Annotated in this window: 58 protein-coding genes and 2 riboswitches (1 of these 60 cut by a window edge); of the genes, 29 read left to right on the top strand and 29 right to left on the bottom strand. The window is 74.7% G+C overall.

The features are described 5' to 3' along the window. Both ACI799_RS18890 and ACI799_RS18885 read right to left on the bottom strand, forming a co-directional pair. On the bottom strand, positions 1–558 hold the 5' portion of the coding sequence (locus tag ACI799_RS18890) for an alkene reductase (RefSeq protein ID WP_456613682.1). Its footprint begins 525 nt before the window's first position; only the first 558 of its 1,083 coding nucleotides appear in the window; the start codon lies at positions 556–558; the stop codon falls past the left edge of the window. 162 nt (positions 559–720) lie between these two features. After that, complete coding sequence (locus ACI799_RS18885) at positions 721–2,571, bottom strand: ABC transporter ATP-binding protein (RefSeq protein WP_456600653.1); 1,851 nt, start codon at positions 2,569–2,571, stop codon at positions 721–723. An 87-nt stretch (positions 2,572–2,658) separates the two neighbouring features. On the opposite strand from ACI799_RS18885, the gene ACI799_RS18880 reads away from it, so the two are divergent. After that, positions 2,659–3,075, top strand: coding sequence for a MarR family winged helix-turn-helix transcriptional regulator (locus ACI799_RS18880; RefSeq protein ID WP_456589776.1), 417 nt, complete (start codon positions 2,659–2,661; stop codon positions 3,073–3,075). 64 nt (positions 3,076–3,139) lie between these two features. Continuing rightward, a complete protein-coding gene (locus ACI799_RS18875; RefSeq protein WP_456589777.1) occupies positions 3,140–3,691 on the top strand; it encodes a DUF421 domain-containing protein in 552 nt (183 codons plus the stop codon). Positions 3,692–4,041: 350 nt separating this feature from the next. Here ACI799_RS18875 and ACI799_RS18870 read toward each other — a convergent pair whose 3' ends face one another. The 13 genes from ACI799_RS18870 to ACI799_RS18810 all read right to left on the bottom strand — a co-directional run bounded on the left by ACI799_RS18870 (position 4,042) and on the right by ACI799_RS18810 (position 18,237). After that, a complete protein-coding gene (locus tag ACI799_RS18870; protein WP_456613681.1) occupies positions 4,042–4,851 on the bottom strand; it encodes a cupin domain-containing protein in 810 nt (269 codons plus the stop codon). Further along, the gene (locus tag ACI799_RS18865) at positions 4,848–5,789 is read right to left on the bottom strand and encodes a DUF6807 domain-containing protein (protein ID WP_456589779.1); all 942 of its coding nucleotides are present in this window, start codon (positions 5,787–5,789) and stop codon (positions 4,848–4,850) included. The genes ACI799_RS18870 and ACI799_RS18865 overlap by 4 nt, the downstream gene beginning before the upstream one ends. Next, positions 5,786–6,892, bottom strand: a complete 1,107-nt coding sequence (locus ACI799_RS18860) for a Gfo/Idh/MocA family protein (protein WP_456589780.1) — start codon at positions 6,890–6,892, stop codon at positions 5,786–5,788. Before ACI799_RS18860 ends, ACI799_RS18865 begins: the two co-directional genes overlap by 4 nt. A gap of 105 nt (positions 6,893–6,997) precedes the next feature. After that, positions 6,998–8,110, bottom strand: a complete 1,113-nt coding sequence (locus ACI799_RS18855) for an ABC transporter ATP-binding protein (protein WP_456589781.1) — start codon at positions 8,108–8,110, stop codon at positions 6,998–7,000. Between the two features lie 134 nt (positions 8,111–8,244). Then, positions 8,245–9,336: a mandelate racemase/muconate lactonizing enzyme family protein gene (locus ACI799_RS18850; protein WP_456613680.1), complete on the bottom strand. Its 1,092-nt coding sequence runs from the start codon at positions 9,334–9,336 to the stop codon at positions 8,245–8,247. After that, complete coding sequence (locus tag ACI799_RS18845) at positions 9,333–10,217, bottom strand: NAD-dependent epimerase/dehydratase family protein (RefSeq protein WP_456613679.1); 885 nt, start codon at positions 10,215–10,217, stop codon at positions 9,333–9,335. The genes ACI799_RS18850 and ACI799_RS18845 overlap by 4 nt, the downstream gene beginning before the upstream one ends. Then, complete coding sequence (locus ACI799_RS18840) at positions 10,214–11,068, bottom strand: sugar phosphate isomerase/epimerase family protein (RefSeq protein WP_456613678.1); 855 nt, start codon at positions 11,066–11,068, stop codon at positions 10,214–10,216. Before ACI799_RS18840 ends, ACI799_RS18845 begins: the two co-directional genes overlap by 4 nt. Further along, a complete protein-coding gene (locus ACI799_RS18835; RefSeq protein ID WP_456589785.1) occupies positions 11,065–12,231 on the bottom strand; it encodes a dihydrodipicolinate synthase family protein in 1,167 nt (388 codons plus the stop codon). Before ACI799_RS18835 ends, ACI799_RS18840 begins: the two co-directional genes overlap by 4 nt. Continuing rightward, positions 12,228–13,376 (bottom strand): Gfo/Idh/MocA family protein, encoded by a 1,149-nt coding sequence (locus ACI799_RS18830; RefSeq protein WP_456589786.1) that lies wholly within the window; start codon positions 13,374–13,376, stop codon positions 12,228–12,230. The genes ACI799_RS18835 and ACI799_RS18830 overlap by 4 nt, the downstream gene beginning before the upstream one ends. Positions 13,377–13,405: 29 nt before the next feature. Beyond that, positions 13,406–14,824 carry a Gfo/Idh/MocA family protein gene (locus tag ACI799_RS18825; RefSeq protein WP_456613677.1) on the bottom strand — a complete coding sequence of 473 codons (1,419 nt, stop codon included), beginning with the start codon at positions 14,822–14,824 and terminating at the stop codon, positions 13,406–13,408. A 158-nt stretch (positions 14,825–14,982) separates the two neighbouring features. After that, positions 14,983–16,338, bottom strand: a complete 1,356-nt coding sequence (locus ACI799_RS18820; protein WP_456589788.1) for an ABC transporter substrate-binding protein — start codon at positions 16,336–16,338, stop codon at positions 14,983–14,985. A 44-nt stretch (positions 16,339–16,382) separates the two neighbouring features. Next, positions 16,383–17,243 carry a carbohydrate ABC transporter permease gene (locus ACI799_RS18815; protein WP_456589789.1) on the bottom strand — a complete coding sequence of 287 codons (861 nt, stop codon included), beginning with the start codon at positions 17,241–17,243 and terminating at the stop codon, positions 16,383–16,385. A gap of 19 nt (positions 17,244–17,262) precedes the next feature. Continuing rightward, the gene (locus ACI799_RS18810) at positions 17,263–18,237 is read right to left on the bottom strand and encodes a carbohydrate ABC transporter permease (RefSeq protein ID WP_456589790.1); all 975 of its coding nucleotides are present in this window, start codon (positions 18,235–18,237) and stop codon (positions 17,263–17,265) included. 398 nt (positions 18,238–18,635) lie between these two features. Between ACI799_RS18810 and ACI799_RS18805 the strand changes: the two genes are divergently transcribed. Genes ACI799_RS18805 through ACI799_RS18790 form a run of 4 tightly spaced genes read left to right on the top strand, consistent with a single transcriptional unit; the run spans position 18,636 to position 22,923 of the window. After that, positions 18,636–19,823 (top strand): Gfo/Idh/MocA family protein, encoded by a 1,188-nt coding sequence (locus ACI799_RS18805; RefSeq protein ID WP_456613676.1) that lies wholly within the window; start codon positions 18,636–18,638, stop codon positions 19,821–19,823. 2 nt (positions 19,824–19,825) lie between these two features. Continuing rightward, a complete protein-coding gene (locus tag ACI799_RS18800; RefSeq protein ID WP_456613675.1) occupies positions 19,826–20,737 on the top strand; it encodes a DUF6807 domain-containing protein in 912 nt (303 codons plus the stop codon). Continuing rightward, positions 20,734–21,828, top strand: coding sequence for a LacI family DNA-binding transcriptional regulator (locus ACI799_RS18795; protein WP_456589793.1), 1,095 nt, complete (start codon positions 20,734–20,736; stop codon positions 21,826–21,828). Before ACI799_RS18800 ends, ACI799_RS18795 begins: the two co-directional genes overlap by 4 nt. Before the next feature lie 6 nt (positions 21,829–21,834). Next, the gene (locus ACI799_RS18790) at positions 21,835–22,923 is read left to right on the top strand and encodes a M24 family metallopeptidase (protein ID WP_456589794.1); all 1,089 of its coding nucleotides are present in this window, start codon (positions 21,835–21,837) and stop codon (positions 22,921–22,923) included. A 74-nt stretch (positions 22,924–22,997) separates the two neighbouring features. On the opposite strand, the gene ACI799_RS18785 is transcribed toward ACI799_RS18790, so the two are convergent. Together ACI799_RS18785 and ACI799_RS18780 are read right to left on the bottom strand one after the other, a co-directional pair. Then, positions 22,998–24,335: a pectate lyase family protein gene (locus ACI799_RS18785; RefSeq protein WP_456589795.1), complete on the bottom strand. Its 1,338-nt coding sequence runs from the start codon at positions 24,333–24,335 to the stop codon at positions 22,998–23,000. Positions 24,336–24,426: 91 nt separating this feature from the next. Beyond that, positions 24,427–25,581, bottom strand: a complete 1,155-nt coding sequence (locus tag ACI799_RS18780) for a glycerate kinase (protein WP_456613674.1) — start codon at positions 25,579–25,581, stop codon at positions 24,427–24,429. An 88-nt stretch (positions 25,582–25,669) separates the two neighbouring features. Here ACI799_RS18780 and ACI799_RS18775 point away from each other — a divergent pair, with 88 nt between their 5' ends. The 3 genes from ACI799_RS18775 to ACI799_RS18765 all read left to right on the top strand — a co-directional run bounded on the left by ACI799_RS18775 (position 25,670) and on the right by ACI799_RS18765 (position 29,861). Next, positions 25,670–27,742: a hydantoinase/oxoprolinase family protein gene (locus ACI799_RS18775; protein ID WP_456613673.1), complete on the top strand. Its 2,073-nt coding sequence runs from the start codon at positions 25,670–25,672 to the stop codon at positions 27,740–27,742. Then, positions 27,739–29,628, top strand: a complete 1,890-nt coding sequence (locus tag ACI799_RS18770; protein ID WP_456589798.1) for a hydantoinase B/oxoprolinase family protein — start codon at positions 27,739–27,741, stop codon at positions 29,626–29,628. The genes ACI799_RS18775 and ACI799_RS18770 overlap by 4 nt, the downstream gene beginning before the upstream one ends. Positions 29,629–29,729: 101 nt before the next feature. Continuing rightward, positions 29,730–29,861, top strand: coding sequence for a hypothetical protein (locus ACI799_RS18765; RefSeq protein ID WP_456613672.1), 132 nt, complete (start codon positions 29,730–29,732; stop codon positions 29,859–29,861). 3 nt (positions 29,862–29,864) lie between these two features. Here ACI799_RS18765 and ACI799_RS18760 read toward each other — a convergent pair whose 3' ends face one another. Beyond that, the gene (locus tag ACI799_RS18760; RefSeq protein WP_456589800.1) at positions 29,865–30,644 is read right to left on the bottom strand and encodes a helix-turn-helix domain-containing protein; all 780 of its coding nucleotides are present in this window, start codon (positions 30,642–30,644) and stop codon (positions 29,865–29,867) included. Between the two features lie 87 nt (positions 30,645–30,731). On the opposite strand from ACI799_RS18760, the gene ACI799_RS18755 reads away from it, so the two are divergent. Further along, positions 30,732–31,139: a hypothetical protein gene (locus tag ACI799_RS18755; protein WP_456589801.1), complete on the top strand. Its 408-nt coding sequence runs from the start codon at positions 30,732–30,734 to the stop codon at positions 31,137–31,139. Between the two features lie 114 nt (positions 31,140–31,253). On the opposite strand, the gene ACI799_RS18750 is transcribed toward ACI799_RS18755, so the two are convergent. Next, positions 31,254–31,421 carry a hypothetical protein gene (locus ACI799_RS18750; RefSeq protein ID WP_456589802.1) on the bottom strand — a complete coding sequence of 56 codons (168 nt, stop codon included), beginning with the start codon at positions 31,419–31,421 and terminating at the stop codon, positions 31,254–31,256. A gap of 103 nt (positions 31,422–31,524) precedes the next feature. Next, positions 31,525–31,998: a DnaJ family domain-containing protein gene (locus tag ACI799_RS18745; RefSeq protein WP_456600439.1), complete on the bottom strand. Its 474-nt coding sequence runs from the start codon at positions 31,996–31,998 to the stop codon at positions 31,525–31,527. A gap of 38 nt (positions 31,999–32,036) precedes the next feature. Here ACI799_RS18745 and ACI799_RS18740 point away from each other — a divergent pair, with 38 nt between their 5' ends. The 3 genes from ACI799_RS18740 (at position 32,037) to ACI799_RS18730 (ending at position 35,620) form a co-directional block, all read left to right on the top strand. Continuing rightward, the gene (locus ACI799_RS18740) at positions 32,037–32,576 is read left to right on the top strand and encodes an NUDIX domain-containing protein (protein WP_456589804.1); all 540 of its coding nucleotides are present in this window, start codon (positions 32,037–32,039) and stop codon (positions 32,574–32,576) included. A 122-nt stretch (positions 32,577–32,698) separates the two neighbouring features. Then, complete coding sequence (locus ACI799_RS18735) at positions 32,699–33,712, top strand: ATP-dependent DNA ligase (RefSeq protein ID WP_456613671.1); 1,014 nt, start codon at positions 32,699–32,701, stop codon at positions 33,710–33,712. A gap of 66 nt (positions 33,713–33,778) precedes the next feature. Then, positions 33,779–35,620 (top strand): diguanylate cyclase domain-containing protein, encoded by a 1,842-nt coding sequence (locus tag ACI799_RS18730; RefSeq protein ID WP_456613670.1) that lies wholly within the window; start codon positions 33,779–33,781, stop codon positions 35,618–35,620. 14 nt (positions 35,621–35,634) lie between these two features. Here ACI799_RS18730 and ACI799_RS18725 read toward each other — a convergent pair whose 3' ends face one another. The 6 genes from ACI799_RS18725 to msrA form a co-directional block, all read right to left on the bottom strand. Further along, positions 35,635–36,138: a MarR family winged helix-turn-helix transcriptional regulator gene (locus ACI799_RS18725; RefSeq protein WP_456589807.1), complete on the bottom strand. Its 504-nt coding sequence runs from the start codon at positions 36,136–36,138 to the stop codon at positions 35,635–35,637. A 46-nt stretch (positions 36,139–36,184) separates the two neighbouring features. After that, positions 36,185–37,189, bottom strand: coding sequence for an anti-sigma factor RsbA family regulatory protein (locus tag ACI799_RS18720; RefSeq protein ID WP_456600442.1), 1,005 nt, complete (start codon positions 37,187–37,189; stop codon positions 36,185–36,187). A 185-nt stretch (positions 37,190–37,374) separates the two neighbouring features. Next, the gene (locus ACI799_RS18715; protein ID WP_456589809.1) at positions 37,375–38,958 is read right to left on the bottom strand and encodes a methyl-accepting chemotaxis protein; all 1,584 of its coding nucleotides are present in this window, start codon (positions 38,956–38,958) and stop codon (positions 37,375–37,377) included. A gap of 117 nt (positions 38,959–39,075) precedes the next feature. Beyond that, positions 39,076–40,206 (bottom strand): methyltransferase, encoded by a 1,131-nt coding sequence (locus ACI799_RS18710; RefSeq protein WP_456589810.1) that lies wholly within the window; start codon positions 40,204–40,206, stop codon positions 39,076–39,078. Between the two features lie 7 nt (positions 40,207–40,213). Next, positions 40,214–41,131, bottom strand: coding sequence for a haloalkane dehalogenase (locus ACI799_RS18705; protein ID WP_456613669.1), 918 nt, complete (start codon positions 41,129–41,131; stop codon positions 40,214–40,216). A 44-nt stretch (positions 41,132–41,175) separates the two neighbouring features. Continuing rightward, entirely contained in the window at positions 41,176–41,841 is a 666-nt protein-coding gene (gene msrA / locus ACI799_RS18700) for a peptide-methionine (S)-S-oxide reductase MsrA (protein ID WP_456589812.1), read from the bottom strand. A 138-nt stretch (positions 41,842–41,979) separates the two neighbouring features. On the opposite strand from msrA, the gene ACI799_RS18695 reads away from it, so the two are divergent. From ACI799_RS18695 to ACI799_RS18670, 6 genes are all read left to right on the top strand, one after another. After that, the gene (locus ACI799_RS18695) at positions 41,980–42,636 is read left to right on the top strand and encodes an SRPBCC family protein (RefSeq protein ID WP_456589813.1); all 657 of its coding nucleotides are present in this window, start codon (positions 41,980–41,982) and stop codon (positions 42,634–42,636) included. Further along, positions 42,637–43,032: an ArsR/SmtB family transcription factor gene (locus ACI799_RS18690; RefSeq protein WP_456613668.1), complete on the top strand. Its 396-nt coding sequence runs from the start codon at positions 42,637–42,639 to the stop codon at positions 43,030–43,032. A gap of 105 nt (positions 43,033–43,137) precedes the next feature. Beyond that, complete coding sequence (locus tag ACI799_RS18685; RefSeq protein WP_456613667.1) at positions 43,138–44,151, top strand: NADP-dependent oxidoreductase; 1,014 nt, start codon at positions 43,138–43,140, stop codon at positions 44,149–44,151. A gap of 42 nt (positions 44,152–44,193) precedes the next feature. Further along, entirely contained in the window at positions 44,194–44,403 is a 210-nt protein-coding gene (locus ACI799_RS18680; RefSeq protein WP_456589816.1) for a hypothetical protein, read from the top strand. Next, a complete protein-coding gene (locus tag ACI799_RS18675; RefSeq protein ID WP_456589817.1) occupies positions 44,400–45,086 on the top strand; it encodes an alpha/beta hydrolase in 687 nt (228 codons plus the stop codon). Before ACI799_RS18680 ends, ACI799_RS18675 begins: the two co-directional genes overlap by 4 nt. A gap of 78 nt (positions 45,087–45,164) precedes the next feature. Further along, positions 45,165–45,608, top strand: a complete 444-nt coding sequence (locus ACI799_RS18670; RefSeq protein ID WP_456589818.1) for a rhodanese-like domain-containing protein — start codon at positions 45,165–45,167, stop codon at positions 45,606–45,608. 36 nt (positions 45,609–45,644) lie between these two features. Here ACI799_RS18670 and ACI799_RS18665 read toward each other — a convergent pair whose 3' ends face one another. Next, on the bottom strand, positions 45,645–46,445 hold the full coding sequence (locus ACI799_RS18665) for an SDR family NAD(P)-dependent oxidoreductase (RefSeq protein ID WP_456600444.1): 801 nt from the start codon (positions 46,443–46,445) through the stop codon (positions 45,645–45,647). 106 nt (positions 46,446–46,551) lie between these two features. Here ACI799_RS18665 and ACI799_RS18660 point away from each other — a divergent pair, with 106 nt between their 5' ends. Both ACI799_RS18660 and ACI799_RS18655 read left to right on the top strand, forming a co-directional pair. Further along, positions 46,552–47,271 (top strand): Mut7-C RNAse domain-containing protein, encoded by a 720-nt coding sequence (locus tag ACI799_RS18660; protein WP_456613666.1) that lies wholly within the window; start codon positions 46,552–46,554, stop codon positions 47,269–47,271. A gap of 98 nt (positions 47,272–47,369) precedes the next feature. After that, positions 47,370–48,662, top strand: a complete 1,293-nt coding sequence (locus tag ACI799_RS18655; RefSeq protein WP_456613665.1) for an Nramp family divalent metal transporter — start codon at positions 47,370–47,372, stop codon at positions 48,660–48,662. Positions 48,663–48,707: 45 nt separating this feature from the next. On the opposite strand, the gene ACI799_RS18650 is transcribed toward ACI799_RS18655, so the two are convergent. Both ACI799_RS18650 and ACI799_RS18645 read right to left on the bottom strand, forming a co-directional pair. Next, entirely contained in the window at positions 48,708–49,325 is a 618-nt protein-coding gene (locus ACI799_RS18650; protein ID WP_456589822.1) for a TenA family protein, read from the bottom strand. Continuing rightward, a complete protein-coding gene (locus tag ACI799_RS18645) occupies positions 49,322–49,915 on the bottom strand; it encodes a thiaminase II/PqqC family protein (RefSeq protein WP_456589823.1) in 594 nt (197 codons plus the stop codon). Before ACI799_RS18645 ends, ACI799_RS18650 begins: the two co-directional genes overlap by 4 nt. 46 nt (positions 49,916–49,961) lie before the next feature. Continuing rightward, a riboswitch (TPP riboswitch) is annotated at positions 49,962–50,073 on the top strand. Between ACI799_RS18645 and ACI799_RS18640 the strand changes: the two genes are divergently transcribed. The 8 genes from ACI799_RS18640 to ACI799_RS18605 form a co-directional block, all read left to right on the top strand. Then, on the top strand, positions 50,063–51,409 hold the full coding sequence (locus tag ACI799_RS18640; RefSeq protein WP_456589824.1) for a purine-cytosine permease family protein: 1,347 nt from the start codon (positions 50,063–50,065) through the stop codon (positions 51,407–51,409). Its footprint overlaps the riboswitch before it by 11 nt. Continuing rightward, positions 51,406–52,032 (top strand): thiamine phosphate synthase, encoded by a 627-nt coding sequence (gene thiE / locus ACI799_RS18635; RefSeq protein ID WP_456613664.1) that lies wholly within the window; start codon positions 51,406–51,408, stop codon positions 52,030–52,032. Before ACI799_RS18640 ends, thiE begins: the two co-directional genes overlap by 4 nt. Next, positions 52,029–53,147, top strand: a complete 1,119-nt coding sequence (gene thiO, locus ACI799_RS18630; RefSeq protein WP_456589826.1) for a glycine oxidase ThiO — start codon at positions 52,029–52,031, stop codon at positions 53,145–53,147. The genes thiE and thiO overlap by 4 nt, the downstream gene beginning before the upstream one ends. Positions 53,148–53,152: 5 nt before the next feature. Next, on the top strand, positions 53,153–53,353 hold the full coding sequence (gene thiS / locus ACI799_RS18625) for a sulfur carrier protein ThiS (protein ID WP_456589827.1): 201 nt from the start codon (positions 53,153–53,155) through the stop codon (positions 53,351–53,353). 4 nt (positions 53,354–53,357) lie between these two features. Beyond that, positions 53,358–54,170, top strand: a complete 813-nt coding sequence (locus tag ACI799_RS18620) for a thiazole synthase (protein WP_456613663.1) — start codon at positions 53,358–53,360, stop codon at positions 54,168–54,170. After that, positions 54,167–54,799 (top strand): thiamine phosphate synthase, encoded by a 633-nt coding sequence (locus tag ACI799_RS18615; protein WP_456589829.1) that lies wholly within the window; start codon positions 54,167–54,169, stop codon positions 54,797–54,799. The genes ACI799_RS18620 and ACI799_RS18615 overlap by 4 nt, the downstream gene beginning before the upstream one ends. Positions 54,800–54,823: 24 nt before the next feature. Next, positions 54,824–54,927: riboswitch (TPP riboswitch) on the top strand. Beyond that, on the top strand, positions 54,926–55,543 hold the full coding sequence (locus ACI799_RS18610; protein ID WP_456589830.1) for an ECF transporter S component: 618 nt from the start codon (positions 54,926–54,928) through the stop codon (positions 55,541–55,543). Its footprint overlaps the riboswitch before it by 2 nt. Positions 55,544–55,623: 80 nt before the next feature. Beyond that, a partial coding sequence (locus ACI799_RS18605) for an ABC transporter ATP-binding protein (protein ID WP_456613662.1) occupies positions 55,624–56,236 on the top strand: 613 nt, incomplete at its 3' end.

Here is a 56,236-nt window from a genome sequence, read left to right as displayed (position 1 = left end):
CGCCGGCGACAGGAACTCGTGCAGCAGGTAGCCGTTGGCCGCGTGCAGCTCCACGCCGTCCAGGCCGGCGTCGACGGCGCGGCGCGAGGCGGCGACGAAGTCGGCGATCGTGGCGCGCACCTCCTCGGTGGTGAGCGCGTGCGGCACCGGGAAGGGCTTCTTGACCCCGCCACCGACGTGCACCTCGCCCTCGATGGCGATCGCGCTGGGGGCGACGACGCGGGTGCCGGTCAGCTCCGGGTGGGAGACCCGGCCGCCGTGCATGACCTGCAGGACGATGCGGCCGCCGCGGGCGTGGACGGCGTCGGCGACGCGCCGCCAGCCCTCGGCCTGCTCGTCGGTGACGATGCCCGGCTGCCCGGCGAACGCGCGCGACTCGTCGTTGGGGAAGGTCCCCTCGGTGATGATCAGGCCCACGCCGGCGCGCTGCTCGTAGTGCTCGACGACGACGTCGCGGGGAATCGCGGCGCGGCCGGAGCGCATCCGGGTGAGCGGTGCCATGACGACGCGGTTGGCCAGCTCGAGGTCGCCGAGCCGCACGGGGGAGAACAGGTCCATGACCGGCGCAACCGCCGGCGGTGACCAACCGATTCCGGGGCGTGCGTCACTTCGCCGCCGCGGTGCTGGGGCTTCGCCGCCCTCGCTGTGTGGCCGCCGTCCTCGTGGTGCACCGCGAGGACGGCGGCCGCACGGCGAGGACGAGTGGGGGAGCTGCGCCCGTCACCCGGCGAGGACGGCGTCCCGCTGCGCGATCCCGGCCAGCCGGGCGTACCGGCCGCCGAGGGCGAGGAGCTCCTCGTGGGTACCCTGCTCGGCGACCCGGCCGGCGTCCAGGACGACGATCCGGTCGGCGTCGCGCACGGTGGAGAGCCGGTGCGCGATGGTGATCGTCGTCCGCCCGCGGCTGGCCTCGTCGAGCGCCGCCTGCACCGCCCGCTCCGTCTCGTTGTCCAGGGCGCTGGTCGCCTCGTCGAGCACCAGCACCCGCGGGTCGCGCAGCAGCGTGCGGGCGATCGCCAGCCGCTGCTTCTCCCCGCCGGAGAACCGGTGCCCCCGCGCGCCGACCACCGTGTCGTAGCCGTCGGGCAGCGCGGCGATGACCTCGTGCACCTGCGCGCGGCGGGCGGCGTCGACGAGCTCGGCGTCGGTGGCCTCGGGCCGGGCGTGCAGCAGGTTCTCCCGCACGGTGCCGTGCAGCAGGTAGGTCTCCTGGCTGACGACGCCGACGATCCGCGCGAGATCGGCCAGCCGCAGGTCGCGGACGTCGACGCCGTCGATCAGCACCCGCCCGGTCGTGGGGTCGTTCAGCCGGGCCACCAGCGAGGCCAGCGTGCTCTTGCCGGAGCCGGTCTCCCCCACCAGCGCCAGGGTCGAGCCGGCGGGCACGGTCACGTCGACGTCGGCCAGCGCGGGGCGAACGCCGTCCGGGTAGCGGAAGCCGACGTGCTCGAACCGCACCTCGCCGCGGACGGAGGCGGCGTCGACGGCGACCGGGTCGGCGGGGTCGTCGATGTCGACGGGCAGGTCGAGGTACTCGAACACCCGGCTGAAGAGCGCCATGGAGGCGGTCAGCGAGACACCGATGTCCAGCAGCTGCATCAGCGGCCGGAACAGCGCACCCTGCAGCGTGGTGAAGGCGACGAGGGTGCCGATGGTCATCCCGCCCGACGTCGCCGGCAGCCCGGCGGCCAGGTAGATCAGCGCAGGGATGCCGGCGAAGACGATGCTCATGGTGGCCATCCGCCAGCGGCCGGCCAGCTGCGAGCGCACCTCGAGGTCGACCAGGAACTCCGACGTGCCGGCGAACCGCCGCGACTGCGCCGGGCCCGCGCCCAGCGTCTTGCCCAGCAGGACGCCGCTGACGCTCAGCCCCTCCTCGACCTGGGAGTGCAGGTCGGCCAGGTGCCGTTGCCGCTGGGCGGTGATGGTCCGGCGCATGCGGGCGACGCGGCGGGTCAGCCAGACGGCCGGCGGGAGCACGACCAGCGACAGCAGCGACAACCGCCAGCTGAGCACCACCATGGCCGCGACCGTGCCGATGACCGTGGTGGCGTTCGCGGCGAACGAGGTGGCGGTCGAGGTGACCACCGACTGCATGCTGCCGACGTCGTTCATCAGCCGCGACTGGACCTCGCCACCCTTGGTGCGCGTGAAGAAGCCCAGCGACTGGCGCTGCAGGTGGGTGAAGACGGCCGTCCGGAGGCCGTGCATGACCCGCTGGCCGACGGTCGTGGACAGCCAGGTCTGCACCACGCCGAAGATCGCCGTGACCACGGTGACGGCGATCATCCCGGCGACGGCCCACAGCAGCAGGGGGACGTCCTGCCCGGGGATCGCCTCGTCGATGACCAGGCGGATGAGGAACGGGGTGGCCAGCGCGACGGCGGACGACGCCACGATCAGCGCCACCACGACCCCCAGCTGCCAGCGGTAGGGCCGGAACAGCCCGGCGACCCGGCTCCAGCGGACCGGGGACCGCTCGAGCTGGGCGAGGTCGGCCGGATCTGGCTTGCGGCCGACGTTCTCGCCGCCGCCACCACCCCGGCCACCGCCGCGGCCGCCACCCGTCATCGTCTCGCTGATGTCGCCACCCCCGTTCTCGGTTGCTGAGGTTACCTCACTGTCTGGGAACCTCCGGATCATCGCTACCATTCCCCCGTGACGGAGGACGGGACCGGCGAGCTGGGCGACCTGCTGATGCGGGTGGCGCGCACGCAGCGCCGTCGCTGGCGCGAGGCCCTCGCGCCCTGGGACCTCTCCCCGCACCAGGCCCGGGCCCTGCGGGTGGTCTGCGAGCGGGACGGCGTCCGGCTCTCCGACCTGGCCGAGGCGCTGCACATCGCACCCCGATCGGCGACCGAGGTGGCCGACGGCCTGCAGGAACGCGGCCTCGTCGAGCGCAGCCCCGACCCGGGCGACCGGCGGGCGGTGATCGTCCGCCCCACCGACGAGGGTCGGCGGGTCCGGCGGGAGGTGGGGCGCGCTCGGGCCGCCGACTCCGCCGAGCTGTTCGCCCGCCTCGGCCCCGAGGACCGCGCCACCCTCGCCCGGATCCTGCACGACCTCACCGACTGACGCCCCGGGCCGGCAGCCCCCGAGAATGGGCGGCACGACCGTCGCCGTCCGGGGAGGCCCGAAGATGGATCAGCTGGGGATCGACTGGGAGCGGGCGGGGCTCGTCGTGCTCTCCACCGTGGCCATGTACCTGTTGCTGATCCTCTGCGTCCGGCTCGTCGGACAGCGCAGCCTCGCCACCATGTCCAGCTTCGACCTCGGCTGCGCGATCGCACTCGGCGCCGTCATCGGCCGCACGGTGCTGCTGCTCGACCCCACCCTGGCCACAGGTGCCCTCGCCATGGTCACCCTCTTCGGAACCCAGACGGCGCTGGCCCGGCTGCGGCGCAGCCGGTGGGCCGACCGGCTGATGAACCGCCCCCCGGTGCTGCTCATGGCCGGCGCGACTCCGCTGCACGAGAACCTGCGCGCCGCGCACGTCGCCGAGGACGAACTGCGGCAGAAGCTGCGGCTGGCCGGCATCCGGAACCTCGCGGAGGTGCGATGCGTCGTCCTCGAGCGCACCGGGGCGGTGAGCGTCATCCGGCAGTCCGAGCCGCTGGACCCGTGGCTCTTCTCCGACGTGCCGGACGCCGCCCGGCTGGTCCCCGCCGCCGGCCCCGGCCGTCCCGCCTGAGCCACCGGGCGCCCCCATCCGCGGAGGACGCGCCGCCCGGGTCAGCGGGAGCGCCGCTGACCGGTGCTGCTGGAGGTCACGGCCTCCCCGCCGGTGCGGATGGCCGACCGGGCCTCCTCGCCGGCATGAGCGGTGCTGCCACCGGACGCCCACTGCACGCCGAGCGGGTTCCCGACGACGACGTCCGCGCCTGCGCCCCGGAGAGTGCGCCGGCCCCGGTGGCCGGGTGCGACGCCGTCACGGCCGATGGCGACGGATGGCTACGGTCCGTCGTCGGGTTCCTCGACCGGGGACCCGGTCGGCGCGGGCAGCGCCGCGATGCGGGCGGCCGGCGGTGGCGCCCCCCGGCCTCACGCGCCGGGGCGGCGCCGCTCGTCGCCGGGTGCTTCCGGGAACGGGGGGGCCGACGCCTCGCGCTCGGGCAGGTAGGGCGAGAGGAAACCGCACATGCCGAGCACCGGGTCGGACCGCCGGGACAGGTGGTGCACACCAGCGGCGCGCAGGTGGTCGGCCTTGCCCAGCTGGAGGGCGTCCAGCCGGTCGCCGGTGCGCTGCGCCGCCGCCAGTGCACCCGCCCGCCAGCGCTCCCGCCAGTCCGGTACGCGAGACCGGACGAGGGCGGCAGCGGCCGCGTGGAAGGCGGCCAGCGCCCCCCGGTCCCCGGCCTCGGTGCGTCGTCGCAGGTGGAGGAACCCCTCGACGGCCAGATCGCGACGGGCACGGGCCCGCTCGGGGGTGGGGCGCCCGTCAGGACCCGTCAGGGACGTCGCGGCCGCGTACGCGTCCGGGTCGCGCAGGTACTCCCCCGGCACGGTCAGCACGGCGTCGCCGGCCTCCGGCAGGCCGCTGTTCTCCATGACGACGACGACCCGCAGCTCCTCGTCGTTCACGGCCCGATGGATGGTCCCGGGCGTGAACCACACGACGTCGCCGGCGACGAGGGGCACCTCCCCGGCGCCGCCCTCCATCGTGAGCGTCTGCAGCCGCCCCCGGCCGCCGACGACCACGTAGGCCTCCGAGCAGCACAGGTGCAGGTGCGGGGAACCCCCGTGCAGGCCGTCGTGGGTACCCCACGGGTAGACGTCCAGGCCGCTGAGGCCGACCGCCCCCGGCAACGGCGCCGGCGGGGCGCCCGCCGCGGGGTGCCGGGCGGCCGTCACAGCGGGTGCTCGGCCACGTGGGCCGCCACGTCGCTGCGGGTCCAGGGCCGGTCGACGACCACCACCCGGTGCCGCAGGGTGAGGGCGTCCCCCGGCGCGAGCGTCACCTCCTCGGAGAAAGCCGGTGAGGGGTTCACCGCGGGGAACGGCTCACGGCGGACGAACCAGCGCAACGGCACCGCCGCGGAACTGGTCCCGGCCATGAAGAGGAGGGTCGCGCCGCCGTCGACCTCGTCGTGCAGACCCGTGTAGGCCAGCCACGGCGAGGTGGCGCCCATCGGCTCCGGTGCGGCGTCCTCGTCGGCGACGAGCACCTCTCCCCCGGTGAAGCCGCGCGGTCCCCGCCAGAAGAACCCGGTGTAGCCGGCGTCGGGGCGTCCGTGCGTGGTCGGGCTGCCGACGTGCAGGTCCCGGCCGCGGACGTTGCAGAGCTCGGTGCCGAAGTCCAGCGCCCAGGTGCCCCGCTCGACGTCGACCCCGTGCCAGCGCAACTCGCGCCGCTCGGTGACCCAGTCCTCACCGGCGGCGGTCACCCAGGTGAGCTCCTCGACCAGGCGGACCTCGTGGTCGGCCACGACGAACTCGGCGAAGCGGTCGTGCCGCATGCGGCCGATGTTGTCGACGGGGACGTAGCCCTGCCCGTGGCGGTAGCTGTAGCCGCCCCAGAAGTTCTGGTCCGACAGGTGGGACACGGTCATCTGCAGGCCCTTGTGCCAGCGGTGGTCGTGCGGTCGATAGGCCGACACCAGCCCGCCGGAGAGAGTCCGCAGGGGGTGCAGGTAGGGCTTCCGGGACTCGAAGTCCGGCACCTGGGGGTCGTAGTCGTACGACGCGATCTCGACCCGCCCGGCACCCTCGCCGACGCCGACGCCGTCGCCCTCGACGGCGACGACCACGCGGCGGCCGTGCTCGTGGACGACCCGGAGCGCGGCGCTCACCGCTGACCCCCGGTGGTCGCCAGGTCGCCACCGAGCCGGTCGTAGTGCGGGCTGCCGGGTACGAGATCGGCCCGGGCGACGCTGCCCCCGGACGCCGAGGAGCGGTAGAGACCGGTGACCAGTTCCATCGTCTCGCGGCCCTGCCGGCCGCTGACCAGCGGGCGCTCCCGCCGGTCGAAGGAGTCGAGCAGGCTCCGCAGCTGCGCCACGTGCCCGCTCGCCACCCCGCCCGTGGGGGCCCAGCCGGCGATCCGCTCCCGGTCGGTGACGTGCGGAGCCGGCGTCCACGTCCAGTCGTCGTCCCCGTAGCCGTACAGGTGCTCCAGCTCGACGGTCGCGTCGGTGAAGTCGAACCGCAGGTAGCTGGTCTCCCGCGGGGAGAGCACGCTGTTGACGATCGAGGCCATGGCGCCGGACTCGAAGGTCACCACCGCCATCGCGACGTCCTCGGTCTCGACCCGCCGGTCGAGCGTTCCGGTGACCGCGCTGACCTCGCGCCAGTTCCCGAGCACGGACAGCAGCAGGTCCATCTGATGGATGCCGTGGCTCATCGTCGGTCCGCCGCCCTCGGTCTCCCAGCGGCCCCGCCACGGCACCTCGTAGTAGTCGTGGCCGCGATACCAGAGGGTGTGGCAGACGGCGACGAGCGGGCGCCCGAGCGCACCGGTGCGCACCTGCTCGCGCAGCCGCTGGGCGCCCGAACCGAAGCGGTGCTGGAAGACGTAGGCGACGTACGGCCCACCCTCCTGCTCGCGCTCGGCGACGGCGTCCAGGTCGAGGAGGGAGAGCATCGGCGGCTTCTCGCACCACACCCAGGCCCCGGCGTCGAGGCACGCCGTGACGCCCTCGAGGTGGGCCGACGGCGGGGTGCACAGCGTGACCAGGTCCGGTGACTCGGCGGCGAGCATCGCCCGGATGTCGCCGTAGACGCCGGGCACGCCCCAGCGCCCGGCGAGCTCGCGGGCACGGGTGAGGTCGACGTCGGCGATCGCGACGACCTGGACCCGCTCCCCCACGTCTGCCAGCGCGGGAAGATGGCGGTCATCGGCGATCGCGCCGGCTCCGACGACGGCGACCCGGACCGGCGTGGTTGCGTGGTCCACAGGACTCCTCACTGCGCGGTCGGCCGCCGGGGGCAGCCGCGGACGACGGTCTGGTCGCACCGTCCGGCGAGGCGTCCGCCCGACGGTGGGACCGGGGGATGCCGATCAGCGGGACAGCCGCGCCCCGGTGCTGGTGGAGAACACGTGCTCCTCACCACCGCGGATGACGAACCGGACCTCGTCACCGGCCCGCGGCGGCCGCCGGGCGTCGACCCGCGCGACGATCTGCGCGGTGTCCCCGCCGTGCAGGTGCTCGGCGAGTTCCTGATCCAGCAGCGAGGCGTAGACGTAGGCGTCCGAGCCGAGTTCCTCGACCAGGTCGACGCAGGCCCGGAACCCCGCCTCGCCGGGCGGGGCCACCTCGATCGCCTCGGGACGGAAGCCCAGGGTGACCGACCGGTCGGAGCCGGCCGCCGCGACGGTCTCGCGGGACAGCGGAACGATCAGCTCGCCGAGCCGGGCACCGCCCTCGACCAGCGGCACCTCCGCGAGGTTCATCGCCGGGGAGCCGATGAAGCCGGCCACGAAGACGTTGGCCGGCCGGTCGTACATCTCCCGCGGGCTGTCGACCTGCTGGAGGATCCCGTCCTTGAGCACCGCCACCCGGTCGCCCATCGTCATGGCCTCGACCTGGTCGTGGGTGACGTAGACGGTGGTGATGCCCAGGCGGCGCTGCAGCGAGGCGATCTGGGTGCGGGTCTGCACCCGCAGCTTGGCGTCCAGGTTGCTCAGCGGCTCGTCCATCAGGAACACCTGGGGCTGGCGCACGATCGCCCGCCCCATCGCCACCCGCTGCCGCTGCCCGCCCGACAGCGCCTTGGGCTTGCGGTCCAGGTAGTCCTCGAGGTCCAGCAGCTTGGCCGCCTCCCGCACCCGGGTGGCCCGCTCGTCCTTGCCCATCCCGGCGATCTTCAGGGCGAAGCCCATGTTGTCGGCCACGCTCATGTGCGGGTACAGCGCGTAGTTCTGGAACACCATCGCGATGTCACGGTCCTTGGGCGGCACGTCGGTGACGTCGCGGTCGCCGATCCGGATCGCGCCGCCGTCGACCTCCTCCAGCCCGGCCAGCATCCGCAGCGACGTCGACTTCCCGCAGCCCGACGGGCCGACCAGCACGAGGAACTCGCCGTCCTCGACCGCCAGGTCCAGCTGGTCGACCGCCGGCGTCGAACCGCCGGGGTAGAGCCGGGTCGCCTTGTCGTAGGTGACCGATGCCATCGGGGAGCTCCCTCGCTCTGACGGGGTGGGACGGGCGGCGCGGAACGGTCCCGACGCGAACGCGTGGGGCCGCGCTCCCGCACGGTGTGACTCCGCTCACCCTATGGGCAAGCGCTTTCCGGCGTCAAGAATCCTCATCCGGTCAGCTCCGCCATCCGGTCGGTGGCGAAGACCAGGCCGTGCCCGGGGGCGGTGTCGGCACGCAGGACGCCGTCGGCGATGGCCACCCCGCTGGGCCGGGCGAGCGCCCCCAGCGCCGCGAACGAGGCGTCCTCGACGTCCTCGACCATGGTGGTCAGCGGCAGGCACATCGCCAACTGGCCGGAGAGGTCCGGCAGCAGATGGGGCGCCACCGGCACGCTCGCCGCAGCCGCCAGCTGGGCGATCCGCAGGAACGGCGTGATGCCCCCCACCCGCACGACGTTGGGCTGGACGACGTCGGCCGCACCGGACGCCAGCAGCGCGCGGTACTGGAACGCGGTGTAGACGTTCTCCCCCACCGCGATCGGCACGCCCAGCCCGGCGTCGTGCAGCCGGCCCAGCGCGGGCAGGTCGTCGGCGACCAGCGGCTCCTCGACCCAGTGCAGGTCGAAGGCCGACATGGCCCGGACCGCACGCATCGCCGTCGGCAGGTCCCAGCGCTGGTTGGCGTCGACCATCAGCCGGCGGTGCGGTCCGAGCACCGCGCGGACGGCGGCCACCCGCTCGACGTCCTCGGCCAGGTCCGGCCGGCCCACCTTGATCTTCACCGCGGTGCACCCGTCGGCGACCCAGCGCTCGGTCTGCGCCACCAGCTCCTCGAGGGAGTAGTGGAAGTTGACCCCGCTGCCGTAGACGGCGACCGAGTCCCGTCGGCGGCCCAGGTGGTCGACCAGGCTCCGCCCGGCCGCCTTCGCCGCGAGGTCCCACAGCGCGGTGTCGACGGCGGCGATCGCCATCGTGGTCAGCCCGCCACCGCCGGCCTCGTGCAGGTGCCACCAGAGCCGGTCCCAGACCACGCCGGGCTCCACCGGCCCGCCGATGACCACCGGGGCCACGTCGGAGTCGACGAGCGCCTGCAGCGCGCGGGCCCCGATCGACGGCGTCCAGCTGAACCCGGTGCCGGTGCGCCCGTCGCTGGTCTCCAGCTCGGTGACCAGCAGGTGCAGCGCGGGCACGTCGGCGCCCCACGGCCGGGACAGCGGCAGCCGGAACAGCCGGCTGGACAGCCGGGTGACCGTGCTCATCGCAGCTCCGTGCGCCAGCTGCGCGACGCCGTCCAGCCCAGCAGCCGCTCGGCCTTCGCGGTGCTGAACGCCGGGCTGGTGCCGGTCAGCCCGGCCGCCAGCTCGGGCGCGACCCCGGAGTGCTCGGGCAGCAGCTCGGCCAGCGGCGCCTCGGCCAGCGCGTCCCGCGCGCCGACGAAGTACACCTCGCCGTTGGGCACCTCACCGGCCTTGCCCAGCAACGTGTCCAGGAAGTCCGCGCAGTCCCGGGCGTCGACGTAGTTGAACAGCGAGACCGCGCCGTGCCGCGGGTCGGCGATCCGCTCGCGCACCGTGTGCCCCTGCTGGGTCGGCGCGCCCGCCCACTCCTCCGGGGCGATCACGAAGCACGGCCGGAACGCCGCCAGCCGCACCCGGTCGCCGTACTGGGCGGCGAACATCCGCATGGTCTGCTCGGCGGCCAGCTTGGACAGCCCGTAGGCGTTCCACGGCCGCGCCGGGTGGTCCTCGTCCAGCGGCAGGTACCGCGGCGCCCAGCCGGCCGGGCTGCCGTACCCCATGACCGTGGGGCTGCTGGCGGTCACCACGGTGCCGACGCCGGAGTCGACCGCGGCCTGCAGCACGTTGTAGGCCAGCGCGGTGTTGGTCGCGTGGATGACCGACTCGGGACGGCTGAACGGGACGGCGATGGCCGCCAGGTGCACCACGGCGTCGGGCCGGTAGCGGGCCATGACGCCGTAGGCCTGGCCGAGGTCGGCCAGGTCGGCGGGGAACGTCGCGGCGGCCTTCTCCGACGGCGCCGCGGTGACGTCGACCGAGACGACCTCGTGGCCGGCGTCGGCCAGCCCGTCGACGACGCTGCGGCCCAGCCGGCCGGCACCCCCGGTGAGCAGCACCCTCACGCCGACTCCACCGCGCCGGGCACCACGACGTCCAGGTAGCGCTGCTTCACCGTCTCCACGACCTCGGCCTTGGGCTGGGCCCAGACGTCGGCGTTGAAGATCTCCACCTCGACGTCCCCGGTCCAGCCCGCGGCCTCGACCGCTGCCACGAACGGCGGGAAGTCGATCACCCCGTCGCCCATGTAGCCGCGGGCCATCAGCGCGTCGGCCGGGATGGGCATGAGGAAGTCGCAGACCTGGAAGGAGGCGATCCGGTCGCCGGCCCGCTCGATCGACCGCCAGACCTCCGGGTCCCACCACAGGTGGAAGGTGTCGACCACGACGCCCACCTGCGCCGACGGGAAGGGCGCCGCCAGGTCGAGGGCCTGGCCGAGGGTGGAGAGCACGGCCCGGTCGGCGCAGTACATCGGGTGCAGCGCCTCCAGCGAGAGCCGGACCCCACGCTCCCCCGCGTACGGCGCGAGCTCGGCCAGCGCATCGGCCACCCGCTCCCGGGCTCCCACCAGGTCCCGCGATCCGGCCGGCAGCCCGCCGACCACCATGACCAGCGACCCCGCGTCCAGGGCGGCGGCCTCGTCGATCGCCTGCCGGTTGTCCTCGAGGGCCGCGGCCCGGGCGGCCGGGTCGGTCGCGGTCAGGAAACCGCCGCGGCAGTGCGAGGACACCCGCAGCCCGGCGTCGCGGATCAGCTTCGCCGTCCGCTCCAGCCCGAACTCGGCGACCGGCTCGCGCCAGGTGCCGAGCGCGGACAGCCCCGCCGCGGCCACGCCGTCGACGAAGTCGGGCATCGGCCAGCCCTCGACCGTCTTGTGGTTGATCGACAGCTTCGCCAACCGCGGGTCGGCGCTCACTGGCCCACCCCCACGGTCTGCAGGTAGGTGCGCATCCGGGCAGCGGCGAGCTCCGGGTCGGGCAGCAGTCCGGCGGCGTCGGCCAGCCGGAACACCTCGGCCAGGTGCTGCGGGCTGCGGGCGCTCTCCAGCCCGCCGACCATCCGGAAGCCCGGCTGGTGACCGGCCAGCCAGGCGAGGAAGACGATCCCGGTCTTGTAGTAGTAGGTGGGCGCGCCGAACAGGTGCCGGGACAGCGCCACGGTCGGCTCCAGCAGCCGGTCGTAGGTGGCCAGGTCGCCGCGGTCCAGCGCCTGCAGCGCGGTGGAGGCGGCCGGGGCGATCGCGTCGAAGATGCCCAGCAGGGCGTGCGAGTACGACTCGCCGTCCCCGCGCACCAGCGTCGGGTAGTTGAAGTCGTCGCCGGTGTAGAGCCGGACGCCGTCGGGCAGCCGGCGGCGCATGTCCACCTCGTGCGCCTCGTCGAGCATCGAGACCTTGATGCCGTCGACCTTGGCGCTGTGGTCGGCGATCACCTGCAGCACGGTGTCGGTGGCCTCGGCCAGCTGCGCCGAGCCCCAGTAGCCGGCCAGCGCCGGGTCGAACATGGGGCCGAGCCAGTGCAGGATCACCGGCCGGGACACCTGCTCGAGCAGCCGGCCGTAGACCTTGGCGTAGTCCTCGGCGCTGCCGGCCACCCGGGCCAGCTGCCGGCTGGCCATGATGATCACGTTGGCCCCGGCGCCCTCGATCACCTCGATCTGCTCGAGGTAGGCGGCCAGCACCTCGTCGGTGCCGGCCAGCTCGGCCGGCGCCTGGTCGGTGCCCGCCCCGCAGGCCAGGAGCCCGCCGCAGGCCTGCGCCTCGGCGGCCGAGCGGCGGATCAGCTCGGCGGTGGTGCTCCAGGGCATGCCCATGCCGCGCTGGGCGGTGTCCATCGCGTCGGCGACGCCCAGGCCGTAGGACCACAGGTGCCGGCGGAAGGCCAGGGTCGCGTCCCAGTCGACGTCCACCGGCGCACCCGGGGTGTTGTCGCCGAGCGGGTCGGCGACGACGTGCGCGGCGGCGTAGGCGGTGCGGCTGGTCAGCGGGCCGTCGGGGCGGGTGAAGGCGCCGGGCTCGCCGAGCCGGTGCTCGCCGACGGTGCCGTCGGCGCGGGGCAGGAGGACGGCCGGGCCGCTCACACCGTCACCTCGGGGATCTCGATCCGGCGGCCCTCGGCGGAGGACTGCAGGCCCAGCTCGGCGACCTGGACGCCGCGCGCACCGGCGAGGAAGTCGTACGGGTGCGGGGCGTCCTCCAGCACGTGGCGGAGGAACTGCTCCCACTGCGCCCGGAAGCCGTTGTCCAGGTCGGCGTTGTCCGGCACGACCTGCCACTGGTCGCGGAACCGCTCGGTGACCGGCAGGTCGGGGTTCCACACCGGCTTGGGCGTGGTGGCGCGGTGCTGGATCTTGCACTCGCGCAGCCCGGCGACGGCGCTGCCCTCGGTGCCGTCGACCTGGAACTCGACCAGCTCGTCCCGGTAGACCCGCACCGCCCACGAGGAGTTGATCTGCGCGATCACGCCGCCGGGCAGCTCGAAGATCCCGTACGCGGCGTCGTCGGCGGTGGCCGGGTAGGCCTGCCCGTGCTCGTCGATGCGGGTCGGGATGTGCGTGACCGCCTTGGCGGTGACCGCCTCCGGCCGGCCGAAGAGGTTCTCCAGCACGTAGGACCAGTGGCAGAACATGTCGACGACGATCCCGCCGCCGTCCTCCTTGCGGTAGTTCCAGCTGGGCCGCTGGGCCTCCTGCCAGTCACCCTCGAAGACCCAGTAGCCGAACTCGCCGCGCACCGACAGGATGCGGCCGAAGAAGCCGCCGTCGATCAGCCGCTTCAGCTTCACCAGGCCCGGCAGGTAGAGCTTGTCGTGGACCACCCCGTTCTTCACCCCGGCCTCGGCGGCCAGCCGGGCCAGCTCCAGAGCGCCGTCGAGGGACTCCGCGGTCGGCTTCTCGGTGTAGACGTGCTTGCCGGCGGCGATCGCGGCCTTGATCGACTTCTCCCGCGCCTGCGTGACCTGCGCGTCGAAGTAGATCGGCGCGGAGTCGTCGCGCAGCGCCTCGTCCAGGTCCGTCGTCCACCGCTCGATGCCGTGCTGGGCGGCCAGGTCGGCCAGCTTGCGCTCGTTGCGCCCGACCAGGATCGGCTCGGGCACGACCCTGCGGCCGTCGGCGAGCTCCAGGCCGCCGGCGTCCCGGATCGCGAGGATGGACCGGACCAGGTGCTGGCGGTAGCCCATCCGGCCGGTGACGCCGTTCATGATGATGCCGATCGAGCTGGACACGGTGCTTGCCTCCGGGGCGGGTGAAGGGGTCATCGGGTGCTCCCGGCGGGAGCGGCTGCGACCTCGGGCCGCAGCGGGATGCCGAAGTCGGCCAGGTGCACGACCTGGCCGGTGGTCAGGGACCGGTTGGCGGCCGCGCCGACGAGGACGCTGCGGACGCCGTCGAGCCAGCCGGCCGCCTGGCCGAGCGGGTCGGGTCGGGTGCCGGGGCGGAACAGGTCGTCGAGGAGGAGGGCGTCGCCGCCACCGTGCGCGCCGGGCCCCTCCGGCACCTGGATCCGCTGGGCGGTCTCCCAGCGGCGCTGCAGCAGCAGCTCGGTGCCCTCGGTGCGGGCACCGGAGGACGCCGGGGCCGCCTCGGGGGTGGCGCTGGGGTCGACGGCCACGCCGAACCCGCCGATGACGTCGTCGGCGGCGATCACCGCCGCCCGCTCGACCACCGACAGCTCGATCCGGCCCTCGGTGCCGTTGATGCTCACCCGGTAGCCCTCCCACGGGCCGTGGGCGTTGAGCGAGTAGCTGAGCATCGGGCCGCCGCCGTAGCCGAGCAGCAGCGCCATGTTGTCCTCGATGGTGATGCCCGGGGAGAACACGTCCTGGTCGCGGACGTAACCGTCCTCGGCCTCGGCGTCGAGGTAGAGCGCGCGCAGCCGGTCGTTCCCGGCCAGGTCGAGGGCGAACGGGTCGCGGCCGGCGTCCGGGGCGCCGTGGCTGCGCGCCGGACGTTCGCCCAGGCCCCGCTCCTTCGCGTTGGCGTCGCCGTAGAAGCGCAGGTCGCCGAGGGCGAAGACGGTCTCGGGAACCGCGTCGACCCACCAGTTGACCAGGTCGAAGTGGTGCGTGGCCTTGTGCACGAACAGGCCGCCGGACAGCGACTTGTCCCGGTGCCAGCGGCGGAAGTAGTCGGCGCCGTGGACGGAGTCCAGCACCCACTCGAAGTGCACCGAGGTGACCGCGCCGATCGCGCCCTCGGCGACGAGCCGGCGGACGGCGGCGTTCCGCGGCGAGTAGCGGTAGTTGAAGGTGACGACCAGGTCGCGCCCGCTGTCGGCGACCGCGTCCACGATCGTGGCGCAGCCCGCGGCGTCGGTGGTGAGCGGCTTCTCGCAGATGACGTCGTGCCCGGCGCGCAGCGCGCGGGAGACGTACTCCGCGTGCGTGTGGTCGACGCTGGCGACGATGACGGTGTCCGGGCGCTCGGTCTCGAGCATCGAGTCGAAGTCCTGCGGCGCGTACGCCGGCAGGGGCGCCGCGCCGGGGTGGGCCGCGGCGTACTGGCGCTGGTAGTAGGCCATGCGGACGCGGTTGGGGTCGCAGAGGGCGACCAGCCGGCCCACGTCGGCGTGGCTGCCCAGCAGCGCCGCGACGTACATCTCCGCGCGGTGGCCGGTGCCGACGATCGCGTACCTGCGCGGCGCCGGGGGCGCGGACGAGTCGGTGGAGGTCACGTCTCCCTCTCGGTGGTCGGACGGGTGGCGCGGGGGGCGGTGGGGGGGGGGGGGGGGGGGGGGGGGGGGGGGGGGGGGGGGGGGGGGGGGGGGGGGGGGGGGGGGGGGGGGCGGCCGCCCCCCCCCCCCCCCCCCCCCCCCCCCCCCCCGGCCGGTGATCAGGCGATCGCCGCCTCGACCTCGGACATGAACCGCTCGGCGGCGTCCTCCACCGAGATCTGGTCGAACAGGATCTGCTCGGTGTAGCGCTGCAGGATCGCCTGCACCTCACCCGCGCCCTGCGGGGGCAGCGCCGGCGGCTCCTGCAGGTCGGGGGTGATCTCCTCGACGAACGCGATGGCGGCCTGGCCCGGCGCGTCCAGGGACGGAGCGATCTGCTCGCGCAGCTCGGTGTTCACCGGCAGCCCGCGGTCGGCCTTGATGATCTCGACCGCCTCCTCGGAGTTGATCAGCCAGTCGAGGAACATCGCGGCCTCCTGCGGGCTCTCGCAGTCGCTGCTGATCGCCCAGAACATGGCCGGCTTGAGGTACATCCCCGTCTCGCCGTCCCCCGCCTCGGTGGGGAACCGCATCAACTGGAGCTCGCGGCCGGCTCCGGCGGTCAGCGCCGGCAGCTCGTTGGTCCACCAGAACCCGGAGGCCCCGCGGCCGGTGGCGACCAGCGCCTGGTCGACCCCGCCGTTGAAGACCTCGACCGTGGTGGAGGGCGGTGGCTCGGCGCCGGACTCCGACGCCTGCTTCTCGATGTTCCACCACTCGGCCAGCGTCTCGGCGGTGAAGCCGATCTCGCCGTTCTCGTCGAACAGCGCCTCGCCCTGCTCACGCGCGTAGATCTCGAAGTTGGTGTCGCCGCCGTTGAGGCCCATGGCCTGCATGCCGTACACCTGACCGCCCGTCGCCTCCGTGACCTGGGCGGCGGTCTCGACCATCTCCTCCCACGTCCAGGACTCGCCGTCGGGGATCTCCACCCCGGCGGTGGCGTAGGCCTGCGGGTCCACGACCACGGAGAAGGCGTTCACACCGGTGGGGATCGCGTAGGTGGCGTCGTCCACCATGCCGGTCTCGGCGACGTTCTCGTCGAGGTTGCCGGTGTCGATCGTGCCGTCCTCGATGTACGGCGTCAGGTCCAGCAGTGCGTTGCGGTCGGCGTACTCACGCACGTACCGGGTGTCCTGCTGCATGACGCAGGGCGCCTGGCCGCCGGCGGTGTTGGTGGCCAGCCTGTCCCAGTAGTCGGCGAACCCGGTGAAGTCGCCCTCGATGGTGACGCCTTCGTTCTGCGACTCGTAGAGGTCGATCAGCTCCTGCGTGGCGGCGTGCCGGGTGTCGCTCCCCCACCACGACATCCGCATCGTGACCGGCCCGTCCTCGCGGGTGGTGCCGCCGTCAGCGGCCGCGCCGCCGCCGTCGCCACCGCACGCAGCGGTGGTCAGCAGCAGCCCGAGGACGCCGCCGGTCACGCCGAGGCGGGTGGGCCAGGACGCCCGCATCCCGAATCTCTGGATCGTGTGCACGTTCCTTACCTCCTTGTAAGTGCTGTCACGTGTGCTGGGGGGTGTCACTTGAGCCCCGTGGTGGCGATGCCTCGGACGAGATAGCGCTGGCCCGCGAGGAAGAAGCCGAAGACCGGCGCCAGGGCGACGATCGACATGGCGAAGACAGGGCCCCACGGCGTCTGGCTCGTCGCGTCGACGAACGTCCGCAGGGCGACCGGGACCGTGTACATCTCGGGGTCGGTCAGGAAGATCAGCTGGCTGAAGAAGTCGTTCCAGGTCCAGATGAAGGTGAAGATCGCCGTGGTCGCCAGGGCCGGCACCGACAGCGGGATCACGATCCGCCAGAAGATCGCCCAGTGGCCGCAGCCGTCGATCCGCGCGGCCTCGTCCAGCTCGGTCGGGATGCCCCGGATGAACTGCACCATCAGGAAGATGAAGAAGCCGTCGGTGGCCAGCAGCTTCGGCACGATCAACGGCCAGAACGTGTTGATCCAGTCCAGCTCGGAGAAGAGGATGTACTGCGGGACGATCACCACGTGGATCGGCAGCATCATCGTGCCGAGCATGATCGCGAACCAGACCTTCTTGAACCGGAAGTCGAGCCGGGCGAACGCGTAGGCCGCCAGGGAGCAGGCCAGCAGGTTCCCGATGATCGAACCGGCGACGATGATCAGCGAGTTCCAGATGTAGTGGCCGAAGTCCCGGGGCAGCGCCGTCCAGCCCTCGGGGTAGTTCTGCGCGGTGACGCGCTCGGGGATCAGCCCCGTCTGGCTGAAGATGTCCTCGGTGAACTTGAACGAGCTCGAGAGCATCCACAGCAGCGGGTAGAGCATGAGCAGCGCGCCCAGGATGAGGACGGTGTGCGCCAGCCAGCGCGGCCGCTGCTTCTTCCGACGGTCGGGCAGCTTCTCCGTGGCAGCCACAGGGGGGGCCACGGTCAGGTCAGTCGCCATAGAACACCCAGTACTTCGATGCGAGGAAGTTGATCGCGGTCAGCCCACCGACGATGAGCAGGAGGAACCAGGCGAGCGCGGACGCGTAGCCCATGTCGAAGTTCCCGAAGCCGCGCTGGTAGAGGTAGAGCGTGTAGAACAGCGTCGAGTCGGCCGGGCCACCGGTGCCGCCGCTGACGATGAACGCCTGCGTGAAGGTCTGGAACGCGTTGATCGTCTGCAGCACGAGGTTGAAGAAGATGATCGGCGAGAGCAGCGGCAGGGTGACCTGGAAGAACTGCCGGACCTTCCCCGCGCCGTCCAGGGACGCCGCCTCGTAGTACATCGTCGGGATCTGCCGCAGGCCGGCCAGGAAGATGACCATCGGGGCACCGAACGTCCAGACGTTCAGGACGATCAGCGTGCCGAGGGCGTAGTCGGGGTCGGAGACCCAGCCGGGCGGGTTGTCGAACCCGACGAACCGGAGCACCTGGTTGAGCAGGCCGTCGGAGCCGAAGATCTGCCGCCACAGGATGGCGATCGCGACGCTCCCGCCGATCAGCGACGGCAGGTAGTAGATGGACCGGTACAGCGCGAGGCCGCGCAGGCCGCGGTCGAGGATCATCGCCAGGAACAGCGCGAACGCCAGCTGCAGCGGCACCGAGACGACGACGTAGGTGAACGTGACCTTGAGCGACTGGTAGAAGCGCGGGTCGTCGAACATCCGCTCGAAGTTGGCCAGCCCGACCCACTCCGGCGAGCCGATGAGGCTGTAGTCGGTGAAGGACAGGTAGGCCGACGCCAGGATGGGGCCGGCGGTGATGAACAGCAGGCCGGCGAACCACGGTGCGAGGAACAGGTAGGGCACCAGCCGGCCGGACTGCCTGCTGCGCCGCCGCTTTCCGGGCGACGACGCGTTGCGCCCCCCGGGGGGAGCCTCGTCGTGCGGGCGTGCACGCGACGAGACGTCGAGCGTGGACGACACGGGCTCTCACCTCTCTGCAGAGCTCGGCGGACGGGTTCGCCCGGTGGACGGAGTGCAGTGCATCACACTTGGTAAGCGCTTTCTAGAGCCTTCCGCGACGACCTGCTTCCGCCACGAGCCGGCGGCTGCACCCCCCGCGAGGAGCTGTGCGGTGAGTCACAGTGTGGCAAGCGCTTTCTAACGAACCGCCGAAACCATGTCAATGGGTCGATCCGGCGCAGATCACCGCGCGCGCTTCCCGCACCGCGCTGACCTGCGTATTTGTCTCCACAAGGAGCCGGGGGGCCGCAGCCACGGGGGCGCGTCGTCGGCAACCCCTTTCCAGCGCAGGTGACCGTCGCTACGCTCGGCAGCGCTGCGGCCCACCGGGCGACCGCACTGGGTGGAACGGGGGAACGGTGTCGGAGACGTCCGGGCCGGCCGGCCGCGTGGTCCTCGTCGGAGCCCACGGCCACGGGCGCTGGCACCTGCAGAACCTCCGTCGCCTGAGCGCCTCCAGCGGGATCCGGCTGGTCGGGATCTGCGACCCCCGGCCGCTCGACGACGAGCTGGCCGAGCTGGCCGGTGACGTGCCGGTGTCCCCGGCCCTGGATGACCTGCTCACCCGCGTGGCCCCCGACGTCACGATCATCTGCACCCCGATCCACACCCACACGGACCTGTCGCTGACCGCGGCCAGGGCCGGCAGCCACGTGCTGCTGGAGAAGCCGCCGGCGCCCACCATGGCGGACTTCGAGCGCCTGGTCGCCGGCATCGAGGCGACCGGCATGGCCTGCCAGGTCGGTTTCCAGAGCCTGGGCTCGGCGGCCATCGGGCGGGTGCGCTCGCTCGTGGCCGAGGGGGCGATCGGCTCGCTCCGGGGCGTGGGCGGCGCCTGCGCCTGGGTCCGGGACGCCTCCTACTACGACCGGGCCCCCTGGGCCGGCCGGCGCACCGTCGACGGGGTCCCGGTGGTGGACGGCGCCCTGACCAACCCGTTCGCCCACGCCGTCGCCACCGCGCTGGCGCTCACCGGGGCGACCGGCCCCGGCTCGCTGGCCGCCATCGAGGTGGAGCTCTACCGGGCGAACCCGATCGAGGCCGACGACACCTCCTGCCTGCGGGTGCGGACCGCCGACGGCGTGACCATCGTCATCGCGGCCACGCTGGCCGCCGAGCGCCCCCGCGACCCCCAACTGGTGGTCCACGGCTCGGCCGGCCGGATCACGCTGTCCTACAAGACCGGCACGGTGCGGCTGCAGGCCGGCGAGGTGGACGAGACGACGACGCACCCGAGCACCGACCTGCTGGAGAGCCTGCTGGCGCACATCGCCGACCGCAGCGTTCCGCTCCTCGTGCCGCCGGCGCAGACCCACTCCTTCATGCGCATCGTCGAGGCGGTCCGCTGCGCGCCGGACCCGATCGAGATCCCGGCCCACCACCGGCGGAGCGAGGGCGCGGGCCCGGCCCGCCACCAGGTCGTGCCCGGGATCGACCAACTGGTCGACGACGCCGCCGAGCAGCTGCGGCTGTTCTCCGAGCTCGACGCGCCGTGGGCCCGGCCCGGCACGCGCACCGGTCTGCCGACCGGCGCGGCGGGAGCCTGACGATGGCGCTCAAGGGGGTCCACCAGGGCCACGTCCCGGAGCACCCGGTGCCGGCGGGCAGGACGCTCGCCACGCTTCGGGTCGGCGACGTCGTCGTCGCCACCTACTGCGACGGCGCCGACCTGCCGGCGGTCCTGGCCCCCCGGCCGTTCCTGCACCCGGTGACCACGTTGTCCGGCCGCCCGGTGACCGACGCCCAGCCCGAGGACCACCGGTGGCACCTGGGCGTCTCGGTGACCCTGCAGGACGTCGGGGGGGCCAACATCTGGGGCGGTCGGACGTACCTGGCCGGGGAGGGGTACACGTGGCGGGCCGACCACGGCCGGCAGCTGCACACCGGCTGGCGCTCCCGGGACGCCACGGGGTTCACCGAGACCCTCGAGTGGCGCGGGCCCCGCGGCGAGGTCCTGCTCACCGAGGAGCGCACCCTCCGGGCACGCGCGGCCGACCTGCCGGGCGGGTGGACCCTCGACCTCTCCACCCGCCTGTGCAACGCGACGGGTGCGCAGCTGCAGCTGGGCAGCCCGGCCACCCACGGGCGGTCCGGGGCCGGGTACGGCGGGCTGTTCTGGCGGCTGCCCACCGCGCCGGACGCGCGGGTCGCCACCGCGGACGCCGAGGGGGAGGATGCCGTGCACGGCGCGGTGGCGCCCTGGGTGGCGTACTCCGCCGGCGGTCCGGATCCTGTGACGGTGGCGCTGGCCGGGCTCGATGACCAGGCACGGGCAGACCCGTGGTTCGTCCGGGTCGCCGACTACCCGGGCCTGGGCTCGCAACTGGCCGCCGAGCGGCCGGTGCTGCTCGCCCCCGGCGAGGAGACCACCCGGAGCTTCCGCGCCCTGATCGCCGACGGGACGCCCGGGCCCGACGGCATCACCCGCGCGCTGACCGCCGCCGCCGAGGACGGGCCGTGACCACCCCGCCGCAGGAACCCGCCCGCCGCAAGCCGGGTCCGGGCGCCGCCGGGCCCGACGGTGCCCGGCGGGCCGGTCCGGTCCTGCTCGCCGAGGTCGCCGCCCAGGCCGGCGTCTCGCTGGCCACCGCCTCGCGGGTGCTCAGCGGCAGCCGCTCGGTGGGCGAGCCGCACCGCGGACGGGTGCTGGCCGCCGCCCGCGAGCTGCAGTACACGCCGAATGCACAGGCGCAGGCCGTGGCCCGCGGGGCGAGCAACGTCGTCGGGCTGATCATCCACGACGTCCTCGACCCGTACTTCTCCAGCATCGCCCGGGGTGTCATGCGGCACGTCGAGGAGCGGGAGCTGGTCGTCCTGCTGGCCAGCACGCACAGCGACCTCCAGCGCGAGCTGGAGTTCGTGGCCACCATGCGCTCGCACCGCTCGCGCGCGCTGATCATCTGCGGCAGCCGCACCACGGACCGGGCCCACAACGAACGGCTGGCCAAGGAGCTCGACGGCTACACGGCCGCCGGTGGCCGCGCCGCGGTCATCAGCCAGAACCGGCTGGGAACGCACGCGGTCGTGCCGCAGAACCGCGCCGGCGCGCGGAAGCTGGCCCGGGAGCTGTGCCGCCTCGGGCACCGGGAGTTCGCCGTGCTCGCCGGGCCGACGGGCCTGCTGGCGTCCCGCGACCGGGTCGCCGGGTTCCGCGACGGGCTGGCCGACGAGGGGGTTCCCCCCGGGAACATGCAGGTGCTGCACGGGGCCTTCACGCACGAGGGCGGCGAGGAGATGGTCACCCGGCTGGTAGAGGACGGGCTCCGGGCCAGTTGCATCTTCGCCGTCAACGACGTGATGGCGCTCGGTGCGCTCTCGGGTCTGCGGAAAGCGGGTGTCGACGTGCCCGGTGACGTCTCGCTGGCCGGCTTCGACGACATCCCCACCCTGCGCGACGTCGTCCCGGCGCTCACCTCGGTGCGGCTCCCGCTGGAGGAGATGGGGGTCCAGGCCGCCCAGCTCGCTCTCGACGCCGAACCGGACGCCGAGCCGCGCAGCGTGAAGGTCCACGCCGAGGTGGTGCTGCGCGACAGCACCCGCCGGCTGCGCTGAGGCGACGTGTCCCCGGACCCGGCCGCACCGTCGGCCGCCGATCGCGGCGTCAAGCGCGAGCGGGTCCTGCGCCTGCTCCGCGACGCCGGGCGCGAGCGCCTCGTGCTGACCAGCGTCGGTGCGCTGGCCTGGTACCTCGACGGCGCCCGGCCGGCCGTCCGCCTCTCCGCGGAACGCGGCGTCCTCGCGGTCGTCGTGGACGCCGACGGGGACGCCGTGATCGTGCCCGGGAACGAGGTGGACCGGCTCCGCGCCGAGGAGCTGCCCGCGGCGGTCGACGTCCGGGTGACCGACTGGTGGGCCCCGCTGCTGGGGCCCGAGCTCGCGCCGGGCGCACCGGGAGTCCTGCACGAGGACGAGCCGGCGGCCGCCGAGGGGCTCCGGGCGGCCCGGGCGGCGCTGCTGCCGGCCGAGCGGGAGCGGTACCGGGCGCTGGGCCGGGACGCCGCGGAGGCGCTCACCACGGCCGCGTTGCGGCTGCACCCGCGGATGCCCGAGCGGGAGGCGGCCGCGCTGCTCGCCGGCGAGCTCGTCGCCCGGGGCGCCGATCCGGTGGTCGTGCTGGTCGCCGGGGAGGATCGGCTGCCCTTCCGCCACGCGCTGCCCACCGCCGGGCCGCTGGGCCACCGGGTGATGCTCGTCGTCTGCGCCCGGCGCCACGGGCTGATCGCCAACGCCACCCGGTGGGTCCGCCTGGGCGGGCCGGGCCGGGAGGACGCCGGCGCGGCCGCCCGCATCCGGGAGGTCGAGACGGCCTTCCTCGCCGCGACGGTCCCCGGCCGGACGGTGGGCGACGCCCTGGCCGCCGGCATCGCCGCGTACGCCGCCGCCGGGTTCCGCGCCGACGAGTGGACCCGGCACCACCAGGGCGGGCCGACGGGCTACTGGGGGCGCGACCCGGTCGCCACGCCCGGCAGCCGCGTCCCGGTGGTCCTCCACCAGGCGTTCGCCTGGAACCCGTCGGCCCCCGGGGTCAAGGCCGAGGACACGGTGCTGCTGGGCCCCGACGGCCTCGAGGTGCTGACCACCGACGGGGTGTGGCCGCAGACGCCCGATGCGCTCGGGCTGCCGCGCCCCGACGTCCTCGTGCGCTGACCGCCCGGGAGCCCGCGAGGGCGCCGTCCCCCCGGCATGGCCGGGGGGACGGCGCCCTCACCTCGGGACGGCGCTCAGCGGAGCTCGCCGCTGCCGGCCCCGGCCCGCACCAGCCCGGGCACGGCGGACGTCGGGTCGAGGCGCTCGACGAAGGCCGGCGTCCAGCTCACCGTGGTCGGGATGTCCGGGTCGTGGGCGGCGTTGTAGGCCTCGACCAGGCTCACCCGGCCGTTCCCGCCCCCGCGGACGAGGGTGCCGGACTCCGCGAGCCCGGCGTCGGTGAGCCGGTCACCGCGCCAGTCCTCGACGATGTCGGCGCGGTCGATCGCCGGGTGCAGGAGGAAGGCGTTGTTCTCCGCGATGATCTCGGCCTCGACCCCGACCCCCCACGTGTAGCTGTAGTACTCGGGGTTGGTGACGACGTACAGGTTGTTGTAGACGTGCACGTCGCCGTACCGCACCCGCGGTGCCCGCTGGCCGATGTCCTGCCAGAGGTTGTGGTGGAAGGTGACCCGGAGCGTGCCGCGGTCGCTGGTCCGGCTGTTCGAGGAGCCGATCAGGTTGGTCTTGTCGTGGTCGAGGAACTCGTTCCACGAGACGGTGACCAGGTCGGCGCCGTTGGTGATGTCCAGCAGCCCGTCGTGCACCTCGAAGCGTGCGCCGTGGACGGTGGGCAGCGACTCCGGGGGGTTGCGCCCGTCGTCGAAGGTGTTGTGGTCGACCCAGACGTGGGTGGACTCGGCGATCCACAGGTTGTCGTAGTCGGCGTTCCAGGCCCCGGCGTCGCCGTCGGTCGGGTCCCAGGCGGTGAAGCAGTCGTAGGCGTCGGACAGCCGCAGGTTGCGGATGATCACGTTGTCGGAGCCCCGGACCGTGAGCGCCGCCCCGACGATCCCGGCGTCCCGGCCGACGCCCACGATGGTGACGTTCGAGCCGACGTACTGGCGGATCTGGGCGTTCTGCACGGCTGCCGACGCCGCCCGGGCGTCCTCGAGCGGGCCGGCGGGCTCGGTCTCGGTCCCCCACACCTCCGGCGCGTAGGCGTCGATGTAGTCCTGCATGTCGAAGCCCTCGACCTCGTAGGCGGCGCAGTCGACAGCGCCGTCGGGTGTGCGCAGGTTCGCGTCGAGCACCCCGTGCACGTAGACGATGCGCGGGGTCGTGTCGCCGCGTGCGGCGTCGCCCCCGAGCGCCGCGCGGAACTCCTCCCAGGTGTCGACGTGGAAGACGTGGTCGGCGCTCGCGGCCCGGCCCCCCGTCGTGCCGCCCTCGGCCGCGGCCCAGCCGTCCTGCGGGCCGAGCGCCTCCCGGCCCAGATCGCCGCCGCGCGCGGAGGCCGCGCCGGTCGGGAGGAGTGTGACGAGCAGTGCTCCGGCGGCTCCGGCGACCACCGCGCGATGGAACGGACGCATGCGGGACTCCCTCGGGAAATCGCTTTCTGTGGCGTGCGCCACACTAGGTAAAGCGCTTTCCCGGTGTCAACGGTCGTCCGCGCGGCGTGCGTCAGCCCTGCGCGGCACCGGATCGGGACGCCGCCCACTCCGCCACCGCGGCGGCGGTGGTGGCGCGCAGCAGCTCTGCCGCCCGGCGGAGCGCGTCGTCCACGCCCTCCGCCCGGGCCGCCAGGGCGTGCGCCGCCCGGATTCCGGCGGCCCGCAGCAGGTCGGGCGGGGCGCTCACCTGACCCGCGACCGCCACCACGTCCGCCCCGTGCTGCCGGGCCAGGCGGGCGACCCCCAGCGGCGCCTTGCCGGCCAGGCTCTGCTCGTCCAGGTGCCCTTCGCCGATGAGCACCAGGTCTGCCCCGCGGACGACGGCCGGGAGGTCGAGCAGCTCCAGCAGCAGGTCGATGCCCGACGCCGCCCGGGCCCCGAGGAACGCCATCCCGCCGACGCCCAGCCCCCCGGCGGCGCCGGCGCCGGGCCGGGCGGCGAGATCGCCGCCGCGCATCGCCGCCAGCCGGTCCCCGTAGACGGCCAGGGCGGCATCGAGCTCGGCCACGGTCGCCGGGTCGGCCCCCTTCTGCGGTGCGAACACCGCGGCAGCGCCTGCCGGACCGGTGAGCGGGTTGTCCACGTCGCAGGCGAGCACGGCGTCCACCTCGCGCAGGCGGTGGTCGAGCCCGGCGGTGTCCACGGTTCCCAGCTCCGCCAGCGCCGCCCCTCCCGGGGGGAGCTCCCGCCCGGACGCGTCGAGCATCCGGGCGCCGAGGGCGACGGCCATGCCGACCCCGCCGTCGGTGGTCGCGCTGCCGCCGAGCCCCAGCACGAACCTGCGGTAGCCCAGGTCCAGGCCCGCGGTGATCAGCTGCCCCACGCCGTACGTCGTCGCCGTGCGGGCGGTGGCCGGTCCGGGCTGCGGCACGTGCCGCAGCCCGCACGCCTGCGCCGTCTCGACGTAGACCGTGTCGCCGATGATCGCCAGGTCCGCGTCGACCTCTCCGCCCACCGGGCCGGTGACCCTGCGGCGGACCAGCCGCGCCCCGGCCCGGCGCAGGACGTCGACGGTCCCGTCGCCACCGTCGGCCACCGGGACGGCGACGACCCGGCAGTCCGGTAGCGCGTCCCGGCAGCCGGCAGCCATGGCGTCCGCCGCCGCGGCGGCGGTCAGGCTGCCCTTGAACTTGTCGGGGGCGACGACGATCGAGACCTGGGTCACGCACCGAAGGCTAAGGCAACCGCTTTCCCTGCGGTGGGATCCACGAACCGCTTCCCCCATGGATATCTCAGCGCTAAGGTTTCATCCCATGAGTACGCGCCGGGTCCGCATCGGCATCGACACCGGCGGGACGTTCACCGACGTCGTCGCCGTGGACGAGGAGACCGGTCGGACGACCACCACCAAGACCCCTTCCACCCCCGCCGACCCGGCCGAGGGCTTCCTCACCGGTGTCCGCAAGGTCCTCGACCTCATGGGGCTGACCGGCGAGGCGGTCACCGCCGTCAGCCACGGGACGACGGTCGCGACCAACCAGCTGCTCGAGGGCAAGCTCGACCGGCTGGGCTTCATCACCACCGAGGGCTACGAGTCGGTGCTGGAGATCGCCCGTCAGTCGGTGCCCGACGGCTACGGCAACAGCTACTTCTGGGTCAAGCCGCCCCGCATCGTCCCGGCCGATCTGGTGCACACCGTCCGCGGGCGGCTGGACCACACCGGCGCCGAGGTGCGCCCCTTCGACGAGGAGGACGCCCGCGCCGCGGCCCGGTTCTTCCGCGAGGCCGGCATCTCGACGATCGGGGTCTGCTTCCTGCACGCCTACGCGGACGACGCGCACGAGCGCCGCATGCTCGAGGTGCTCCGCGAGGAGCACCCGGACGCCGTGGTGAGCATCAGCTCCCAGGTGCTGCGCGAGTACCGCGAGTACGAGCGGTCGGTGACCACGCTGGTCGACGCCGCCGTCAAGCCCAAGGTGGGCGCCTACGTCACCAACATCCGCACCCGGCTCGACGAGATCGCGCCCGGCGTGCCGTTCTACGTGATGAAGAGCAACGGCGGCGTGCTGTCGGCCGCGGAGGTCGTGCACCAGCCGATCACCACGATGCTCTCCGGCCCCGCCGCCGGCGCGCTCGGTGCCGCGCTGATCGCGGGCACCGCCGGGTTCGACCGGGTGCTCACCTGCGACGGCGGTGGCACCTCCACCGACGTCACCGTGGTCATCGACGGCGAGCCCGCGCTCACCACCGAGGGCTCGGTCGGCGACTACCCCAGCAAGATCCCGATGATCGACGTCGTCACCGTCGGCGCCGGCGGCGGCTCGATCGCCTGGCTCTCGCCCGAGGGCACGCTCAAGGTGGGCCCGAAGTCGGCCGGCGCCGACCCCGGCCCGATCTGCTACCCGAACGGCGGCGACCAGCCGACCGTGACCGACGCGCACGTCGTCCTGGGCCGGATCCCCCCGCACCTGCTGGGCGGGGAGATCCCGCTGTCGGTCGACGCGGCGCGGGCCGGGCTGGAGCAGCTCGGCGCGAAACTGGACCTCTCCCTGGAGCGCACCGCGACCGGGATCCTGGAGATCTCCGCGTGGAACCAGGCCAACGCGCTGCGCCAGGTGACGGTCGCCAAGGGCCTCGACGTCCGCGACTTCACGCTGACCACCTTCGGCGGCTCCGGCTCCCTGCTGGCGTGCCGGCTCATGGACATCCTCAACCTGCCGCGCACGCTGGTGCCGCCGAACCCGGGCAACGTCAGCGCGTTCGGCCTGCTCACCGTCGACGTCCGCAACGACTACGTGCAGACCGTGATCAGCAAGCACGTCGACCTCGACCTGGCCCGGGTGCGCGCGGTCTACGCCGACCTCGAGGCCCAGGCGCAGGAGGCGCTGGACGGCGAGGGCTTCGCCCGCGACGCCCAGCGCATGCAGCGGACGGCGGACCTGCGCTACGTCGGCCAGGCGTTCGAGGTGCGCGTGCCGGTCGCCGAGGGCGAGCTGGACGCGGCGGCCACCGAGCAGGTCGCCGAGGCGTTCCACGCCGCACACCGCCAGCTCTACGGCTACGACTTCGCCGACGACCCGCGCCAGGCCGTGGAGTGGGTCAACCTCCGCGTGAGCGGCATCGGCCCGATCCGCCGGCCCGACCTGGTCGAGCTGGCGCCCGGGAACGGCGGGACGGACCGGGCCGTCACGGGTTCGCGTCCCGTCTTCTTCGACGACTGGGTGGAGACGCCCACGTACAACCGCCCCGACCTCGCCCCCGGTGACGTGGTCAGCGGCCCGGCGATCGTCGAGGAGTTCGGCTCCACCGTCCCGGTGCACCCGGGCTTCACCGCCACCGTGGACAGCTACGGCAACCTGATCCTCACGAAGGAGTCGGACCAGTGACGACGTTCCCCACCGGTCCCCTGAACGCCACGAAGGTCGACGCCGACCCCGTCCTCGTCGAGATCGTCGCCGGCACGCTGGCCGCGATCGAGAAGGAGGTCGAGACCTCCATCGGCCGGACCTCCCGCTCGCCGATGATCCGGGATGCGCACGACTTCCGGGCCGGCATCCACGACCGGAACCTGCGCAAGCTCACCGGCCGCTCGTACTCGGCGCTCGTGCACCCCGTGGTGCGCGACTACCCGATCGAGACGATGAACCCCGGGGACGTCTACTTCCACAACGACGTCTACGCCTCCGAGGGCGGGATCGGCCACCTGCCCGACCTCTGCGTGACGGTGCCCGTGTTCGCGCACGTGGACGGCGCCGAGCGCGTCGTCGCCTTCATCCAGGCGTTCGGCCACCACGACGACATCGGCGGCGCGGTGCCCGGGTCCATGCCGAGCGCGGCGACCAGCGTGTACGAGGAGGGCCTGATGGTCCCCCCGATCAAGCTGTGGGACCGCGGCGTGCCCAACGAGAGCGCGCTGAAGATCATGACCCGCAACTCGCGGATGCCCGACTCGCTCGCCGCCGACCTCGACGCCGAGTGCTCGGCCTGCCTGGCCGGTGCCCGGCGCCTGGGCGAGCTGTTCGACCGGTACGGGGTGCCGGCGGTGGAGGCCTCGTTCGACGCGATCCTCGACAGCTCCACGGAGGTCTACCGGCGGGAGATCCTCAGCCAGATCCCCGACGGCACCTACGTGTGGGAGGACTACGCCGAGCACGACGGCGTCGAGGAGCCGCAGCTGCACCGCCAGCGGATCACGCTGACCATGGACTCCACCAAGGAGACCCCGCTGGTCATCGACTTCACCGGCACCGGCCCGCAGGCCAAGGGCCCGATCAACCACTGCGGTGACTACGCCGACGGCAACTTCCTCAAGAAGTGGCTGGCGCCGATCCTGCGCAATCTGGCCGAGAGCCCCGAGCGCATGGCCCAGCTGGACGTCAACGAGGGCGTCGTCCCGCTGATCGAGATGCGGTTCCCGGAGAAGGGCACGCTGCTCACCCCGATCTTCCCCGCACCCACCAACGCGCGGACGTTCGTGATCCTGCGGCTGCTCGGCGTCCTGGCCGGGGTGCTGGCCAAGGCCACCGGCGGCCGGATGCCGGCCGACCAGGAGACGATCCGCTACACCGGCGTCTACGGCACGGACTTCGACGGGCAGCCGTACTTGATGCGGGAGGTGCTGGGCGGCGGCTCGGGCGGGCGGTACTACGCCGACGGCGAGGACACGATCCACGTCGTCCCGGACTCCCGGAACCTGCCCACCGAGTTCACCGAGGGCCGCTTCCCGCTGCGGGTGGAGCGGCTGGGCCTGGCGATGGACTCGGGTGGCCCGGGCCGCTACCGCGGCGGCTGCGGCTACGAGAAGCACATCCGCGTGCTGCGCGATGCGCACTTCATGTCGATCGCCGACCGCTCGATCCTCGCCTGCTGGGGGGTCAAGGGCGGCAAGGCCGGGCGGCCGTTCCAGATCACCGTCGACCCGGGCGGCCCCGACGAGCACGAGGTCGATGCGCTGGCCGACGCCGAGCCGCTCAAGGCCGGCACGGTGGTGCGCATCCGGACCACCGGCGGCGGCGGCTGGGGGGACCCGCTGGACCGCCCGGTCGACGAGGTGCTGCGGGACATCGCCTGGCGCAAGGTGTCGGTCGAGGGCGCGCGGGCGGACTACGGCGTGGTCGTCCTCGAGGACGGCACGGCGGACCCGGCCGCCACCGAGGAGCTGCGCGCGTCGATGCGGGCCGCCCGCACGGGCGAGGAGCCGTTCTTCGACCGCGGCCCGGGCTACGCCACCCTCTCCGGCGGCGCGGCGTTCAACGAGTTCGACCTCCTCTAGAGGCCCAGGCGAAGGAAGCTATGCATGTGGTTCGGCGACCGATTCCGCATGCATAGCTTCCTTTGCCTGCGCGGTCCTCGCCGGTGGGGCAGGCTCCGGGCATGACCGAACCGCGCGAGGACGACGAACAGCCGAACAACCTGCGGCCCGGCCAGTACGACGAGGGCGGCCACGGCGGCATGGCCACCCGCGAGCTCGACGCCGAGAAGGCGGACGAGAACCGGGCCGACTGAGCCCTACCCCGCACCCAGCGCGCCGGCGGTGCGGCTGTCGGCGGGCAGGAAGGCCTCGATGCTGAGCTCGGCGGCGGTGAGGTCGACGGCGGTGCCGAACGTCGTGACGGTGCTCAGGAAGCTGAGCACCTCCGGACCCACCCGGAGGCGCAGCGGGACGGCGATGCCGTCGGGGACGCTGCGGTCGCTGCCTCCGGGCAGCGCGAGAAGCTCCCGGTGCAGCGCGGCCAGCCCCGGGTCACCGCTCAGGTGCGCCTCGCGGCCCAGCCGGTGCAGGACGTGCCGCCGCCACTGCGGCAGGTTCAGGATCCGCGGAGCCAGGCCGTCGGGGTGCAGGCTCAGTCGCAGCACGTTGACCGGCGGCTCCAGCAGGTGCGGGGCAGCGCCCCCGGTGAGCGCGGCGACGGCCCGGTTGGCCGCCACGAGGCACCAGGACCGGTCGACGACGACCGCGGGGAACGGCTCGTACGCGGCCAGCACGAGGTCGATCGCGGCGCGGACCGTGCCCATGTCGGGATCCGCGAGATCCCGACGGCGGTAGGCGGGGGCGAAGCCAGCCGCCGCCAGGAGCTCGTTACGAGCACCGAGCGGGATCTCGAGCTGCTCGGCCAGGTGCAGCACCATGTCGCGGCTGGGCCGGGCGCGGCCGGTCTCGACGAAGCTCAGGTGCCGGGAGGAGACCCCCGCCGCGCCGGCGAGGTCGAGCTGGCTGAGCCGGCGGCGCTGTCGCCACGTGCGCAGCAGCTCACCGACGTGGCGGCCCTGCACGACTCCACCGGTCACGCCGCCGACGCTAGCGACGACGGTGTCCCGTGTCGCTTACCTCCGAGGTAATCGACCCGCGGCCTGCGCGCCGCCACCGTTGCCGGCATGACCACCATGCACCCCGCCCCCTCGCCCCTGGGGGCCGGCGACCTGCTCCGCCCGGCCCTCCGCATCGACGCCGTCGTCACCGCCGCGAACGGCGCGGCGTACCTGCTGGCCGCACCGCTGCTGGACGGCCCCCTGGGCCTGCCCGCCGGCCTCCTCCGCGGCGCCGGCGTGTTCCTGCTCGGCTACGCCGCCGCCGTCTGGCTCGTCGCGGCACGCCGCCGCCCCAGCACCGCGGCGGTGGAGGCCGTCGTCGGCGGCAACCTGCTGTGGGCCGCCCTCAGCGTCGTCGCCGTCGTCGCCGGGTGGTGGTCCCCGACCACCCTCGGCGCCGTCTGGCTCGTCCTGCAGGCCGCGGTCGTCGCCGGGTTCGCGGCGCTGCAACTGCTCGGCCTGCGCCGACGCTGACCCCGTGGGGGCCGGGCCCCGAGGGCCAGGAGGCGCCGATCTCTGCACCGGCCAGGAGCGGGACCCGCGCAGCGCCCCCACCAGCCTGCTGACGGGGGCACTGCGCGGAGCCGGTCAGGTCAGCGGCTCGGTGCTCCCGGACTCCGGCTTGGCCTGGTCGCCGGTCTGCCCCTCGTCGCCCTCCGTGGAGGTGTCCTGCTCGACGCCCTCCGGCGTGACCGGGGTCTCCTCGAGCACGTTCTCCCGGGCGTCGTCCCGGTCGGTCCCTGGTACTTCGGTCATCTCGACCTCCTCTCGGCGTACCCGGCCCCTACCCGGGCCCGGCGCCTCCGACGCGGGATACGCCAGCGGCGAACGCCGGCGTGCCCGGCCGCACCGGCGCGGGTCAGGGGCGGCGCCACCAGCGGCGACGGGGCGGTGGCGCGGGCTCCACAGGGGCGGGCGCGGGCGGCGGCCGGTCGCGCTCCCAGGACGCCACGAGCGCGTCGACGTCGGCCAGGCCCGGCACCGGCGACCAGCGGCTCTCCTGCGGCCGGCGCCAGAATGCCTCCACCCGGGCGTTGTAGTCCTCCGCGAGCGCCCGCACGTCCGCCGCCGTCGTCAGCCGCGCGGCCCGGGCGGGCAGCTGGTCGCGCTCCCGCCGCAACGCCAGCCCGGGCGGCAGCATGGCCGCCGTCTCGACGCCTTCGCGCCGGGCCTTGGCCACCGCCCAGTCGTAGGCCGTCTGCTCCCGGTCGAGGCCGGCGATCGGCTTGCCGGCACCGCCCAGGCGGTCGAAGTCCCCGCGCTCGCGCGCCTGGGCGATCTGGGTCTCCACCCAGGTCTCGAACGAGACCCCCGGGGGCTTCCGCTCGGTCATCACCGTCCATGGTCCACGCATCTGCCAGGCTCGCCACCATGCGGACGACGAGCAGCCGGGAGGTGTACCGCAACCCGTGGATCCGGGTGCGGGAGGACAGCGTGGAGCGGGCCGACGGCTCCACCGGCGTCTACGGCGTGGTGGAGAAGCCCGATTTCGCGCTGGTGCTGCCCGCCGAGCGGGACGGCTTCTGGCTCGTGGAGCAGTTCCGCCACCCCGTCGGCCGCCGCGCCTGGGAGTTCCCGCAGGGCACCTGGTCCCACGGCGCGCAGGGCACGGCCGACGAGCTGGCCCGGGCCGAGCTCGCCGAGGAGACCGGCCTGCGGGCCGGGTCCCTGACCCACCTGGGCCGCCTCGACCTGGCGCCGGGCCTGTCCACCCAGCGGTTCGACGTCTGGCTGGCCACCGACCTCACGGTCGGCGCCACCGCTCGGGAGGTGACCGAGGCGGACATGATCTGCGCGTTCGTGCCCGAGGACGAGCTGCGCGCCATGATCCTGGACGGCCGGTTCACCGACGGCCCCTCGCTGGCGGCCTACGCCCTCCTGGGGCTGGGACGGGGCGGCCCGCTGACCTGACGACGAGCAGGGGATGGGCCGGCGCAGCCCACCGACCCCGCAGCGTGGCGACCGGCCCTCGAACGGGTGTGACCTGCCGCTGCCGGCGTGCGCGGCGCCCGGCCGGCCAGCAGGCTGTCCGGGTGCCCCTGTCCGCCCCGGGTCTGCCCGCGCTGCCGCCCGAGCTCGCCGGGCCGGTCGCCGTGGAGCTGGCCAAGCCGGTGCGCGACATCCCGCCCCCCTCGGCGCTGACCGGCGGCTGCCGGTACGAGCCCAAGTGGGACGGCTACCGGCTGGTGATCGTGCGCGACCACGGCTCGACCCGGCTGTGGTCCAAGCAGGGGCGCGAGCTCACCGACCGGTTCCCCGACGTGGCGGCCGCCGCCCTCGCCCAGGTGCCCGCCGGCACGGTGGTCGACGGCGAGGTCGTCATCTGGCACGGCGACCGGCTGGACTTCGGGCTGCTGCAGCGGCGCCTGGTGACCTCGGCCGGCCGCATCGCCGCGGAGGTGGCGACCGCACCGGCCTCCTACGTCGCGTTCGACCTGCTCGCCGCCGGCGGGGAGGACCTCCGCGGCCGGACGTTCACCAAGCGCCGGGCCGCACTCGAGCAGCTGGCCGGCGGCTGGGCCCCGCCGCTGCAGCTCTCGCCGGTGACCGCCGACCCCGTCGAGGCGCGGCAGTGGTCCGACGACTTCCGCCCGGCCGGCGTCGAGGGGCTGGTGGTGAAGGGAGCGGCGACCCGTTACGCGCCGGGACGCCGCGAGTGGCTGAAGGTCAAGAGCTGGGAGACCACCGAGGTGCTCGCCGGCGGCGTCATCGGCTCCCTCGAGCGCCCCGGTCAGCTGGTGGCCGGCCGCTACCGCGACGGCGAGCTGGTCGTCGTCGGCCGCAGCAGCCCGCTCACACCGGCGCAGTCGGTCGAGCTGGCCGGCGTCCTGCGCCCGGCCGGCACCGACCACCCGTGGCCCGAGCGCATCGGCACCGGGCGGTTCGGCGGCGGCCGTCTCGCCGTGCCGCTGACCCGCGTGCAACCGACCACCGTCGTCGAGGTGAGCGCCGACGCGGCCCTCCAGGCCGGGGTGTTCCGCCACCCGCTGCGCTTCGTCCGGGTGCGACCCGACCTACGCCCCGAGGACCTCCCCCTGCTGCCCTGACGCCGGCACCTCCCCCGGTGGGATGAGGTGATCAAAGGAGCGCGTCGTCGCTGCCGATGGGTTCGCGTGACCGGTTCCGACGCCCCGACCGCCCGTGCCGCATGGCTGCACACGGCGGTGCTCGTGCTGGGCATCGGCCTCGTCGTCGCGCTCGTCCCGGTCGGCCCGTGGCGTCCGGCCGCCGAGATCGCGCTCTACGCCCTCGGGACCGCCGGGGTGCTGACCGCGCTGCGGCGGCACCGGACCCCGCTCGTCGTCGCCTGGTCCGGCCTGGCGGCCGGACTCGTCTTCTTCGCGCTGAGCTGCGTGGCGGACGTCGCCGCGCAGGCCGGCCTCGCACCGGGGGTCAGCGCACCGCTGGAATCCGCGCTCGACGTCGCCGCGTACGCGGCACTCGTCGTCGGGGCGGTGGGGGTGGTCCGCGGCGGCAGGCGGCGACGGGACTGGGCCTCCTGGACCGACACCCTCACCCTCCTGCTGGCGGCCGGTCTCATCCTCCTCGCGGTGCAGGGCGACCCGCACAGGCAGGGGGAGAACCTGGTCGAGGTCAGCGTCGGGACCCCCGTGCTCACCGCCGTCCTGCTCGTCGTCTGCGTGCCGCTGGCCCTCACCCGGGGCCGGACGGTCACCACGACGGCGCTGTTCGCCGCCGCCGCGCTGGCCGTGGCGGCATACGGCGGCGCCATCCTCACCGGCTCCGCGCTGCGGGGGTCGGGGGTGCTGGACCCGCTGTCGCTGCTCCCCGTCGCCGCGCTCTGCCTGGCCGGTCGGCACCCCTCGGTCACCGCGCTGGGGCCCGGCCCCGCCACCGACGGGGACACCACCTTCGGCCGGGTCGTCACCGTGGGCGCCGCCCTGCTGGTCAGCCCTGCCGTCCTGATCCTGTGGACCGCGGACCACGGTGAGGTCGGCTACGTCCTGGGCGGCGGGAGCGCGCTGTTGACCGGGCTCGCCCTCTGGCGGCTGCTCGCGCTCAGCCGGGAGCGGGAACGCACCCGGCTCGCGCTGACCGCGAGCGAGGCCCGGCTGCAGCTCCTGCTGGAGAGCGCGGCCGACGTCATCGCCATCGTCGACGCCGCGGGGTCGGTCACCTACATGAGCCCGGCCGTCCAGTCGCTGCTCGGTCGTCCCCCGGCGTACTACGTCGGGCGCGACGCCGTCTCGCTGGCCGACCCCCGCGACCAGCCGCGCCTCCGGGCCGCCGTCGCCGCGGCCGGCCGCTCGTCAGGCGGGGACTCCGGCGTCGTGGACACCGACATCCGGGTGCAGCACAGCTCGGGTGGGACCCGGTGGGTCGAGATGCGGATCAGCGGTCGCGTGGACGCCGTCGGCATCGAGGGCTGGGTCGTGAACTTCCGGGAGGTCACGGACCGGAAGCTCTTCGAGGACGAGCTGCGCCGTCAGGCCCGCACCGATCCGCTGACCGGGCTGCTCAACCGCACCGCCTTCAACGAACGGCTGGCCCAGGCCACCACCGCCGCCGCCCCGGGCGCCGCCCCGGCGGTGCTCTTCGTCGACGTCGACGACTTCAAGAGCGTGAACGACACCCTGGGGCATGCGGCCGGGGACGACCTCCTGCTGGCCGTCGCCGCCCGGCTGTCCGCCGACGTGCGGGGGGACGACGTGGTGGCGCGGCTGGGCGGCGACGAGTTCGCCCTCCTGCTCGACGACGCCGACGGCGACCGCCTGCGCGAGGTCGCCGACCGCCTGCTCGCGGCGCTCCGGGCCCCCGTGGAGGTCGGCGACCGCACGATCACCGTGACCGCCAGCATCGGCGGCGCGCTGGGCGTGGCCGGCTGCACGGCCGAGGAGCTGCTGCACCGGGCGGACACCGCGATGTACGCCGCGAAGCGGTCGGGCAAGGACTCGCGCGCCCTGCTGGCGGCGACGGACGCCGTGCTCGGCTGAACCCGCTCCACGGGTCAGGGCTGCTGCGGCAGCCGGCCCAGGCCCACGAGCAGGCGGCGCAGCAGCGCCGCGAGCTGCTCCCGGTCCCCCGACGGCAGGGCCTCCAGCAGGCGCCGCTCGGTCTCCAGGTGGTCGGGCAGGGCCGCGTCCAGGGCCGCCCGGCCGGCGTCGGTGAGCGTGACCACGACGGCCCGCCCGTCGGCCTCGCTGCGCTCACGGGTGATCAGGCCGCGCTCCTCCAGCCGGTCCAGCCGCTGGGTGATCGCCCCGGAGGTGACCAGCGCCGTGCGCATCAGGGCGGTGGGAGTGAGCTGGTAGGGCGCTCCCGCCCGCCGGAGCGCCGCCAGGACGTCGAAGGACGGCGCGTCGAGACCGTGCCGGGCGAAGGTGTCCCGCTGCGCGAGGTGGACCTCCCGCTGCAGCTGCGTGATGCGCCCGATGATCCCCATCGGAGAGCAGTCCAGATCCGGGCGTTCCCGAGCCCACTGCTCGAGGATCAGGTCGACGGCGTCCTCCACGTCGCTCACCGTAACGGCCCCGACCGCGCAGCCAGGCCGCCGCGCATCAGCGCAGCCGGCTGCTGAGCCGGACCGAGAAGCCGGACGGACCGGGGAGCAGGTCCACGTGGTCCCACAGCTTGCGCGCCAGCCACAGCCCCATCCCGCCGTTGGCGAGGTCGACCCCGTGCGCGGGGCGGAACCCGGCCCAGGGCAGGTCGAAGCCGGCGCCCTGGTCGGTGATCGTGCACACCAGGCCCTCGCCGTCGGCCCACACGTACGCGGAGACCGGTCGGGACCCGTGCCGGAAGGCGTTGGAGGCGATCTCGCTGGCGGCCAGGTGCAGGTCCGCGGCCTGGTCCCGGTCGGGCACCCGGGCCGTGATCACCGTGCGGAGCTCCTGGCGGAGGTAGGCCAGCGACGGCGCGTCCTCGACCGCGAGCGCCGGCGCACCGGCCTCCATCGGCTCCCGGGGGAGCGGCAGCCGGCGCACGTAGTCGGCGGGTTCCTCGAACGCCCCGCTCCGCTCCACCCGGCCGCCGGTGAGCAGCTCGGGGTGCGTGGCGGCCGCGCCGGCCAGCACCTCGGCCGGGAGCTCGCGGCGGTCGAACAGGCACAGCGCCGAGACCGGCCGTGCGGCCAGCAGGATGTTGACGGCGGCCTCGTAGCGCAGGCCTTCCCGCCAGTTCCGCGGCGTGGGGCCGAACTGCACCTGACCGACGACGCGCAGCCGGCCCGAGCCGGTCTCCCTCGCCCGTCGCATCAGTTCCCAGGTGGCGGCGACGGCATCGGGCACGGAGGTGTCGAGCAGGGACACCCGGGGGTCCGCTGCCAGGGCGCCGGCGCGCTCCCCCAGCCCCCCGCCGATCAGCGCCGCCGTCTGCGGCGGGCAGCAGAGGACGACCAGGTCGTCGTCGCGCAGGCCCTCGTCCAGGTAGGGCAGGACGGCCGCGAGCAGCTCCGCGTCCGAGCCGACCAGCGCGGCGGTGTGGGTGCGCACCTGCTGCGCGGGCGCAGGGTGGCAGGCGACCGGGCCGGCCACCGCGGCGTCCCCGTCCCTCACCTGAGCCATGCAGCCCCCTGCGCCCTCGGGCCGGAGCCTTCCGGCCGGCTGGTTGAGCATTCTGCGACATCCTGGGCCACGCGGCACCGGCAGCGCGCGGCGGGGTGGGTCCCGTTCACCCCTTGGGGCGGCCCGGGGGCGGACGCACCGGTGGCGGCGGGGTGTCCACCCCACCGCCACCGGCCGGCGTCAGGTCACTGCTGGAAGGCTCCGGCGACCTTCCGCAGCTCGCCGGACATGCGCACGAGGTCGCCGGCCGCCGCCTGCATGGCGACCACCCCGGCGGAGGTCTCCTGCGCACCCTGGGCGACCTCGGCGACGGTCCCGGCGATCGACCGGCCGCTCTCCGCGGCGTCCCCGATCGCCCGGCTCATCTCGTTCGTGGTGGCGGTCTGCTCCTCGACGGCCGAGGCGATCGTCGTCTGGTAGTCGTTGATCTCCGCGATGATCGTGGTGACGTCGCCGATGGCCCGGACGGCGCTGCCGGTGTCGGTCTGGATGGCCTCGACCCGCTTGGCGATGTCCTCGGTCGCCTTCGCCGTCTCCTGCGCCAGCTCCTTCACCTCGTTCGCCACCACGGCGAAGCCCTTGCCGGCCTCACCCGCGCGGGCCGCCTCGATCGTGGCGTTCAGCGCCAGCAGGTTGGTCTGCTCCGCGATGCTCGTGATCACCTTCACCACGTTGCCGATCTCCGCCGAGGACTCCCCCAGCTTGCCGATCGTCGCCGAGGTCGACTCCGCCGCGGAGACGGCGCTGCCGGCGATCCGGGCGGCCTCGGCGGCGTTGTGCGCGATCTCCCGGATCGAGGCACCCATCTCCTCGGCTCCCGCGGCGACCGCCTCGATCCCGCTGCTCACCTCGCGGGTCGCGCTGGTGACGCTCTGGGCCTGGCCCTGCGAGCGGTCGGCCGTACCCGCGATCGACTCGCTGGTGGACGACAGCGTGCGGGCGGCCTCCTCGAGCAGCTGCGAAGCCTGGCCGACCTCGGTCACGACGCCGGAGACCCGTCCCAGCGTGGTGTTCACCGCGCCGGCGAGCTGGTCCAGCTCGGTCCGGCCGGCACCCTCGTCGAGCCGGCGCTTGAGGTCACCGGTGCAGAGCACCTCGGTCATGGTGCGCAGCGGCCGGCTGATGCTGCGGGAGATGACCAGCGACAGCCCCACGATGAGCAGGATGAGCGGCGCCGCCCAGAGCGCGACCGTGACCAGCTCCTCCCGGAAGGCGCCGTCGAGGTCGGCGACGTAGATGCCCGAGCCGACCACCCAGCCCCACGGCTCGTACCCGGTCACGAAGGAGATCTTGGGCTGCGGCTCCTCCTCGCCGGGCTTGGGCCACAGGTAGTCGACGAAGCCGCTGCCCTCGGCCTCGACCACCTCCACGAACTCGACGAAGAGCTTCTTGCCGTCGGGGTCCTCGTTGGCCGAGAGGTCCTGCCCGTCGAGCTCGGGCTTGATCGGGTGCATGACCATGCGCGGGGTCATGTCGTTGATCCAGAAGTACTCCTCGCCGGAGTACCGGAGCCCGCGGATCGCGGCGGTCGCCGCCGCCTGCGCCTCCGCCCGGGTCAGCTCGCCGGCCACCTCCTGCTCGCCGTAGTGGGTGATGACGCCCAGTGCGGCCTCGACGGCCACGCGGGCCTGGGTGCGCTGCTCCTCCTCGATCGTCGAGCGCACCTGCAGCGCCCCGATCACGGCGATGGTCGCCATCCCGATGACCGCCACGAGCACCAGCGTCATCAGACGGGTGCTCACCTTCACACCGCGCAGTCGCCCGGTCATGGATGCTCCTTCGGTCGGATCCCTCGCCCCCGTACTCGGGATCCGCGGCCCGGGGTCAACCCGAGCGGGTGGATCGACACCAATCGGTGACCTGGCTCACCACCCGCCCCTGCCGCCTCAGCGGCGGGTGGAGACGGTGACCGTGAACCTGGGGTCCTGACCGGCCACCCGCGTCGGCCCCACCACCCGGTTCAGCGCCGGCCGGTACCGCAGCGCCGAGTTGTAGACGGTCCAGAGCTCACCGCCGGGGCGCAGCACCCGGGCCGCCGCCACGAACAGCCGGTCGGCGGCCGTCGTGACGACCGCCGCGCCGACGTGGAACGGCGGGTTGCAGACCACGAGGTCGACGCTGCGGTCGGGCACGGTCGCGGCGGCGTCGTCCCGGCGCACCTCCACGCGGTCGGCCACCCCGTTGGCGGCGGCGGTCGCCGCGGCCGAGGCGACGGCCGCGGCGGACTGGTCCACGGCCAGCACCCGCAGCCCCGGTCGGCTCCGGGCGAGCAGCGTGGCGAGGACGCCGGTACCGCAGCCGAGGTCCACGGCCGTCCGGGCGTCGGGGGCCATCTCCGGCAGCGACCGGAGCAGCGCCCGGGTCCCGACGTCGATCCTCGTGCCGGCGAACGCGGCGCCGTGGGCGCAGACCGTCAGGTCGAGGTCGGGGTGCTCCTGGCGGCGGGGGAAGGACGACCGTCCCGGCCGCGGTCCGCGGGCCACCAGCACCCTGGACTTCTGCCGGGCCAGCGTCGCCGACACCTCGCCGAACGACGCACCGAGGACGTCGTTCATCGCGTGCGTCATGTGCTTCACCCGGCCGCCCACCAGGACCGTGACGTCCGGCGCCGCGGAGGCGGCGACCACCTCGGCGATCTCGCGCAGCGCGTCCAGCGCCTTGGGCGCCTTGACGAGCACCAGCCGGGCCCCGGCGGCCAGCTCCGGGCCCAGCGGCAGCACGCGGTACCGCCCGGCCAGGCCCACCCGCTCGGCATTGGCGGCGAGCGCCCGCTCCCCCACCAGCAGGTCCTGCCCGACCCGCACCCCGGCGAGGCCGTGCCGGGCGGCCAGCCCCAGGGCGAGCGCGCCGTAGGAGTCGTCGACGACCGCGACCTCGCCGGCCGCGCAGCCGGGGACCAGCTCGGCCGCCAGGTCCAGCAGCAGCCGGTCGGTCGCGTCGACGGCGACCAGGTCGGGGGCCTCGACGTCCGGTTCGCGCCGCAGCGCGGCGAGCACCTCGTCGGCGGTGGGTTCCACGGCGGGCTCAGGAACGGGGCGTGGCGGCGACGAGGTCCACCACCACCCGGGCGAGCTCGGGGCCGACGTCCTCCTGCAGGAAGTGCCCGCCGCCGGCCAGCCTGGTGTGCGGCATGCCCTGGGCACCGGGCACCAGCTTCTGGAACACCCGCTCGCCCCCGCCGGTGATCGGGTCGCCGTCGGAGAACGCCGTGAGGAACGGCTTCTCCCAGCGCGAGAGCACCTCCCAGGCCGCCCGGTTCGCCGCGGCCGCCGGGTCGTCCGGCGAGGTCGGCACCAGGGCGGGGAACTGCCGGGCCCCGGCGGTGTACCGGTCGTCCGGGAACGGGGCGTCGTAGGCGGCGACCACCTCGGGTGCGAGCCCGCCGACGCTGCCGTTGCCGACGATCCGGCCGATCTGGAACTCCGGGCTCTCCTGGGAGAACCGCTGCCAGGCCAGGAACGCCTCGCTCATCTTCTGGTCGCCGGTGGGCAGGCCGGTGTTGGCCACCACGACCCGGGCGAACCGGTCGGGGTTCTCGGCGACCAGCCGCAGCCCGATCAGCCCGCCCCAGTCCTGGCCGACGAGGGTCACGTCGCGCAGCCCCAGCTCGTCGAGCAGCGCCTGCCGCATCCACTCCACGTGCCGGGCGTAGGTGTACGCCGCGCGGTCGACCGGTTTGTCCGAGCGGCCGAAACCGACCAGGTCGGGCGCCACGACGCGCAGGCCGGCGTCGACGAGGACCGGGATCATCCGGCGGTAGAGGAAGGACCAGGACGGCTCCCCGTGGAGGAGCAGCACCGTCTCGCCGTCGGCCGGGCCCTCGTCGACGTAGGCCACCCGCAGCCGGCCGCCCCCGCCGTCGTCCACCTCGACGTAGCGGGGCTCGTACGGGAAGTCGGGCAGACCGGTGAACCGCTCGTCGGGCGTCCGCAGGATCTCCATGCCTCAGTCTTACCGGCTCGGGACGCAGCCGGCGCCGGGGCGGATCAGCTGTCGGAGCTGTCGACGCCCAGGCCCACCGGGCAGGAGACGCCGGTCGAGTGCACCGGGCAGTAGCCGTTGGGCACCTTGTACAGGTACTGCTGGTGGTAGTCCTCGGCGTAGTAGAACTCCCCCAGCGGCGCGATCTCCGTGGTGATCTCGCCGTACCCGGCCGCCTTCAGCCGCTCCTGGTAGGCGTCGCGGGTGGCCAGCGCGGCGGCCTCCTGCTCCGGGGTGGCGTAGTAGATCGCCGAGCGGTACTGGGTGCCGATGTCGTTGCCCTGCCGCATGCCCTGCGTCGGGTCGTGGTCCTCCCAGAACGCCTTCAGCAGCTGCTCGTAGGAGGTCACGGCGGGGTCGAAGACGACGAGGACCACCTCGGTGTGCCCCGTGCGGGCCGAGCAGACCTCGTCGTAGGTCGGGTTCGGCGTGTGCCCGCCCGCGTAGCCGGCCGCGGTCGAGTAGACACCGGGCAGCTCCCAGAAGACCTTCTCCACGCCCCAGAAGCAGCCCGCGCCGAAGACGGCGGTCTGCATGCCCTCGGGGAACGGCGGCTGGATGCGGTTGCCGTTGACGGCGTGCACCTCGGGCACGTGCGGCAGCGGGTCGGGGCGGCCCGGCAGGGCGTCCTCGGGCGACACCGGCTGGGTCTTGGACCGGGAGAAGAGCATGCCCCCACTCTAGGTCGGTCGTGCAACACCGATCCCGGCGTGGAGCGCGTTCCGCGGGCCGCCGCCAGGGGGCTTGTCCCGGACGGACCCCGACGCTACCGTCCTTCCATAAGATTCGACTTATGGAGGGAGCAGGGCATGACCACCATCGATCCGGTCGCCACGGCCGGGCTGGTCACGCGCGAGGTCCGCACCGCCTCCCGGGACGGGGCCCCGACGCGCATCGCCGTCGCAACGCGCACCTACCGCGCCGACCGGGCCGAGGTCTGGGGCGCGCTCACCGACGCCGAGCGGCTCCCCCGCTGGTTCCTGCCGGTGAGCGGCGACCTGCGCCCCGGCGGCCGCTACCAGCTCGAGGGCAACGCGGGCGGCGTGGTCGAGCGGTGCTCGGAGCCCGAATCCTTCGCCGTGACCTGGGAGTTCGGCGGGATGGTCTCCTGGCTGCAGGTGGACCTCACGCCTTCGGACGGCGGGACCGCCCTGGAGCTCAGGCACGAGGCGCCGGTCGACCCCGAGTTCTGGGCGCAGTTCGGGCCGGGCGCGGTCGGCGTGGGCTGGGACCTGGCGCTCATGGGCCTCGGGCTGCACCTGGAGAGCGGTGCCCCCGTCGACCCGCAGCTCACGGCCACGTTCGGGCTGACGCCGGAGGGGGTCGAGTTCGTCCGCCGGGCCGCCTCCGGCTGGGGCGACGCAGCGGCCGCGGACGGGGACGACCCCACCGTCGCGCGCGAGGCGGCCGACCGTACGGTGGCGTTCTACACGACCCCGCCGTCCGAGGATGCTGCCGGGAGCTGAGTGAACGGGACCTTCGAGGCGCTGGGCGATCGCACCCGCCGGCAGATCCTGGAGCTGCTCTCCACCGGCGAGCAGCCGGCGGGGGCCGTCGTCGCCGCGCTGCAGGGCACCGCACCGATCTCGCAGCCCGCGGTGTCCCAGCACCTGCGGGTGCTGCGGGAGGCGGGCCTGGTCACGGTGCGCGCCGAGGGCACCCGCCGGCTCTACGCCCTCGACCCGTCCGGCCTGGCGGCGGCCCAGGCCTGGCTCGTGGCCCTGGCCGACCCGCTGGCGGCGTTCGCCCAGCCCCTCGACGCGCTGGCGACCGAGGTGGCCCGGGGGCAGCGGGCCCGGCGCACGGCACCGGCCGAGCAGCCGCAGCCGAGGACCGGGGAGCGCGACAGCCGCTCGGCCTGACCGCCCGGGGCCACGCGAATGGGACGAACTCGTGGCCATCACGCGCTGATCACCACGAGTTCGTCGCACCCGGCGCACGCGCGCTCCGCCCGGCAGGATGGCCGCATGCCCATCCGGACCCGCGAATGGCAGCTGGCGGCCCGGCCGCACGGCGAGCCGACCCCCGACGACTTCCGCCTGGTCGAGCTGGAGCGACCCGACCCGGCCGACGGCCAGATCGTCGTCCGGATGCTGGTGATGAGCGTCGACCCGTACATGCGTGGCCGGATGAACCCCGGGAAGTCGTACGCGGCCCGCTGGGAGATCGGCGAGACGATGCGCGGCGGTGCGGTCGGCCGGGTGGTGGAGTCCCGCTCCCCCGACGTCGCCGAGGGCGCCCTGGTGCTCGCCGACGCCGCCTGGCGGGACGTCGCGGTGCTCGACGCCGCGCACGTCCGCGTGCTGCCCGAGCTGCCGGGCATCCCGCCCAGCTACCACCTGGGCGTGCTCGGCATGCCGGGCCTCACCGCCTGGGCGGGGCTGTTCCGGCTGGCGGAGTTCCGGGAGGGCGACGCCGTGTTCGTCTCCGGCGCCGCGGGCGCGGTCGGCAGCCTCGTCGGCCAGTTCGCCCGTCTCCACGGCGCCTCGGCGGTCGTCGGCAGCGCGGGGACGCCGGAGAAGGTGCGCTGGCTGACCGGGGAGCTGGGGTTCACCGCCGCGTTCGACTACCACGACGGCCCGGTCGCGGAGCTGCTCGCGGCCGCCGCGCCCGACGGCATCGACGTCTTCTTCGACAACGTCGGCGGCGAGCACCTGGAGGCGGCCATCGGCGCGTTCAACGAGCACGGCCGGGCCGCGCTGTGCGGGGCGATCTCCGGCTACAACGCCACCGAGCCGGCCCCGGGTCCGCGCAACATGTTCATGATGGTCACCAAGAAGCTGAGCCTGCGCGGGTTCATCGTCGGCGACCACGCCGATCTCGCCCCGGAGTTCAGCGAGAAGGTGGGCGACCTGGTCACGTCCGGGAAGCTCGTCGTCCGCGAGACCGTCCGCGAGGGGCTGGACGACGCGGTGGACACCTTCCTCGACCTCCTCCGCGGGGGGAACACCGGGAAGATGATCGTCAAGCTGGCCGACTGACCCGGCGGTTCCCCGGGACCACGGCGGGGCAGAGTGCACCGCATGTGGCTCTTCTTCACCCGCCGGCTGCGCATGTGGCTGATCCTGACCATCCTGGTCCCGCTGGCCACCGGCGTGCTGCGCCGGCTCGGGCACGCCCTCGAGCGGCGCCGCGGGCCCTCGTCCCTCAGCAACGGCCTGCTCAAGGCCGGTGACCTGGGCGACCGGGCCCGGGCGAGCCTCCGCGGCGGCCGCCGGTCCCGCCGGGCGTGACCGGACCGGTCCTGGAGACCCGCCCGGCGACCGGCCGACCCCGCGCCGTCGCGCTGTTCTGCCACGGCGGGACGGTGGCCAGCGTGGAGCCCCCCAAGGAGCGGGCGCTCTCGCTGGTGCGCATGCGGGCGATCGAACAGTTCGTCTCCTCCGCCGGCGCGGAGCGGGGGCTCACCACCTGCCTGCTGCGCTACCGGGTGGCCGGCTGGAACGGCGCCGCCGCGGACGCCTACGCCGACGTGCGCTGGACGCTGGACCGGATCCGTGCCGAGCACGGAGAGCTGCCGGTCGTGCTGGTCGGGCACTCGATGGGCGGGCGGGCCGTGCTGCGCGCCGGGGGGCACGACGGCGTCGCGGCGGTCTGCGCCCTCGCGCCGTGGACGCCTCCCGGCGAGCCCGTCGGCCACCTGCGCGACCGCACCGTCGCGATCCTGCACGGCCGGGGCGACCGGTGGGTGCCCGCGCAGCTCTCCGCCGATTTCGCGGTCCGGGCCCAGCGCGCGGGCGCGCGGGTGGCCCGGTTCACCATCACCGGCGGCCACAGCATGCTGCGCTCGGCGCACCGCTGGCACGCGTTCGCGCGTGACGTCGTCCTGGCCGGGGCGGGGCTGGCGCCGATGCGGCCGGACGTCGCGGCCGCGCTGGCACGGCCGGCGCCGGACGGGCTCGCCGTGCCGCTCTGAGGACGGCAGATCCGCTGCGATGGTCGGCAGGAGCGGGCCTCGTCGGCGGCGGGCGGCACCCCTAGCGTCGGCCCGGTGATGGACTGGAGCACCGAACCGGCCGTGGCCGCCGCCCACTTCGCCCGGCGGCTGGCCGTGGAGACCGACGTCAGCGACGTGCACGCCGCACTCGAGTCGGGGGCGCCGGGGTTCGTCCTGCTCGACAGCCGCAGCACGCAGGCGTGGGACCAGGGGCACGTGCCCGGCGCCGTGCACCTGCCGGGCGCCGAGATCCCCGACCGGGCGGCCGCGGAGCTGGACCCCGCGGTCCCGGTCGTCACCTACTGCTGGGGTCCGGGTTGCAACGGCGCCACCCGTGCGGCGCTCCGGCTCGCCCTGCTCGGCTACCGGGTGCGCGAGATGATCGGCGGGTTCGAGTACTGGGCGCGGGAGGGCCTACCGGTGGTCACCGACGAGGGCGTGCACCGGCCGGCGGTCGATCCGCTGACCGCCCCGGCGCCGGGGGGCAGCTGCGGGTGCTGATCGCCGGCACCGCGCCGGAGGCCCCCGCCCCCCGGGCTACTCGGCGGACCCTGGCCGGGTCATCGGCTTGTGGGACCTGCCGGCGAGCGCGTCCGGCATGAGCGCCGAGAGCCGCCCCATCAGCTTGCTGCTCACCGAGCCGGCGAACACCGACGCCTCGCCCTTCATCAGACCCTCGAAGCCCTGCCGGGCGACCTGGGCGGGGTCGTCCTTGCTGTCGCTGGCACCCAGCCTGGTGTCGGTGGCGTCGGCCCGGTCGAAGAACTCCGTGTCGGTCGGCCCGGGCAGCAGGGCGGTGACGGTGACGCCGGTGTCGGTCAGCTCCTCGCGGATGCCCAGCGCGAGGAACTGCACGAACGCCTTCGTCGCGGAGTAGACGGTCTGGAACGGCTCGGGCGCCTGCGAGGCGACCGAGGAGGTGAAGAGGATCCGCCCCTCCCCCTGGACCACCATGTCCTGCACCACCCGCTTGGCGAGGTGCAGCGTCGACACGCAGTTCAGCTCCACCATCCCGATCTCGGCCTCCAGATCGGTCTCGGCGAAGCGACCCCCGATCCCGACGCCGGCGTTCAGCGCGGCGGCGGCCAGCGGCCGGCCTGCCGCGCGCACGGCCGCGACGACCTTCTCGACCTCCGCGCGCACCGTGAGGTCGGCCCGGACGGGCGAGACGGCGGCGCCGCGCTGGCGCAGCTGCTGGGCCGCGGCGTCGAGCTCGGCGTCCTCGGCGACGACCACCAGATCGAAGCCGTGCTCGGCGAACTGCTTGGCCAGCTCCAGCCCGATGCCGCTGGACGCACCGGTCACGAGGGCGAGGGGACGGGCGGTTGCTTCGGACACAGGACCTCCACGGGTGGATCGGCGGACGGCCACCTCCGTGCCCAGGAAGAGGCCCGCGCACGCCTGGCGCGTGTCGGCGGCCGTCCGGCCGGGGTAGCCCGTCGCCATGGAGGTGCGCGTGCGGCCGGCCCCGGACCTGCGGTGGCTGCTCGCCCCGCGGTACCGGGGAGCGGGCGAACGCCGGCTGCCCTTCGACCCCGACGCGACGGCCGGGCACCTGGTGCAGGCCGCCGGGATCCCGCTGACCGAAGTGGGGACGATCCGGGCGGACGGCGCACCGGCGACGCCCGCCGACCGGACCGCCCCCGGCACCGTGCTCGAGGTGGACCCGGCGCCGCGGCCGGTCGCCGTCCCGCCCGGTGGGTTCCTCCTCGACGTCGGGCTGGGCGCCCTCGCGCGGCAGCTGCGGCTGCTCGGGGCCGACGCCGCCTGGTCGAACGACGCCGACGACGCCGCGCTGGTCGCCCGGGCGGCCGCCGAGGGCCGGGTGCTGCTCACGCAGGACCGGCGGCTGCTCATGCGGCGCGCCCTGCCGCAGGGCGCGCTCGTCCGCGGGAGCCGGCCCGGCGAGCAGCTCGACGACGTGCTCGACCGCTTCTCCCTGCCGCTGGCGCCGCTCACCCGCTGCACCGCTTGCGGGGCCGCCGTCCACCCGGTGCCGAAGGACGAGGTGGCGGCGGAGCTGGAGCCCGGCACCCGCCGCACCTACGACGCCTTCGCCCGGTGCCCGGTGTGCGGGCGGGTGTACTGGCGCGGCGCGCACGCCGCGCGCATCGACGCGCTGGTCGAGCGGGCCCGCCGGACCGGGCGGGGCAGGCAAGCCTGACCTTGGCCCCGGGGGGCCACGGGTCGGCCCCGGCGTGACACGCGGCGCGGGCAGGGAGCGAGCGACCACCCACCCGGAGACCGCCTGCGAGGACCGCCGTGTACCTGTCGAAGACCGAGGCCGCCGTCCTGCCGACGACGCTGCGCGCCCCCGCGCACCGCCCCCCGCTGGCCGAGCCGGGCCGCCGCCGGTTGTGGTCGATGCTCGGTCCGGCCTTCGTCGCCGCCGTCGCCTACGTCGACCCGGGCAACTTCGCCACGAACTTCGCCGGCGGCGCCGCGTTCGGGTACACGCTGCTGTGGGTCATCGTCGCGGCCAACCTCATGGCGATGCTGATCCAGTCGCTGACCGCGAAGCTCGGGCTGGCCACCGGCCGCGACCTGGCGACGCTGTGCCGCGAGACGCTGCCCAAGCCCGTGACCCGGGGGCTGTGGCTGCAGGCCGAGGCGGTGGCGATCGCCACCGACCTGGCCGAGATCGTCGGCGGCGCCGTGGCGCTGTACCTGCTCTTCGGGGTCCCGCTGCCGATCGGCGGCGTCATCACCGCCGTCGTCGCCTTCGTCCTGCTGGCGGCGCAGTCCCGCGGGTACCGCCCGTTCGAACGGGTCATCGCGGGGCTGCTGCTGGTCATCGGCATCGGGTTCGGCTACACCCTCCTCGGCTCCGGCGTCGACCCGGGCGGGCTGGCCGGGGGCATGGTGCCCTCCTTCGACGGCGCGGAGAGCGTGGTGCTGGCCACCGGCATCCTCGGGGCCACGGTCATGCCGCACGTGATCTACGTGCACTCCGCGCTCACCCCCGGCCGCTACGGCGACGCGGTCACCGCCGGCCGCACGCACGAGGGGCGCCGCCGGCTGCTGCGGGCTCAGCGGATCGACATCGTCGTCGCCATGGGCCTGGCCGGGCTGGTCAACGCCGCGATGCTGGTCATCGCCGCGCAGCTGTTCACCAGCGACAGCGGCGTCGACAGCCTCGAGGGCGTGCACGCCGGGCTCGGTGACCAGCTCGGCACCGGCGCCGCGCTCGCCTTCGCCCTCGCGCTGCTGGCCTCGGGGTTCGCCTCCTCCTCGGTGGGCACGCACGCCGGCCAGGTGGTCATGGCCGGGTTCCTCAAGCGGCACATCCCGGTGCTCACCCGCCGGCTGATCACCCTGGCCCCGGCGCTGGCCGTACTGGTGCTGGGCGGGGACCCCACCACCGCGCTGGTGTGGTCGCAGGTGGTGCTGTCCTTCGGCATCCCGTTCGCCCTGGTGCCGCTGCTGTGGCTCACCAGCCGCCGCGACCTGATGGGCGGCTGGGTGAACCGCCGGACCACCACCGTGGCCGGCAGCGTCATCGCGGCCCTGATCATCGGGCTCAACGCCCACCTGCTGGTCGGCCTGCTCGGCTGAATCAGCAGGCACCTCCCGATCGGGCGGCGCACCCGGCCGCACCGGTCAGACGCCGCGCCAGGCGGCGTCGAAGAAGCCGATCTCCAGCTGCATCGCCCGGGAGTAGGCCGCCCGCAGTGCCGGGGTGTCGACGGCGACGGCGTCGAGCAGCCGCTCGAGCGTGGCGGCGAGCTCCTCGAAGCCCGGGTCGGCGTAGGTGCGCACCCACTCCTCGTACGGGCCCGACGCGCGGTCGGCCAGCGACTGCCCGAGATGGGCGTAGAGGCGCATGCACGGGGTCATCGCCGCGCAGGTGAGCGCCACGCCGCCCAGCGAGGCCGTGGCCAGCAGGAAGTCGGTGTAGGCCGACGTCGCCGGCCCCGGCCGGACGGCGGTCAGGTCGATGCCCCAGCGCTGCGCGTAGGACGCGTGCAGCCCCAGCTCCTCACGGACCCCGGCCAGCAGGTCGGCGAAGACGTCGAGGGTGGCGCGGTCGGGGCTGTGCGCGACGCCCAGCGCGTAGGCCCGGGCGAACGCCTCCAGGAAGAACGCGTCCTGGGCCACGTAGCCGGCGAACCGGTCCCGCGGCAGCGTGCCGTCGGCGATCCCCTGCACGAACGGGTGCGACAGCGCCGCGGCGGCGAGGCCGGCCTCGGCGGTCCAGAGCTCACGGGCCAGGCTCATCCCGTCGCCACCGCCATGTCCCAGAACGCGACCTCTGCGGTGACCACCTCGAGGAAGACGCGCTCGTCGCCTCCGCCGACCGCGTCCACCGCCGCGGCGAGGTCCGCCACGTACCCGCCGAACTCCGGCGCCGTCCAGTGCTCCACGAACTCCCGGTAGGCCGGTGCACCCGGGAGCGCGGCCGACCAGGCGTCGAGGTAGGTGCGCTCGATGGTCCACAGCGCGGTCAGCGCGGCCGGGACATCGGCGCCGTCCAGCCGCTCGAGCAGCTCCGCATAGGCGGTCGTCGCCGGCAGCGCGGGCGCGGAGAGGTCCAGTCCCCGGGCCGCCGCCCGCTCCTCGAACCAGTCCAGCTCCTGGACCAGGGCCAGGGCTCCGCGGGCGAGCACCTCCTGGGCCGGCCGGGGCGCCCGGGCCAGCAGCCGCGCCTGGAAGCGGAGGAGGTCGGCGACGAACCGCGCGTCCTGCACCAGCCAGGTGTCGAAGGCCGACGGCGCGATCGTGCCGTCCCGCACGGCGGCGAGGAAGGGATGGCGGGTGGCGTCCGCGAAGGCCTCGGCATGGCGGACTGGCAGCTCGTCGACCGGCACGGGCGCCGACTGTACGAGACGGCCTAGGGTGGCGGTGTCACGGCCGAGGCCGTGGTGCGGGAGCTCGGATCGACCGGGCTGAGAGGGCGGCTGCCGCGCCGCCGACCGCTGGAACCTGACCGGGTAATGCCGGCGTAGGGAGCGATCATGAGCACGTCCGGAACCGTCGGCGCAGCCACCCGCGGGGGAGATGCGCCCCTCACCCTGTCCGAGCCGCCGCCCAGGACCCTGGGCCTGCGGGAGACCGCCGGCCTCTGGGCCAGCCTGGGCATCAGCCTGCTGCTGCCCGTGGCAGCCACCTTCGTGGTCCTCGCCGACCGGCCGCTGTGGCACACGATCGGGGCCATCGTCGTCGGCGCGGTCATCGGGTCGGTGCTGCTGGGGCTGGGCGCCGCCGCCGGCGCCCGCGAGGGCGTGCCGGCGATGGTGCTGCTCCGCGGCCTGCTGGGCCGGCGGACCTCGTTCCTGCCCACCGGCTTCAACCTCGTGCAGTGCGTCGGCTGGGCCGCCTTCGAGATCCTGATCATCTCCGAGGCCGCCGCGCGCGCCCTCGACGCGCCGCGCTGGCCGTTCGCGATCGCCGCGGGCGCCTTCGCCACCCTGATGGCGCTGCGCCCGCTCGGTGTCGTGCGGGTGCTTGCGCGCTACGCCGTCTGGGCGGCGATCGCCGCGATCGCGTACCTCTTCGTCCAGGTCCTGTCCGAGCCGCTGCCACCGGTGACCGAGGGCGGGGCGACGTCCTTCTGGACGGCGGCCGACATCGTCATCGCCCTGCCGATCTCGTGGTTCCCGCTGGCAGCCGACTACACCCGGCACGTCCGCAGCGGCCGGACCGCCTTCGTCGGGACGGCGTCCGGCTACGGCCTGGCCACCGTGGCCATGTTCAGCCTCGGGGTCATCGCGCTGGCCGCCTACGGCCGCGGCGGGCTCGACGTCATCGACGCGATGCTCGCCGTCCCGCTGGGTCTGGTCGCCGTGCTGGTGCTGCTGGTGGTGGAGGTCGACGAGGCGTTCGCCAACGTGTACTCGACGGCGGTGTCGGCCCAGAACGTGGTGGCCCGGCTCGACCGCCGCGTGCTCGCCGTGGCGGTCGGCGTGGTGGCGACCACCCTCGCCCTGGCCTTCGACCTCGCCGCCTACGAGCCGTTCCTCTTCCTGATCGGCGCGGTGTTCGTCCCGCTCATCGGCGTCTTCGTCGTCGCCTACTTCCTGCTGCCCCGGGGGGCGTGGGACACCTCCGACACCGCGCGCGCCCGCCCGCTGCTCCTGCTCCCCTGGGTGGCCGGCTTCGTGGCCTACCAGCTCACGCTGCCGACCTTCTTCGCCGGTCCGGGTGCGGCCTGGACGACGTGGTGGACCGAACGCCAGACCGACCTCGGCATCGACCCGGCCAACGGCTGGTCGGCCTCGCTGGTGAGCCTCGCCGTGGCCGCGCTGCTGACCGTGGCCGTGGCCCTGCCGGGCGCCCTGCGGCACCGCCGGGCGGCGGCGTGACCGCGTCCCTCGGGTGCCTGCACGTCCTCACCGACGCCCGGGTCGGCCGGGCGGCGCTCGACGCGGTGACCGCCGCGGTCGCCGCCGGCGCCCCGGTGGTCCAGGTGCGGTCCAAGGACGCCTCCGACCGGGAGCGCTACGACTTCGCCCGCCGGGTGGTGGAGGTCTGCGCGGGCGCGGGGGCGACCTGCCTGGTCAACGACCGCGTCGACCTGGCGCTGGCCGTCGGCGCCCACGGCACGCACCTGGGCGCCGACGACCTGCCGCTCGACGTCGTCCGCCGGCTGGCCGGCCCGGGGCACCTGCTGGGCGGCACGGCCCGGGACCCGGAACGCGCCCGCCTCCTGGTGGCCCAGGGCGCCGACTACCTCGGCGTCGGGCCCGCCTACGCGACGGCGACGAAGGCCGGGCTGCCCGCTCCCCTCGGCCCGGCAGGAGTGCGTGCGGTGGCCGAGGCGGTCGAGATCCCGGTGATCGCCATCGGCGGGGTGACCGTCGAGCGGATCCCGGACCTGCTCGCCGCCGGCGCCGCCGGGGTGGCCGTCGTCGGCGCCGTCTCGGCCGCGGCCGACCCCGGTGCCGCCACCCGTGAGCTGCTCCGGGCCCTGGGCGGCAGACCGTGACCGTCGTCGTCGTCGGCGGTGGGCTGATCGGGCTGTCGGTGGCGTGGCGGGCGGCCCAGCGGGGCCTGCCGGTCACTGTGGTGGACGACGCGCCCGGAGGCGGTGCGTCGCAGGCCGCCGCCGGCATGCTCGCGCCGGTCACCGAGGCCGCCTACGGCGAGGAGGCGCTGCTCCGGCTGTGCCTGGCGTCGCTGGAGCGCTATCCCGCCTTCGTCGCGGAGGTGGAGCGGGCCGGTGGCGTGCCGGTGGGCCTGCGCACGCAGGGCACCGTCGTCGTCGCTTTCGACGAGGACGACATGCGCGCGCTGGATGCCCTGCTGGACTTCCAGCGCGAGCTCGGACTGGCCGTCGAGCGGCTGACCGCGCGGGCCGCCCGGCGCCGCGAGCCGTCGCTGTCGCCGCGGGTACGGGGCGCCCTGCACGTCCCGGGCGACCACTCGGTGGACGGCCGGGCCCTGCACGCCGGGCTGCTGGCCGCCGCCGAGGCGGCCGGCGTCCGGCTGGTGTCCTCCCGGGTCGCGGAGGTGCGGGTCGTGGACGGCCGGGCCGCCGGGGTGCGGCTGGCCGACGGCACGGAGCTGGCCGCCGACGCCGTCGTGGTGGCCCTGGGCGCGCGCAGCGGCGCGCTCACCGGGGTTCCCCCGCTGCCCGTCCGGCCGGTCAAGGGGCAGATCCTGCGCATGCGGGGGGCCGCCGGCCTGCTGGAGGGGACCGTGCGGGCGCTGGTGCGCGGGCGGCAGGTGTACCTGGTGCCGTACGACGACGGCGTGACCGGGGACGGGCTGATCGTCGGCGCCACCGTCGAGGACCGGGGCTTCGACGCCGCGGTCACCGCCGGCGGCGTGCACGACCTGCTGCACGACGCGCTCGAGGTGGTCCCCGGCGTCTCCGAGCTGGAGCTGGTCGAGACCATCGCCCGGTGGCGGCCCGCGACGGCGGACAACGGGCCATTGCTGGGACCATCGGGGGTGCCGGGCGTGGTCCTGGCGACCGGGCACTACCGCAACGGCGTCCTCCTGGCGCCCGTGACCGGCGAGGTGGTCGCCGAGCACCTCGCGACCGGCGAGCTGCCCGGTCTCGCCGCCCCCTTCACCGCAGACAGGTTCGGAAGGTGATCCGCATGCAGGTGACCGTCAACGGCGTGCCCACCGACGTGGACGACGACTGCACCGTCGCCGCGCTCGTCGAAGCCCGCACCAACGGCCACGGCAAGGTCGCCGTCGCGCGCAACGGCGACGTCGTCCCCCGGAGCGGCTGGGAGTCGACCCGGCTCTCCGCCGGGGACAGCCTGGAAGTCCTCGCCCCCACCGCAGGAGGTTGACCCGATGACCGTGCACGAGGTGGTCCCCGCGCTGGAGCAGGAGGAGAAGGCCGATCCCTTCCTCCTCGGCGGGGAGACGTTCACGTCCCGGCTGCTGCTGGGCACCGGCGGGGCGCCCAGTCTCGAGTCGCTGGAGCGGGCCGTCGTGGCCTCCGGCACCGAGCTGGTGACGGTGGCACTGCGCCGGGTGGAGGCCTCCAGCAGTGCGGCGATGCTCGAGGTGCTGGACCGGTGCGGGGTGCGGCTGCTGCCCAACACGGCCGGGTGCCGGACCGCCCGGGAAGCGGTCCTGACCGCCCGGCTGGCCCGCGAGGCGTTCGACACCTCCTGGGTGAAGCTGGAGGTCATCGGCGACGAGCACACGCTGCTCCCCGACCCGATCGAGCTGTTCGAGGCGGCCGAGGAGCTCGTCGCCGACGGGTTCACCGTGCTGGCGTACACCACGGACGACCCGATCCTCGGGCGCCGGCTGGCCGACATCGGGTGCGCGGCCGTCATGCCGCTGGGCTCGCCGATCGGCAGCGGCCTGGGCATCCGCAACCCGCACAACATCGCGCTCCTCCGCGAGGCGGTCGACGTCCCGGTGGTGCTGGACGCGGGCATCGGGACGGCGTCGGACGCGACGCTCGCGATGGAGCTGGGCTGCGACGCCGTCCTGCTCGCCTCCGCCGTCACCCGGGCGCGGGAACCGGAGCGGATGGCCCTGGCGATGCGCCACGGGGTGGAGGGCGGCAGGCTCGCCCGGGGGGCCGGGCGCATCCCGCGGCGCTGGCACGCCGAGGCCTCCACGTCGATGCAGGGGCTGCCCGAGCTGTGACGCCGCCCCGCCTCCTGGTGCTCACCGACCGCACCCAGTGCGACCGGCCGCTGGTGGACGTGGTCGCGGCAGCGGTCGAGGCCGGAGCGCGCGCGGTGGTGCTCCGGGAGAAGGACCTGCCCGCTGCCGAGCGGGACCTGCTGGCCGCGGAGCTGGCGCCCGTGCTCGCGTCGGTGGGCGGCGTGCTGCTGCGCGCCGGTGCGCCCGGCGCCACCGGGGCGGTCCACCTCTCGGCGAGCGAGCCGTTCCCCGCACCCCGCCCGCCGGTCGTCGGCCGGTCGTGCCACTCCGCGGCCGAGGTGGCGGCCGCCCGCGCCGAGGGATGCGACTACGTCACCGTCTCGCCGGTCTTCCCCACCCCGTCCAAGCCCGGCTACGGCCCCGCGCTGGGGCCCGAGGGCCTGCGCGCGATCCTCGTGCCAGGGGCACCGCCGGCGCTCGCGCTCGGTGGGGTCCTCCCCGAGCACGTGCCCTCGCTCCTGGCCGCAGGGGCGCACGGGGTCGCCGTGATGGGCCCGCTGATGCGCGACCCGGGGCGCGCGGCCGCGTACCTCGAGGCGATGCCCCCGGTCAGCCGCCCGGGACCCGGCGCCCGGCCGCAGGCTCCGTCCCCACCGTGGCCGGGCTAGTCTGGCGGCACAACCGAACACACACATTCGCAGCAGGGGAGCGCTTCGGCGCTGAGAGTGCGGGACACCGCAGACCCTCGAACCTGATCCGGGTCATGCCGGCGCAGGGAGCCTGGAGGAAGAGACATGGCCGATCCGGCCGTCCGTTCGTCGAACGCTGCGCCCGCCCGGGAGCGCAGCAACCGCTGGCGCACCGTCGACATCGTCGTCACCGCCGTCCTCGGCGCCGCCTTCGGCGTCGTCTTCTGGGCGTGGGGTCTGCTCTGGGCCGGCACGGGGACGGCGTTCGCCGCCTTCCCGCCCGCCCAGGCGTTCATGTACGGCGTCTGGCTGATCCCCGCGGTGCTCGCCCCGCTGATCGTCCGCAAGCCCGGCGCCGGCCTGTTCGCCGAGCTGGTCGCCGCGATCGTCTCCGCGCTGCTCGGCTCCGCCTGGGGGACGACGACGATCGTCTACGGCCTGCTGCAGGGCCTGGCCGGCGACGCCGGCTTCGCCGCCTTCCGCTACCGCCGCTTCGGCTGGGCGCCCGCGCTGCTGGCCGCCGTCCTCACCGGTGCGACCGCCGCCGTCCTCGACCTCGTCTACTACTACCCGGACTGGTCGGCGGGCTGGAAGACGACCTACGTCGCGCTCGTCGTGGGCAGCACGGCGGTCGTCGCCGGGATCGGCAGCGTGCTGCTGGCCCGCGCACTGGCCGCGAGCGGCGCGCTGTCGTCGTTCGCCTCCGGTCGCACGCGGGTCTGACGACGTCCGGGGCCACGGGCCCGGCCGCCGTCCGGCTGGACGGGTGGGGCTTCCGGCACGCCACCCGGCGGGCCTGGGCGGTGCGGGACGTCGACCTGCGCATCGCCCCCGGCGAGCGGGTGCTGCTCACCGGCCGTTCGGGCGCCGGCAAGTCCACGCTGCTGCGCGCGCTCGGCGGGCTGCTGGAACCGGAGAGCGGTGACGTCGAGGGGGAGATCACCGTCGACGGCGGGCCGCCCGACCGCCGCCGTCAGCGGGTCGGCACGGTATTCCAGGACCCGGATTCCCAGCTGGTCATGACCCGGGCCGGCGACGACGTCGCCTTCGGGCTGGAGAACGTCGGGACGCCGCGGGACCGCATCTGGCCGGCGGTCGACGCCGCCCTCGACGCCGTCGGCTTCGGGCTCGGCCGCGACCGGGCGACCGCCGCACTCTCCGGCGGTCAGAAGCAACGGCTGGTGCTGGCCGGCGCCCTCGCCCCCCGCCCGGGTCTGCTGCTCCTGGACGAGCCCACCGCCCAGCTCGACCCGGACGGCGCCGCGCTCGTGCGCACGGCGGTGGACCGCGCGGGGGGGGGGGGGGGGGGGGGGGGGGGGGGGGGGGGGGGGGGGGGGGGGGGGGGGGGGGGGGGGGGGGGGGGGGGGGGGGGGGGGGGGGGGGGGGGGGGGGGGGGGGGGGGGGGGGGGGGGGGGG

This window comes from Blastococcus sp. SYSU DS0753 (genome assembly GCF_054051175.1).
This window is presented reverse-complemented; position numbering and strand designations above follow the sequence as displayed.

Bases quoted from the DNA above. Each gene is read 5' to 3' on its own strand.
- ACI799_RS18885 (WP_456600653.1), bottom strand. From the start codon at position 2,571: ATGACGGGTGGCGGCCGCGGCGGTGGCCGGGGTGGTGGCGGCGGCGAG.
- ACI799_RS18875 (WP_456589777.1), top strand. From the start codon at position 3,140: ATGGATCAGCTGGGGATCGACTGGGAGCGGGCGGGGCTCGTCGTGCTC.
- ACI799_RS18855 (WP_456589781.1), bottom strand. From the start codon at position 8,110: ATGGCATCGGTCACCTACGACAAGGCGACCCGGCTCTACCCCGGCGGT.
- ACI799_RS18850 (WP_456613680.1), bottom strand. From the start codon at position 9,336: ATGAGCACGGTCACCCGGCTGTCCAGCCGGCTGTTCCGGCTGCCGCTG.
- ACI799_RS18800 (WP_456613675.1), top strand. From the start codon at position 19,826: ATGGCGCTCAAGGGGGTCCACCAGGGCCACGTCCCGGAGCACCCGGTG.
- ACI799_RS18785 (WP_456589795.1), bottom strand. From the start codon at position 24,335: ATGCGTCCGTTCCATCGCGCGGTGGTCGCCGGAGCCGCCGGAGCACTG.
- ACI799_RS18775 (WP_456613673.1), top strand. From the start codon at position 25,670: ATGAGTACGCGCCGGGTCCGCATCGGCATCGACACCGGCGGGACGTTC.
- ACI799_RS18765 (WP_456613672.1), top strand. From the start codon at position 29,730: ATGACCGAACCGCGCGAGGACGACGAACAGCCGAACAACCTGCGGCCC.
- ACI799_RS18755 (WP_456589801.1), top strand. From the start codon at position 30,732: ATGACCACCATGCACCCCGCCCCCTCGCCCCTGGGGGCCGGCGACCTG.
- ACI799_RS18750 (WP_456589802.1), bottom strand. From the start codon at position 31,421: ATGACCGAAGTACCAGGGACCGACCGGGACGACGCCCGGGAGAACGTG.
- ACI799_RS18745 (WP_456600439.1), bottom strand. From the start codon at position 31,998: ATGACCGAGCGGAAGCCCCCGGGGGTCTCGTTCGAGACCTGGGTGGAG.
- ACI799_RS18740 (WP_456589804.1), top strand. From the start codon at position 32,037: ATGCGGACGACGAGCAGCCGGGAGGTGTACCGCAACCCGTGGATCCGG.
- ACI799_RS18720 (WP_456600442.1), bottom strand. From the start codon at position 37,189: ATGGCTCAGGTGAGGGACGGGGACGCCGCGGTGGCCGGCCCGGTCGCC.
- ACI799_RS18715 (WP_456589809.1), bottom strand. From the start codon at position 38,958: ATGACCGGGCGACTGCGCGGTGTGAAGGTGAGCACCCGTCTGATGACG.
- ACI799_RS18705 (WP_456613669.1), bottom strand. From the start codon at position 41,131: ATGGAGATCCTGCGGACGCCCGACGAGCGGTTCACCGGTCTGCCCGAC.
- msrA (WP_456589812.1), bottom strand. From the start codon at position 41,841: ATGCTCTTCTCCCGGTCCAAGACCCAGCCGGTGTCGCCCGAGGACGCC.
- ACI799_RS18695 (WP_456589813.1), top strand. From the start codon at position 41,980: ATGACCACCATCGATCCGGTCGCCACGGCCGGGCTGGTCACGCGCGAG.
- ACI799_RS18685 (WP_456613667.1), top strand. From the start codon at position 43,138: ATGCCCATCCGGACCCGCGAATGGCAGCTGGCGGCCCGGCCGCACGGC.
- ACI799_RS18680 (WP_456589816.1), top strand. From the start codon at position 44,194: ATGTGGCTCTTCTTCACCCGCCGGCTGCGCATGTGGCTGATCCTGACC.
- ACI799_RS18670 (WP_456589818.1), top strand. From the start codon at position 45,165: ATGGACTGGAGCACCGAACCGGCCGTGGCCGCCGCCCACTTCGCCCGG.
- ACI799_RS18660 (WP_456613666.1), top strand. From the start codon at position 46,552: ATGGAGGTGCGCGTGCGGCCGGCCCCGGACCTGCGGTGGCTGCTCGCC.
- ACI799_RS18650 (WP_456589822.1), bottom strand. From the start codon at position 49,325: ATGAGCCTGGCCCGTGAGCTCTGGACCGCCGAGGCCGGCCTCGCCGCC.
- ACI799_RS18640 (WP_456589824.1), top strand. From the start codon at position 50,063: ATGAGCACGTCCGGAACCGTCGGCGCAGCCACCCGCGGGGGAGATGCG.
- thiS (WP_456589827.1), top strand. From the start codon at position 53,153: ATGCAGGTGACCGTCAACGGCGTGCCCACCGACGTGGACGACGACTGC.
- ACI799_RS18620 (WP_456613663.1), top strand. From the start codon at position 53,358: ATGACCGTGCACGAGGTGGTCCCCGCGCTGGAGCAGGAGGAGAAGGCC.
- ACI799_RS18610 (WP_456589830.1), top strand. From the start codon at position 54,926: ATGGCCGATCCGGCCGTCCGTTCGTCGAACGCTGCGCCCGCCCGGGAG.